This is a genomic window from Mucilaginibacter antarcticus (assembly GCF_042686155.1).
GTDB lineage: Bacteria > Bacteroidota > Bacteroidia > Sphingobacteriales > Sphingobacteriaceae > Mucilaginibacter > Mucilaginibacter antarcticus.
The window spans coordinates 1-57,671 of the sequence record NZ_JBHUON010000009.1 but is presented as its reverse complement, the minus strand read 5'-3'; the positions used below and the strand labels follow the sequence as shown (position 1 = coordinate 57,671).

General features: G+C 43.6%; 57 protein-coding genes (1 of these 57 running past the window's edge). 32 read left to right on the top strand and 25 right to left on the bottom strand.

The window, feature by feature from the left end; genetic code table 11:
• The 8 genes from dnaN to ACFSYC_RS09280 all read right to left on the bottom strand — a co-directional run.
• Positions 1–214 carry the start of a DNA polymerase III subunit beta gene (gene dnaN, locus ACFSYC_RS09315; protein ID WP_377126186.1) on the bottom strand. 911 nt of this gene lie to the left of the window's left edge, so only the first 214 of its 1,125 coding nucleotides appear in the window; it begins with the start codon at positions 212–214; the stop codon falls past the left edge of the window.
• A gap of 136 nt (positions 215–350) precedes the next feature.
• Positions 351–2,747: a gliding motility-associated ABC transporter substrate-binding protein GldG gene (gldG, locus tag ACFSYC_RS09310; protein ID WP_377126183.1), complete on the bottom strand. Its 2,397-nt coding sequence runs from the start codon at positions 2,745–2,747 to the stop codon at positions 351–353.
• A 136-nt stretch (positions 2,748–2,883) separates the two neighbouring features.
• A complete protein-coding gene (locus tag ACFSYC_RS09305; protein WP_377126181.1) occupies positions 2,884–3,402 on the bottom strand; it encodes an outer membrane beta-barrel protein in 519 nt (172 codons plus the stop codon).
• 17 nt (positions 3,403–3,419) lie between these two features.
• Positions 3,420–3,932 carry an outer membrane beta-barrel protein gene (locus ACFSYC_RS09300; protein ID WP_377126178.1) on the bottom strand — a complete coding sequence of 171 codons (513 nt, stop codon included), beginning with the start codon at positions 3,930–3,932 and terminating at the stop codon, positions 3,420–3,422.
• Between the two features lie 224 nt (positions 3,933–4,156).
• On the bottom strand, positions 4,157–4,684 hold the full coding sequence (locus tag ACFSYC_RS09295) for a hypothetical protein (protein WP_377126175.1): 528 nt from the start codon (positions 4,682–4,684) through the stop codon (positions 4,157–4,159).
• 71 nt (positions 4,685–4,755) lie between these two features.
• Complete coding sequence (locus tag ACFSYC_RS09290; RefSeq protein WP_377126172.1) at positions 4,756–5,463, bottom strand: ATP-binding cassette domain-containing protein; 708 nt, start codon at positions 5,461–5,463, stop codon at positions 4,756–4,758.
• A gap of 48 nt (positions 5,464–5,511) precedes the next feature.
• Entirely contained in the window at positions 5,512–5,808 is a 297-nt protein-coding gene (locus ACFSYC_RS09285) for an FtsB family cell division protein (protein ID WP_377126169.1), read from the bottom strand.
• A 167-nt stretch (positions 5,809–5,975) separates the two neighbouring features.
• Positions 5,976–7,301 carry a DEAD/DEAH box helicase gene (locus tag ACFSYC_RS09280; protein ID WP_377126166.1) on the bottom strand — a complete coding sequence of 442 codons (1,326 nt, stop codon included), beginning with the start codon at positions 7,299–7,301 and terminating at the stop codon, positions 5,976–5,978.
• 207 nt (positions 7,302–7,508) lie between these two features.
• Between ACFSYC_RS09280 and ACFSYC_RS09275 the strand changes: the two genes are divergently transcribed.
• Entirely contained in the window at positions 7,509–8,282 is a 774-nt protein-coding gene (locus ACFSYC_RS09275) for a DNA-formamidopyrimidine glycosylase family protein (RefSeq protein WP_377126163.1), read from the top strand.
• Positions 8,283–8,356: 74 nt separating this feature from the next.
• Here ACFSYC_RS09275 and eno read toward each other — a convergent pair whose 3' ends face one another.
• From eno to carA, 8 genes are all read right to left on the bottom strand, one after another.
• Positions 8,357–9,652: a phosphopyruvate hydratase gene (gene eno / locus ACFSYC_RS09270; protein ID WP_377126161.1), complete on the bottom strand. Its 1,296-nt coding sequence runs from the start codon at positions 9,650–9,652 to the stop codon at positions 8,357–8,359.
• A gap of 159 nt (positions 9,653–9,811) precedes the next feature.
• Complete coding sequence (locus tag ACFSYC_RS09265; protein ID WP_377126158.1) at positions 9,812–10,381, bottom strand: PAS domain S-box protein; 570 nt, start codon at positions 10,379–10,381, stop codon at positions 9,812–9,814.
• A 106-nt stretch (positions 10,382–10,487) separates the two neighbouring features.
• On the bottom strand, positions 10,488–11,216 hold the full coding sequence (locus ACFSYC_RS09260) for a DUF2490 domain-containing protein (RefSeq protein WP_377126155.1): 729 nt from the start codon (positions 11,214–11,216) through the stop codon (positions 10,488–10,490).
• Positions 11,217–11,314: 98 nt separating this feature from the next.
• A complete protein-coding gene (locus ACFSYC_RS09255; RefSeq protein WP_377126152.1) occupies positions 11,315–12,415 on the bottom strand; it encodes an ABC transporter permease in 1,101 nt (366 codons plus the stop codon).
• 68 nt (positions 12,416–12,483) lie between these two features.
• Positions 12,484–13,248: an ABC transporter ATP-binding protein gene (locus tag ACFSYC_RS09250; RefSeq protein ID WP_377126149.1), complete on the bottom strand. Its 765-nt coding sequence runs from the start codon at positions 13,246–13,248 to the stop codon at positions 12,484–12,486.
• A gap of 350 nt (positions 13,249–13,598) precedes the next feature.
• A complete protein-coding gene (locus ACFSYC_RS09245; protein WP_377126146.1) occupies positions 13,599–13,811 on the bottom strand; it encodes a hypervirulence associated TUDOR domain-containing protein in 213 nt (70 codons plus the stop codon).
• Between the two features lie 166 nt (positions 13,812–13,977).
• The gene (locus ACFSYC_RS09240; RefSeq protein ID WP_377126144.1) at positions 13,978–14,643 is read right to left on the bottom strand and encodes a tetratricopeptide repeat protein; all 666 of its coding nucleotides are present in this window, start codon (positions 14,641–14,643) and stop codon (positions 13,978–13,980) included.
• A gap of 75 nt (positions 14,644–14,718) precedes the next feature.
• On the bottom strand, positions 14,719–15,819 hold the full coding sequence (gene carA / locus ACFSYC_RS09235) for a glutamine-hydrolyzing carbamoyl-phosphate synthase small subunit (protein WP_377126141.1): 1,101 nt from the start codon (positions 15,817–15,819) through the stop codon (positions 14,719–14,721).
• 278 nt (positions 15,820–16,097) lie between these two features.
• Between carA and panB the strand changes: the two genes are divergently transcribed.
• Positions 16,098–16,913, top strand: coding sequence for a 3-methyl-2-oxobutanoate hydroxymethyltransferase (gene panB, locus ACFSYC_RS09230; protein ID WP_377126138.1), 816 nt, complete (start codon positions 16,098–16,100; stop codon positions 16,911–16,913).
• 73 nt (positions 16,914–16,986) lie between these two features.
• Positions 16,987–17,709, top strand: a complete 723-nt coding sequence (locus ACFSYC_RS09225) for an RluA family pseudouridine synthase (protein ID WP_377126135.1) — start codon at positions 16,987–16,989, stop codon at positions 17,707–17,709.
• A 41-nt stretch (positions 17,710–17,750) separates the two neighbouring features.
• Here the strand turns inward: ACFSYC_RS09225 and ACFSYC_RS09220 are convergent, their stop codons facing one another.
• Together ACFSYC_RS09220 and ACFSYC_RS09215 are read right to left on the bottom strand one after the other, a co-directional pair.
• Positions 17,751–17,993 carry a hypothetical protein gene (locus ACFSYC_RS09220; RefSeq protein WP_377126132.1) on the bottom strand — a complete coding sequence of 81 codons (243 nt, stop codon included), beginning with the start codon at positions 17,991–17,993 and terminating at the stop codon, positions 17,751–17,753.
• Positions 17,977–18,276 carry a nucleotidyltransferase family protein gene (locus ACFSYC_RS09215; RefSeq protein WP_377126129.1) on the bottom strand — a complete coding sequence of 100 codons (300 nt, stop codon included), beginning with the start codon at positions 18,274–18,276 and terminating at the stop codon, positions 17,977–17,979. Before ACFSYC_RS09215 ends, ACFSYC_RS09220 begins: the two co-directional genes overlap by 17 nt.
• A gap of 113 nt (positions 18,277–18,389) precedes the next feature.
• Here ACFSYC_RS09215 and ACFSYC_RS09210 point away from each other — a divergent pair, with 113 nt between their 5' ends.
• The 4 genes from ACFSYC_RS09210 (at position 18,390) to ACFSYC_RS09195 (ending at position 22,363) form a co-directional block, all read left to right on the top strand.
• Positions 18,390–19,814, top strand: a complete 1,425-nt coding sequence (locus tag ACFSYC_RS09210; RefSeq protein ID WP_377126126.1) for an alpha/beta hydrolase family protein — start codon at positions 18,390–18,392, stop codon at positions 19,812–19,814.
• Between the two features lie 96 nt (positions 19,815–19,910).
• On the top strand, positions 19,911–20,417 hold the full coding sequence (locus ACFSYC_RS09205; protein WP_377126123.1) for a hypothetical protein: 507 nt from the start codon (positions 19,911–19,913) through the stop codon (positions 20,415–20,417).
• 57 nt (positions 20,418–20,474) lie between these two features.
• Positions 20,475–21,053, top strand: a complete 579-nt coding sequence (gene purN / locus ACFSYC_RS09200; protein WP_377126120.1) for a phosphoribosylglycinamide formyltransferase — start codon at positions 20,475–20,477, stop codon at positions 21,051–21,053.
• Between the two features lie 80 nt (positions 21,054–21,133).
• Positions 21,134–22,363, top strand: coding sequence for an MFS transporter (locus ACFSYC_RS09195; protein WP_377126117.1), 1,230 nt, complete (start codon positions 21,134–21,136; stop codon positions 22,361–22,363).
• Between the two features lie 2 nt (positions 22,364–22,365).
• Here ACFSYC_RS09195 and ACFSYC_RS09190 read toward each other — a convergent pair whose 3' ends face one another.
• Positions 22,366–22,779 (bottom strand): hypothetical protein, encoded by a 414-nt coding sequence (locus ACFSYC_RS09190; protein WP_377126114.1) that lies wholly within the window; start codon positions 22,777–22,779, stop codon positions 22,366–22,368.
• A gap of 147 nt (positions 22,780–22,926) precedes the next feature.
• On the opposite strand from ACFSYC_RS09190, the gene purH reads away from it, so the two are divergent.
• The 6 genes from purH to rodA all read left to right on the top strand — a co-directional run bounded on the left by purH (position 22,927) and on the right by rodA (position 30,381).
• Positions 22,927–24,453, top strand: a complete 1,527-nt coding sequence (gene purH / locus ACFSYC_RS09185) for a bifunctional phosphoribosylaminoimidazolecarboxamide formyltransferase/IMP cyclohydrolase (protein ID WP_377126111.1) — start codon at positions 22,927–22,929, stop codon at positions 24,451–24,453.
• Between the two features lie 215 nt (positions 24,454–24,668).
• Positions 24,669–25,691, top strand: coding sequence for a rod shape-determining protein (locus tag ACFSYC_RS09180; protein ID WP_214071454.1), 1,023 nt, complete (start codon positions 24,669–24,671; stop codon positions 25,689–25,691).
• An 83-nt stretch (positions 25,692–25,774) separates the two neighbouring features.
• Positions 25,775–26,611: a rod shape-determining protein MreC gene (gene mreC / locus ACFSYC_RS09175; protein WP_377126107.1), complete on the top strand. Its 837-nt coding sequence runs from the start codon at positions 25,775–25,777 to the stop codon at positions 26,609–26,611.
• Positions 26,604–27,122, top strand: a complete 519-nt coding sequence (locus ACFSYC_RS09170; protein WP_377126104.1) for a rod shape-determining protein MreD — start codon at positions 26,604–26,606, stop codon at positions 27,120–27,122. Before mreC ends, ACFSYC_RS09170 begins: the two co-directional genes overlap by 8 nt.
• Positions 27,119–29,107 (top strand): penicillin-binding protein 2, encoded by a 1,989-nt coding sequence (mrdA, locus tag ACFSYC_RS09165; protein WP_377126101.1) that lies wholly within the window; start codon positions 27,119–27,121, stop codon positions 29,105–29,107. Before ACFSYC_RS09170 ends, mrdA begins: the two co-directional genes overlap by 4 nt.
• Entirely contained in the window at positions 29,104–30,381 is a 1,278-nt protein-coding gene (gene rodA, locus ACFSYC_RS09160) for a rod shape-determining protein RodA (RefSeq protein ID WP_377126098.1), read from the top strand. The genes mrdA and rodA overlap by 4 nt, the downstream gene beginning before the upstream one ends.
• A gap of 56 nt (positions 30,382–30,437) precedes the next feature.
• On the opposite strand, the gene ACFSYC_RS09155 is transcribed toward rodA, so the two are convergent.
• Complete coding sequence (locus ACFSYC_RS09155; protein WP_377126095.1) at positions 30,438–31,538, bottom strand: hypothetical protein; 1,101 nt, start codon at positions 31,536–31,538, stop codon at positions 30,438–30,440.
• Between the two features lie 77 nt (positions 31,539–31,615).
• Here ACFSYC_RS09155 and ACFSYC_RS09150 point away from each other — a divergent pair, with 77 nt between their 5' ends.
• The 5 genes from ACFSYC_RS09150 to ACFSYC_RS09130 all read left to right on the top strand — a co-directional run bounded on the left by ACFSYC_RS09150 (position 31,616) and on the right by ACFSYC_RS09130 (position 34,325).
• Complete coding sequence (locus tag ACFSYC_RS09150; RefSeq protein WP_377126092.1) at positions 31,616–32,197, top strand: thymidine kinase; 582 nt, start codon at positions 31,616–31,618, stop codon at positions 32,195–32,197.
• 112 nt (positions 32,198–32,309) lie between these two features.
• Positions 32,310–32,681, top strand: a complete 372-nt coding sequence (locus ACFSYC_RS09145) for a response regulator (protein ID WP_377126089.1) — start codon at positions 32,310–32,312, stop codon at positions 32,679–32,681.
• Between the two features lie 102 nt (positions 32,682–32,783).
• Positions 32,784–33,407, top strand: a complete 624-nt coding sequence (msrA, locus tag ACFSYC_RS09140; protein ID WP_377126086.1) for a peptide-methionine (S)-S-oxide reductase MsrA — start codon at positions 32,784–32,786, stop codon at positions 33,405–33,407.
• Between the two features lie 121 nt (positions 33,408–33,528).
• Complete coding sequence (msrB, locus tag ACFSYC_RS09135) at positions 33,529–34,047, top strand: peptide-methionine (R)-S-oxide reductase MsrB (protein WP_377126083.1); 519 nt, start codon at positions 33,529–33,531, stop codon at positions 34,045–34,047.
• A 47-nt stretch (positions 34,048–34,094) separates the two neighbouring features.
• Positions 34,095–34,325, top strand: coding sequence for a DUF4287 domain-containing protein (locus ACFSYC_RS09130; RefSeq protein WP_377126080.1), 231 nt, complete (start codon positions 34,095–34,097; stop codon positions 34,323–34,325).
• A 25-nt stretch (positions 34,326–34,350) separates the two neighbouring features.
• Here ACFSYC_RS09130 and ACFSYC_RS09125 read toward each other — a convergent pair whose 3' ends face one another.
• From ACFSYC_RS09125 to ACFSYC_RS09115, 3 genes are all read right to left on the bottom strand, one after another.
• On the bottom strand, positions 34,351–35,898 hold the full coding sequence (locus ACFSYC_RS09125; protein WP_377126077.1) for a CotH kinase family protein: 1,548 nt from the start codon (positions 35,896–35,898) through the stop codon (positions 34,351–34,353).
• Between the two features lie 106 nt (positions 35,899–36,004).
• The gene (locus ACFSYC_RS09120; RefSeq protein ID WP_377126074.1) at positions 36,005–36,583 is read right to left on the bottom strand and encodes a helix-turn-helix domain-containing protein; all 579 of its coding nucleotides are present in this window, start codon (positions 36,581–36,583) and stop codon (positions 36,005–36,007) included.
• Between the two features lie 7 nt (positions 36,584–36,590).
• A complete protein-coding gene (locus tag ACFSYC_RS09115; protein ID WP_377126071.1) occupies positions 36,591–38,789 on the bottom strand; it encodes a glycoside hydrolase family 3 C-terminal domain-containing protein in 2,199 nt (732 codons plus the stop codon).
• Between the two features lie 203 nt (positions 38,790–38,992).
• On the opposite strand from ACFSYC_RS09115, the gene ACFSYC_RS09110 reads away from it, so the two are divergent.
• From ACFSYC_RS09110 to ACFSYC_RS09100, 3 genes are all read left to right on the top strand, one after another.
• Complete coding sequence (locus tag ACFSYC_RS09110; protein ID WP_377126068.1) at positions 38,993–42,007, top strand: glycosyl hydrolase; 3,015 nt, start codon at positions 38,993–38,995, stop codon at positions 42,005–42,007.
• A 56-nt stretch (positions 42,008–42,063) separates the two neighbouring features.
• A complete protein-coding gene (locus tag ACFSYC_RS09105; protein WP_377126065.1) occupies positions 42,064–43,503 on the top strand; it encodes an arabinose isomerase in 1,440 nt (479 codons plus the stop codon).
• A gap of 119 nt (positions 43,504–43,622) precedes the next feature.
• Positions 43,623–44,219, top strand: a complete 597-nt coding sequence (locus tag ACFSYC_RS09100; protein ID WP_377126063.1) for an HPP family protein — start codon at positions 43,623–43,625, stop codon at positions 44,217–44,219.
• A gap of 6 nt (positions 44,220–44,225) precedes the next feature.
• Here the strand turns inward: ACFSYC_RS09100 and ACFSYC_RS09095 are convergent, their stop codons facing one another.
• The gene (locus ACFSYC_RS09095; RefSeq protein WP_377126060.1) at positions 44,226–45,038 is read right to left on the bottom strand and encodes an SDR family oxidoreductase; all 813 of its coding nucleotides are present in this window, start codon (positions 45,036–45,038) and stop codon (positions 44,226–44,228) included.
• Positions 45,039–45,208: 170 nt separating this feature from the next.
• Between ACFSYC_RS09095 and ACFSYC_RS09090 the strand changes: the two genes are divergently transcribed.
• The 11 genes from ACFSYC_RS09090 to ACFSYC_RS09040 all read left to right on the top strand — a co-directional run bounded on the left by ACFSYC_RS09090 (position 45,209) and on the right by ACFSYC_RS09040 (position 56,198).
• The gene (locus ACFSYC_RS09090) at positions 45,209–46,096 is read left to right on the top strand and encodes a PAS domain-containing protein (RefSeq protein ID WP_377126057.1); all 888 of its coding nucleotides are present in this window, start codon (positions 45,209–45,211) and stop codon (positions 46,094–46,096) included.
• Position 46,097: 1 nt separating this feature from the next.
• Positions 46,098–47,168: a sensor histidine kinase gene (locus ACFSYC_RS09085; protein ID WP_377126054.1), complete on the top strand. Its 1,071-nt coding sequence runs from the start codon at positions 46,098–46,100 to the stop codon at positions 47,166–47,168.
• Between the two features lie 308 nt (positions 47,169–47,476).
• A complete protein-coding gene (locus ACFSYC_RS09080; RefSeq protein ID WP_377126051.1) occupies positions 47,477–48,106 on the top strand; it encodes a TetR/AcrR family transcriptional regulator in 630 nt (209 codons plus the stop codon).
• A 1-nt stretch (position 48,107) separates the two neighbouring features.
• Positions 48,108–49,463, top strand: a complete 1,356-nt coding sequence (locus ACFSYC_RS09075; RefSeq protein ID WP_377126048.1) for a TolC family protein — start codon at positions 48,108–48,110, stop codon at positions 49,461–49,463.
• A 13-nt stretch (positions 49,464–49,476) separates the two neighbouring features.
• Positions 49,477–50,538, top strand: a complete 1,062-nt coding sequence (locus tag ACFSYC_RS09070) for an HlyD family secretion protein (protein WP_377126045.1) — start codon at positions 49,477–49,479, stop codon at positions 50,536–50,538.
• A 65-nt stretch (positions 50,539–50,603) separates the two neighbouring features.
• Complete coding sequence (locus ACFSYC_RS09065) at positions 50,604–52,148, top strand: DHA2 family efflux MFS transporter permease subunit (RefSeq protein WP_377126042.1); 1,545 nt, start codon at positions 50,604–50,606, stop codon at positions 52,146–52,148.
• A 268-nt stretch (positions 52,149–52,416) separates the two neighbouring features.
• Positions 52,417–53,022 (top strand): nicotinamide riboside transporter PnuC, encoded by a 606-nt coding sequence (gene pnuC / locus ACFSYC_RS09060; protein ID WP_377126039.1) that lies wholly within the window; start codon positions 52,417–52,419, stop codon positions 53,020–53,022.
• On the top strand, positions 53,019–53,558 hold the full coding sequence (locus ACFSYC_RS09055) for an AAA family ATPase (protein WP_377126036.1): 540 nt from the start codon (positions 53,019–53,021) through the stop codon (positions 53,556–53,558). The genes pnuC and ACFSYC_RS09055 overlap by 4 nt, the downstream gene beginning before the upstream one ends.
• 165 nt (positions 53,559–53,723) lie before the next feature.
• Complete coding sequence (locus ACFSYC_RS09050; RefSeq protein ID WP_377126033.1) at positions 53,724–54,314, top strand: RNA polymerase sigma factor; 591 nt, start codon at positions 53,724–53,726, stop codon at positions 54,312–54,314.
• Positions 54,311–54,871: a hypothetical protein gene (locus ACFSYC_RS09045; protein ID WP_377126030.1), complete on the top strand. Its 561-nt coding sequence runs from the start codon at positions 54,311–54,313 to the stop codon at positions 54,869–54,871. Before ACFSYC_RS09050 ends, ACFSYC_RS09045 begins: the two co-directional genes overlap by 4 nt.
• A complete protein-coding gene (locus tag ACFSYC_RS09040; protein WP_377126027.1) occupies positions 54,852–56,198 on the top strand; it encodes a hypothetical protein in 1,347 nt (448 codons plus the stop codon). Before ACFSYC_RS09045 ends, ACFSYC_RS09040 begins: the two co-directional genes overlap by 20 nt.
• Positions 56,199–56,304: 106 nt before the next feature.
• Here the strand turns inward: ACFSYC_RS09040 and ACFSYC_RS09035 are convergent, their stop codons facing one another.
• Entirely contained in the window at positions 56,305–57,492 is a 1,188-nt protein-coding gene (locus ACFSYC_RS09035) for a class I SAM-dependent rRNA methyltransferase (RefSeq protein ID WP_377126024.1), read from the bottom strand.
• Positions 57,493–57,671 lie beyond the last annotated feature (179 nt).

The following is a 57,671-nucleotide window of genomic DNA, read 5'->3' as shown; positions in this document are numbered from 1 at the left end:
GCGATGGGATTGCTATCCGGCCATTCTCTTTAGCCTCAACGATTAAAGATGTGGTCATGCTGGTTTGCAAATCCGTAGCAGAGATGGTTAAGTTTCCATCCTTTATCTCAAACAAAAAGTTTTCCAGTATAGGCAATACGGTACTGTTGCTTAGCGCACCGCTTACAGACTGTAATTGCTTAAGTAATGTTGACGTAGAAACTATGAATCTCATATATAAATGGTAATTATTTATCTTAAAATATTGCCCCCTCTAAATCTCCCCCGGCAGGGGAGACTTTTTTAATGCCCTCCCTACCGGGGAGGGTTGGGCGGGGCTATCGGTAATTATTTATTCAAAAGTATAAAATTTAACGTGCATACTTTCGCCTGCGGGTATAATGTTGAAAAATAGCAAATATTAACACCAAAAGCAAGGGGCCGATGGTATTAATTACCTGCCAAAACACTTTTTCGTTACGGATGCGGGCGCGGCTAAGCAGGCGTAATTTTATTTCTTTATTTCGCAAAGCGATAAGGCCCGAGTCGTCTGTCAGGTAGTCGGCTATATTGAGCAGCAGATTTTTATTGCCAAAGGTTTGGCTGCTGTAACGGTCAAAACCCAGCGGGAAAGCCTCGCCCGCTGCCGAAACCTGATTTTTAAATACGTCACCATCACTTATCACCACCATCTTAGTTGGCTGGCTTTGGTTGGTGATGCTTATCTTTTCGGCCATACCATCCGGCTGTACCCTGTTTTTAAAGTCAGATTCAAAACTACCCTCCATTAAAACGGCGGCAACCTTTGGCTCGCTCTGAAAAGCTTTAGGATCAGGCTCTTGGTCTATAGCCTTCAGCGACAGCAAATGCGGCGCTTTTAAATTTTTATTATAGGGCGATGATGCCAGCAGCACAGTTTTTTGCACGTTAGGGATATCCAGCACATCAATAGTGCTTACAAACTCGCCACGTACCCCGTCCAAATTTTTTACTATGGGATGCTTTGCCAGTGGCATAAATATGGGGTAAAAAAGCCATGGCACCATTTGTATTTGCGGCTGCCCGCCAACGCTGCCGGTGCTGATAGGGATTTGCACTGCGCTGATATCGGCTATCATATCATAATTGATGCGGATGCCGTAAATAAACAGCTGATCGTCCAGGTTTAACTGTTTAGGGAAAGCCAGCTGCTCACCGCCATGGCCGCGCAGGCTGTCCAGTTCGGCGCTAACCTGGTCAATGCTCCACAGTATCTTGCCCCCACGCATCAGGTATTGGTCAAGCTTAAACTTTTCTGGTTCGGTAAATGGCTTGCTTGGCTTGGCAACTACCATCAGCTTTATCTTCATCAGGCTATCAAAAGGGATGCTGTTTAGCTCAACCCTGCCCACATCAAACCCGTCGGCCAGGGAGCGCATTGCATCGTTAAGTTGAAGATCATCAAGCTCGTTATGCCCTATGGTAAAACCAATTTGTGGTTTACCGCCCCTGCTTACTTTTTTTATGGCCGATGTAAAAGCGTATTCAAGATTTTGGATAGAGTTGTTGAGCACCTCGTCTGCAGATAAGCCCAATTGGCTTTGCTGGTTCAACAATTTTACCGGAATATCTTTACCATTGGCAGATACCATTGCCATTGGGAAAATGGTTTTTTGGGTCATCCCGTCATCTGTTTTTACAGACAATGCCAGTGGCTCGATACCGCGCGATTGAAGATCAGCGATGGCTTGATTCTGTTGTTCTGTAGACTGCCCTTTAAGGGGATCTATAAACTCAAATTGCAATTTACCATGGCTGTAAGCTTGCAAATCGGCCAGCATATCGCCGGTGGCGCGTTGCAGGCGTTTCATGCCGCCGGTTAAATCGCCCTGCAAATAAACCGTAACTTTTACAGTAGCAGGCAAATCATTTAACACCGTGCGGCTCGCGGGTGATACGGTATAGCGCCCTTCGGCTGTAAAATCAAACCGGGCGAAACCAAAGTTGCTCACAACGGCGAGTACTACAATTATGGCTAGCCCAATCATTGTTTTTTTGTCTGCCCGTTTTTGCTGCTGCGTTAAAAGCGCTAGTATGGTAAGCCAAATAAACAGCGCTGCCAAGGCAATGAAATAACCCAGATCGCGCGTATCTACTACCCCGCGGCTGATAGATTGATAATGCTCTGTGATACCTAAACGCTGGATACCTGAGCTTTGCAGGGAAAGCAGGGTACTTAGTGAATCAAAGCCGCTATAAAAAAAGAAACATATAAACACCGCTATGGTAAAAGCAATGATTTGATTTTTTGTTACGGCCGAGGTAAACAAACCAATAGCCGCAAAGGCCGATCCCAACAAAAACAAACCGATGTATGAGCCTATAACGGCCCCCGTATCAATATTGCCTTGAGGCGAACCTAATGTATGAACAGAGAAATAATAAATGAGTGTAGGCAACAGGGCAAACAGCACAATAAGCACGGCAGCAAAGTACTTGCCCAGTACAATTTGCAAGTAGGTTAAGGGGCGGGTTAATAATAGCTCGAAGGTGCCTTCCTTACGCTCCTCGGCCAACGAACGCATGGTAATGGCCGGAACGAGAAACATAAACAGGTAAGGCGCGGTGCTAAACAGGCTGTCTAGTCCGGCGTATCCGTAATCTAATATTGATGAATCCGGGAAGACCCATAAAAACAGGCCCAACACTAGCAGGAACACGCCGATAGTAACGTAGGCAACCAGCGAACTTAAATAACTTGTAATTTCTTTTTTGAGGATACTATACACCTTGCAAAGCGTTAAAGGCCGAAATTACAAAATATTTGGTAACGCCATGTTACGGTTATCGGTATAAGGATGGTTTGTTTAAAAACAAAAAAGCCGGAGGTGGATACCCCGGCTTTTAAAATGCGCTAGATCAATTTTAGAAACCAATTCCTAGACGGAACGCAAATTGGCTTATAGTTTCACCATCTTTTGTCCAACCCTCATAACGGATACCTAGGTCTGCATGGTTGCTAAATTTGATACCTATGCCTGGCGCATAAGCAAAGCCGGTACCGCCACCGCTTTCGGTTGAAATAGCTGCACCTACCTGACCCTCGGTATAAAACTGTGGATTGATGAAATATTTTGCACCAACTTTCAATGGTACAAAGCCAGTACCTGATTTATCAATACCAACTGATTTTAAAGCCGATGTAATACTGCTTTTGTACGGAAAATAAGTGTAACCTGCAGAAGTTGTGAAAAAGGTGTTAGTGGCAATAGGGTGATCATATTTCAAATCGCCGCCAATAGTAAATGATGAAACATCGCTTGTAGTGCCGGTAGGTATACCACCATTTATACCGATGCTAAAGATACCTTTTGCTGCTTGTTGGGCAAAAGTGCTTAGTGTTACGCCAATTAATAGCGCTAATGTAATTGTGATTTTTTTCATTGTTAAGGTTATAGAAATTAAAATTGATAAGCTAAACGAAGTGCGAACTGGCTAATGGTACCACGGTTTTTTGACCATCCTTCATAACGAACACCCAAATCAACAGCATTGGCAAATTTTAGACCTACACCTGGCGCGTATGCAAAAGCCGTGCCTCCACCGCTTTCTGTAGATATAGCCGCACCCACCTGTCCCTCGCCATAAAACATGTCATTAAACATATATTTAATACCTGCCTTTAACGGGATGAAACCTTCGCCAGACTGGTTAACACCGTAGCCTAACGAAGCAACTTTTACATCATTTTTGTAAGGCAGGTAAGTGTAGCCACCAGACAGGCTAAAAAATAATTGTTGGGCGATAGGATGATCATACTTCAATGAACCGCCTATAGCGATACTCGACACATTGCTAGCGTCGCCTACCAAAGCACCTGCGTCAATGCCAATGCTTAATTTACCCCGCTCCTGCGCCGACGCTACCAGAGATATTCCGCCTAAAAAGGCAATCGTTAGTAAAAATTTTCTCATAAATAATTGGGTTGTATTTTTTGCAAAACTATAAAAAGGTTGTCGAAAACAAACTATGGCGGTCATTTAAATCACTAGGACCAAATTTCAGAAGGTCTCACAGCAAGCGCGGGTACCACTTGTAATTGCTAATCCATTGCTGAGGTTTGGTGCCCAAAACTATGAAAATAAAAAAAGCTCCCTGATTAACAGGAAGCCTTTTAAAATAAGATTTACTTTTAAGCTTAGAAGCTAAACGCTAAGCGCGCAGCTATTTGGCTTAAAGTAACACTGTTAGAATTGCCTAAACCATTATTGGTTTTTATAGCCCAGCCCTCATAACGTAAGCCGATATCAACGCCACCGCCAAAATCATAACCAATACCCGGCGCGTAAGCGAAGGCTACTTTGCTACCGCTTTTAGTGCCAATTGCAGCACCTAACTGGCCTTCGCCATAAAAGCCTTCGGTAAAGTGGTATTTAATACCGGCTTTAATAGGAATGGCTGTGTATGAAGGATTTTTAATACCAGCGACAGTTTTGCCTAAATATGCGCTGTAACCTGCAGACAGTGTAAAGGCTGTGCTTGTGGCTATTGGGTGCTCAAATTTTATTGAACCACCAATAACTGCATTGTAAAAATCAGCTGCATCACCAATTGGTGCGCCGCCTTCTAAACCAATGCTGAATCTGTTGGCACTACCTGTGCTTTGTGCAAAAGTGGTGAATGATACACCTACTAATAATGCTGCTGCTAAAAGGATTTTTTTCATGTTAAACTGTTGTTTATGGGTTAAATAAATGTGAGTTGTTAAACAAACAGCAAAACCTAATTCAGATCATACTATTTGTTGGTTAACGCAACAAACACATGCTCTAATTGTTTTTCGCCATTTGCACCTTTTAGATTTTGCAGTGTATCATTTGTTACAATTTTTCCCTTATTTATGATGATTACCTGGCTGCACATGGCTTCAACCTCCTGCATAATATGAGTCGACAGGATGACAGTTTTGGTTTTGCCCAGGTCTGTAATAAGTTTACGAATACTGATAAGCTGGTTAGGATCAAGGCCCGATGTTGGCTCGTCTAAAATCAGCACCTGCGGGTCATGCAGAATGGCCTGCGCCAAGCCTACACGTTGTTTGTAGCCTTTTGATAACTGATGGATCTTTTTGTGTTGCTCGGGGCCAAGTCCGGTTTGTTCAATAACTTCGGCAATACGCTTTGCTGGGTCATGCAGGTTATGAATATCGGCGACAAAAGCCAGCGACTCTTTAACATACATATCGGTATAAAGTGCGTTGCTTTCAGGCAGGTAGCCTATGTTACGCTTAACGTCGAGTGGCTGGGTAGTTACATCAAACCCACAAACTTGAGCCCTGCCACTGGTTTGCGGGATAAAACCCGTAAGGATTTTCATGGTGGTTGACTTACCGGCGCCGTTTGGCCCCAAAAAGCCCAAGACGCCCGTGCCCGCGCTAAAGCTAATATCATCTACCGCTTTTTGCTCACCATAAATTTTTGTCAAACCCTCTACACGGATACTCATGCGTCAAATGTAGAAAATTGGAAGGAAATGAAATAAGTTTGGAGTAATTTACTCGGCTTTCTCTTTTACAATCACAAAAACATCTTCGTTTTCTTTGCGCATCAGGTATTTTTCGCGTGCAAATTTTTCAAGTTTCTGTGGGTTCGAGGTAAGCTCGTCAAGGTCTTTGGCTACTTTAACGTTTTGTTGCTTGTAAAAGTCGCGCTCCTGCTCAAGTTGAGCCACTTCCTGGTGGTATTGGTATTGAGATAGCAGATCGTTTTTATCAAGAAAGAGCATCCATATCACAAAAGCTAGTGCTATAAGGAAATATTTGTTTCTTAAAAGATCTATCAACCGCTGCATAATACGCTTAAAAGTAATTTTATTTAAAAATAAGCAAAAAGTTTACCCGCTGCAAATATGCTTATTAACTTATCAACATTTGTTGCTTCGCAAAGATTGCTTACTAAAGTTAAAGGTTGGTTGCTGTTATAACGCCACCAACCTTTAACCATCAGTAAGTTATTTTACTATCGGCGGTTGCCACCAGCCCGGCTACCACCGCTCATGTTGCCATCGGCTGAACGGCCACCGCCGCCAGAACGATTGCCAGAAGGGCGCTTATCAGTACTGCCAAAGCCCCGGCCGCGTTTTTGGCCACCACCCTTGCCTTTAGGCTTGTCTTTATTTGCAGCATGATTAGCCACAATGCTTTGCGGGCTCATTACGTATGGATGCTCGGCATTAACCGGGATCTCTTTACCTATCAGTTTATGGATATCCTTTAAAAAATCAATCTCTTCGGCATCGCAAAAGGTAAAGGCAATACCACTGGCACCTGCACGGCCGGTACGGCCAATACGGTGTACATAAGTTTCGGGTACGTTTGGTATCTCGTAGTTAATTACGTGCGTAAGCTCGTCAATATCAATACCACGTGCTGCAATATCGGTAGCAATTAAAACACGTGTTGTACGGGCTTTAAAGTTGGTCAACGCACGCTGGCGCGCGTTTTGTGACTTATTACCGTGAATAGCCTCGGCCGTAATATTTAACTTATGCAGGTCTTTTACCACCTTATCTGCACCATGCTTGGTGCGGGTAAATACCAGCGCCGTTTTAATTTCTTTATCTTTTAATATGTGGGCCAGTAACGATCGTTTGTCGTTCTTCTCCACGTAGTAAAGTTCCTGCTGTATAGTCTCAGCGGTTGATGATACCGGTGTAACTTCAACCCGTTCAGGGTTAGTCAGAATGCTGTCTGCCAGACCCTGGATCTCTTTAGGCATAGTAGCCGAGAAAAACAGTGTTTGCCTTTTGGCCGGTACTTTAGCAATTACTTTTTTAACATCGTTAACAAAGCCCATATCCAACATTCGGTCGGCCTCGTCAAGTACCAGCATTTTTATATGCTCCAGGTTAACAAAACGCTGTTGCATTAAATCAAGCAAACGGCCCGGGGTTGCAACAAGTATGTCAACGCCGCGGCGCAAAGCATCAACCTGCGGGTTTTGCGATACGCCACCATAAATTACCAAGTGCTTTAAACCGGTATGCTTACCATACGCGGCAAGGCTTTCGTTTATCTGGATAGCTAATTCGCGTGTTGGGGTAAGTATCAGGGCCTTAATAGTTTTCTGCTCTTTGTGCTGTAGCCTGTCCTGGTAAAGTAATTGTAAAATAGGTATAGAGAATGCAGCCGTTTTACCGGTACCTGTTTGGGCGCAACCTAAAAGATCGCGGCGTTGCAGTACAATAGGTATGGCTTGTTGTTGTATGGGTGTAGGTGTAGTGTATCCCTCAGTTATTAAAGCCCTAAGGATTGGCTCAATTAAATTTAAATCTTGAAATAACATGTATTGTCTTTTTATTTTATGTGCTAACGCGATTGCATAGCGGATCTGAAGAGTTTGTCGGTGATCAAAACCGTAAAGCTAACGGGTATTATATTTATTGGCGCAAAGATAGGTTTTTTATTTGGGATGTGGAGGCAGGTACGACCCATCGGTATTTGAATCTAAAACCAATGGGCGTTATATTGGTTCTTTTAATAAAATCCTGTTATGCCTGAATTGCCCGATCTGCAAGTGTTTAGTAAAAACCTTAACAAATTGTTTAAGGGAAAGACGTTAAACAATATAGAAATAACCAATGCGAAAAACCTAAACGTTTCGGCCGCCAAACTAAGGGAGGCCCTGGAAGGTAGTGAGTTAGCTGAAGTTAAGCGTGTGGGTAAAGAGCTGCATTTTGAATTTAATAACAAACACATATTAGCCATACACCTGATGCTTAATGGAAAGTTGCACACTCTTGACGGCAGTAACGAAAACAAGTTCAGCATTATAGCGCTATTTTTTAAGGGCGGTAAGGGGTTGGCACTTACCGACTTCCAGGCTCTGGCTACACCGACCCTGGATCCTGCAGAGAGCGATATTCCCGATGCCTTAGGGGTTACAGAAGCCTACCTTAAACAAAAACTAAGCAAAACCAAAACGCCGGTTAAAACAGTGCTGATGAATCAGAAAGTGTTGCGGGGTATTGGTAACGCCTATGCGGACGAAATACTCTGGGACGCGCGATTGTCGCCATTTTCTGTATCAAATAAACTTCCCGAAGGCAAGGTACAACAACTTTTAAAATCTATTGAAGAAGTCCTTAAAGACGCTGAGAAACAGATCGTCAAAATACAGCCGGATATTATTAGTGGCGAGATAAGGGATTTCCTGAAGGTACACCTACCCAAACAAAAACGAACCGAAACCGGCGCTACCATACATCAAAAACGGCTTGCCGGACGTAAAACATATTTTACAGACGAACAGGAGATGTTTGAGTAGAGCCGCTTAAAAGTATCCACAAAAAAAGCCCCCCGAAATCGAGAGGCTTTCTGCTTTATCTTTCGGCTGTCAGCTTATTTATTATAGTATTTAAACGCTTTACCAATGAATTTTGCGCTTTCGCCTAATTCTTCTTCAATACGTAATAATTGGTTGTATTTAGCTATCCTGTCTGAACGTGAAGCCGAACCCGTTTTGATCTGGCCGCAATTTAATGCTACAGCTAAATCAGCAATAGTTGCATCTTCAGTCTCGCCGCTACGGTGACTCATTACTGAGGTGTAACCGTTAGTTTGAGCTAAGCTTACCGCGTTAATAGTTTCTGTTAACGAACCTATTTGGTTAACTTTTACCAGGATAGAATTTGCGGTAGCATCAGTAATACCTTGTTGTAAACGCACAACGTTTGTAACGAACAAATCATCACCTACTAATTGAACTTTATCGCCAATTTTGTCGGTTAATATTTTCCAGCCAGCCCAATCATCTTCAGCCATACCATCTTCGATGGATATAACCGGATATTTAGCAGCTAATTCAGCTAAGTAAGAAGCCTGCTCTTCGCTGGTGCGAATAGCGCCATTCGGGCCTTCAAATTTAGTGTAGTCGTATTTACCGTCTTTGTAAAACTCAGAAGCAGCGCAATCAAAAGCGATGAAGATATCTTCGCCGGCTTTGTAACCTGCTTTATCTATCGCTTTTAAAATGGTTTCAACGCCATCTTCGGTGCTGTCAAATTTAGGGGCAAAGCCACCTTCGTCACCTACTGCAGTAGACAAACCACGGTCATGTAAAATCTTTTTCAAGTTGTGGAACACTTCAGTGCCCCAACGTAAAGCCTCAGAGAATGTAGACGCGCCAACGGGCATGATCATAAACTCCTGGAACGCAATAGGCGCGTCAGAGTGTGAACCACCGTTAACGATGTTCATCATCGGGATAGGCAATGTGTTAGCGTTAACACCACCAATGTAGCGGTATAACGGCTGACGGCTCTCTTGCGCGGCGGCTTTAGCAGCAGCAAGCGATACACCTAAAATAGCGTTAGCGCCTAAGTTTGCCTTGTTTGGCGTGCCATCAAGGTCAATCATTATTTTGTCGATACCGTTTTGATCAAACACATCAACACCTTGCAATTCTTTTGCTATAATGTCATTTACGTTAGCAACGGCTTTTAAAACGCCTTTGCCCATGTAAACGGCCTTGTCATTATCACGCAATTCAACAGCCTCATAAGCACCGGTTGATGCACCTGACGGTACAGCGGCACGGCCTAAAAATCCATTTTCTGTTAGTACATCTACTTCGATAGTAGGGTTACCGCGCGAATCAAGTATCTGGCGGGCGTGAACATCAATAATTAAACTCATTTCTTTTTTTGATTATTTCGGTTTTATAAATAGTGTACCAGGTACACCCAAAACGTTTAGTTTTCAAATATACAAATCTCATTAAATAAGTAGGAATTTAACTTTAACATTAACATAAATTTAATGTCACACAGCGGGTTAGCTTAATCTTTTAGATGTCTATTTTACAGGGGCTGCAACCTCTGTGGCCATTATCATAATGTGGTCTTCTTTGCCCGGCGATATGATGACGTGTGTTGTGATGTTAACTTGTATAGATGTGCCATCTTTTTTTAAGTGAGTCCAAACGCCGGAGCTGTTGTACTCGCCCTTCAAACCTTTTACAATCATGTGCACCTTGGCAACGTCTTCCTTAGGGTGGATATCAAGTATGGTCATGTTTTTGAACTCATCAAGCGTATATCCGTATTTGGCTATTGCAGCGTTGTTGGCCGCCGTGTAGTTAAGTGTTCGACGGTTATAAATCCACATGGGTGTTGGGTTCGACTCAAAATAACTACGGTACTGCAGCTCGCTTTCGCGCAGCCTGCCATCATTTTTTAATATAAGCTTGTAAAGGATAAACCCGGTAATAAGCACGTAAGCAAAGCCTTTAATGCTGCCTAAAAAAATAATGGACGATATACCCATCGCGCCACTAAAAAGATCAAGCAATCTGTCGCTCAGGACAATCCATAGTAAGCCCGTGACGGTGTAAAGCGCGGCTATTTTGAAGGCACCTGATCTCATTGGCTATAGTTTAACCTGCGTCAGCGATTAGACATTACTAATGCTGGTTAAATATAACTATTAACTAATGAGTTGTAAAAAAAAGTTTGGATTGTGTAGTTAGATACTAGTCTACCGTGCTTGGTATATGCTCTTTAGGCTTGCCATTTTTACGGTTGATGCGGTACATCATGGTTATAGCCAGATTGTTTTTAGCCCCAGCAGATGTGTTGCTAAAATTATACTGATTAAGCCAGCCCATTTGTGTGCTTAATGATTTATTAAACTGGTAACCAATTGTTGCCGAGAATCTGTTGCGCTCAAAATGGGGCGCTTTGTTGTTCAGAAATATTTCGTCAAAAACAGATATAAAGAATGTACCCGGTATAATTTTACGATTATTTAAAGGTATCACCACATTCAACCTGTATCTAAAACGGTTGCGGTAAATGCCATTTACCCAACGCTGCTCTGCGCGGTAACGGTGTTCAAACTTAACGCGGTCTAAAAAACTATTTATGGTTAACTGCTCCCAAAGCCTAAACTCACTTACAGGTAGCTGTCCCATATTACCGTTTTCATTGGTAATGTATCTGCCTGTGCCTATAAGGCCGGTATAATTATTAGCGAAATCATAGCTGATGCCGCCTTTAGTTTCAAAGTAGTAAAACTGGTTAAAAAACTCGTTTGAGCGGGCTTGCAGTTCAACGTAACCACCCCAGCGATGAGTACTATCACCCGGCAAAACCACGGTAGCTATGCCGAAAATACCGGTTTTGTTATTTTGCGCTTTTGAACTAAAGGTTACTGTTAATAATAATGCAGCTAAAATTATTACCGCTCTAAGTTTTGCCATGTTAATATAATGTAAATTACAATGACAAATGTATTTTGTTAATATTACCTCAATGTTAATATAAGCCGATTCAATATTAAGAAATTGTTAACAGTGCTTTATTCCCACTTAAAGGTCTTTACCGCAACAGCATACACTACCACCCCCCAAATGCACATAATTAGTATTTGGTGCGATACATCAACCAGGCTGGCACCCTCAAAGGCTACCTTGCGTAAAGCGTCATTTAAATAAGTTAACGGCAAAGCCCTGCTGATAGGCTGTAGCCATGCCGGGAAAACATTGATAGAAAAGAAAGTACCCGACAGTAAGAACTGCGGCAAAGTGATCATATTAGCTATTGGTGGCACCGTACTTTCGTTTTTGGCAATGCCCGATACCACAAACCCAAAACCCATAAAGACAACGACCCCGATAAATGACAGCAGCATCATACTGAGCACCGTTGTAAAACCATGTACCAGCGTAAAGCCAAAAGCATAATGGCCAACCAGAATGATAAACAACGCTCCTATCAGCGCGAAACTAATTCGCGCTATCGCTTCGCCTAAAACAATACTGAAGCGCTTAACCGGCGTGGCAAAAAAACGCTTAAGCACCATAGTGATCCGCAGGCTTAAAAACACAAAAGCGGTACCAAACACACCGGTACTTAATAGCGAAAAGCCTAACTGGCCGGGTAATATAAAGTCTATGGTGCGGTATTCGCGCGATTTAACTTCGGCTTCTTTAATAATGGCTGCCGGTGGCGGCGCGTTGGGGATACGGCTGTTTATCTCATAAAAGATATTATTCAAAGTGGTTTTCAATATACCAACTTTGTCTCCCGATGCCTGGCTGTGTTTTAAATTAACCGTAAAGTATGGCGGCTGCGCATTTTTCTGAATATCTATAATAGCATCAATAGAACCCTTTTTTAGGTTGGCCTCCATTTCCTGCGGTGTCTGATTGTGTATCAGCCTAACTACGCTAACTGTTTTTAACGCCCGGTAAACCGGGTTAATCGTATCATTAGTTTTAGCTACGCCGACATCTACAGAAATGACCCCGCCCCCACTAATAAAGCCAAATACCAGGATAAATATCAACGGAAACAACAGTGTAAACACCACCGAAGATGGGCTACGCACTATGGAACGGAAACTTGCTTTGGCTATAGCCAGCGTCGCATTTAAATTACTATATGGTTTATCAGTCATTGGTCGTTAAGTAGTTGGTCAAAGGGCATTCGATTAGCGTCATTGCTCCCCTTCAGGAGGCTTGGGGCTTACTCGGCCCGCCATTCCTTGCCGGTCTTATTTATAAATACATCTTCAAGGCTGGCCAGTTTCACCTGTTTGGGGCGTTCAAAGCCAGATGCTACCAGTTCGTCAATAAAATGATCTGGTGTATCTACGCCTATAATATTACCACCGTCTACAAATGCTACGCGGTCGCAAAGCACTTCGGCTTCGTCCATGTAGTGGGTGGTTATTACAACGGTAGTGCCCTGGTCACGTATCTCGCGGATCAGGTCCCACAGGTTACGACGGGCTTGCGGGTCAAGGCCGGTTGTAGGCTCGTCTAAAAAAACGATGCGTGGGTTATTTATCAGCGTGGTGGCTATAGAAAAGCGTTGCTTTTGCCCGCCGGACAATTCTTTATATTTTGATTTGGCTTTGTCGGTAAGTGCTACCTTCTCCAGCATCTCAAACGGGCTTCTCTGTACGCCGTAAAGTCCCGAGAAAAGTTCTATCAGTTCTGAAAGATTTAAGTTGGGGTAATATCCGGCGGCTTGCAACTGCACGCCTATGCGCTTTTTTATGCTGGCCGCGTCGGTGTCAATATCAAAACCATCAACAGTGATCTGGCCGGACGTTTTGCTACGCAGGGTTTCAATGATCTCGAGCGTGGTTGTTTTGCCGGCGCCGTTTGGGCCAAGCAGGCCGAAGATCTCGCCTTCAAATACCTCAAAGCTAATACCTTTTACGGCCTTAAAATCGCCGTAATTTTTAACTAAATTATTCACGGTGATGATGGGTTGTTTTGCCATAGCGTAAAAATGGCATCAATAATTGGATTATCCGCTTTTTTTTAGCGCTTATTGTCAATTTTTACGCTAATAAAACGCTATCATAAACAATGCGGATGAACGCGGGGCTCATCGACACTGCTTATTTTACTAAATGCCCTAAAAGGTGCAGTGCAGCAACGGCGTGAGCAATTGCCTGTACTAATAATATCATTGCCGGTTTAATTAAAAATGGTGCCATATTGTGGTTGTTTTACGGTACAAATGTGACCATAAAAGCAGCGTGGCGGCAGTGTTATTAGGTAAAATGAGGGTAAATGTCGGTGAAATAAGTATTTATTATCGCGAGCGGGGCTATCGCAAGTTTTAATCTATTTCTTCCCCCGGCTCAATTCGCTTTCAGACTTTAACACCTTGGCGCCCGACTGTTGTTTAATCTCGTAAGCGGGTTGGTCTTTACTGGCGTTACGTTTTACTTTTGCCCCTTTTATAGTTTTGGTGACCGGTTGGGTATGTTTCTTTTCTATTTTACCTTCTGCTTCGCCATTGCTCCAATTCCAATGAACGGTATCTCCTTTTTTCATGCTGCTATTTTTAAACGTCAGCCGGGCAATAGCGGATAGGTTACGCACGATAGGTAGGCGCACCCTTACCTGCTATCGCCGTGGTTGACAGTTGGTAATAGCAAAAGGATTGCCAAACCACCATAAGCCGCCCAACATTGAGATATCCTGAACGTTTTTATCCGATTTATTTACCTGTTAGCAATTTTCTAACTTTAGGGTTAACGGCTTTGGGATCTAACCCGTCTGTAATTTTAAGATACTTATAAGCGCTGTCTTTATTAGCAAAGTAGCTATAGGCTCCTGTTAGCTGGGCAAATATGCCCGCGTTACGTGGCTCAAGTTTAGCGGCATCATAAAGCGCGGCAATAGCGGCATTAAGATATTTTTGGTTTTTAGTTTCAAAAAACGCATTGCCGTAGCTTGTCGACATATCTTGCAATAAGCGTGAATTACCCGGCTTAAGCCTGGCAGATTTTTCAAAATACGGTAACGACTCTTTGAACTTGCCCTGCATAATCAGCACATTGCCCAAGCCCCAATAGGTATCAGCATTTAAGCTATCAAGTAGCCAAGCCTGGTTAAAACGCATTATAGCCGTATCAGCTTTTTTTTGATAGGCATAATGCCAGCCCATTTTAACATACTTTTCTGCGGCCTGCTTTCTGTCCATCGTTTTGTCAGAAGCCGCAATAAATTTCTTATCAAAACCAATTTGCTCATCGCATTTTTTAACACCGCCAAACAGTGGCAGCGTATTAATACCATCTGTACAGGGCTGTTTTTGACTGCAGCCCGCCATTGTTAAAAAGGTAATTAAACTCAGCAAAATTGGTTTTAAGGACTTTATCATGCGCCTAAGGTAATATTTTATAAAAAGAAAACGCCCCAATAAATTGAGGCGTCATGTTATCATTTATTTGTTTAATTACTTCATCAAATTAATAAAGTCATCAAACAAATAACGGCTATCATGCGGGCCTGGTGACGACTCCGGGTGATATTGCACCGAGAATGCTTTTTTACCTTTAACACGGATACCTTCAATTGAATTATCGTTAAGGTTAACGTGGGTGATCTCCACCTTGTCAGACGCTCTAACCGCGTCAGGCACCACACCAAAACCGTGATTTTGTGATGTAACCTCGCAATGGTTGATAATGATATTTTTTACCGGGTGGTTTAAGCCGCGGTGACCGTTAAACATTTTTTTGGTTGGGATATCATTAGCTAAAGCCAGCAACTGGTGGCCAAGGCAAATACCAAACATCGGTTTATCGGCAGCCAAAATATCTTTAACAGTGTCAATAGCATAAGGCATTGCCGATGGATCGCCGGGGCCGTTTGAAATAAAGTAACCGTTAGGGCCAAAATCTTTTTCCATTTCGGCGAAAGTGGTTTTGGCAGGGTATACTTTAGCAAACACATTGCGGTCGTCAAAATTACGCAGGATGTTTTTCTTAACACCAAGGTCAAGCACGGCAACACGGTAAGGCGCGTTTTCATTACCTATGGTGTAAGTTTCTTTAGTTGATACTTGAGACGATAGCTCCAACCCATCCATTGAAGGCACTAATGCCAGTTTGGCTTTTAGCTCGTCAATATCTAATATCTCTGAAGATATAATGGCATTCATAGCGCCCTTATCGCGGATGTGGCGCACCAGCTGGCGGGTATCCACATCTGAGATCCCTACTATGTTTTGCTGCTGGAAATAATCTTGTATAGACTCGTCGGCCTGTTTACGGCTGTAAGTAATGTTGTAGTTTTTACACACCAGGCCGGCTATCTGGATATTGGCCGATTCAACCTCTTCGTTAGAGATACCATAGTTACCAATGTGTGCATTGGTAGCCACCATAATCTGCCCAAAGTAAGACGGATCTGTAAACACTTCCTGGTAGCCGGTCATGCCGGTATTAAAACAAATTTCGCCTGTTGTGGTACCTATTTTTCCGGCTGCTTTACCATGAAAAACAGTTCCGTCTTCTAACAATAATACCGCAGGTAATTTGGTGAAATACGTCATTAGCTTAAATAAATTAAATGGTTAAAATAGCGGCTTGTCTGGTGCGATGCGCCGTATAATTTGACTTGTAGAACGAAGTAAGATACCTCTTTATTCACGGGTGCAAAAGTAAGAAAAGATTTCAGATTGTGGATGTACGGTTTCGAATTATTTGATAATAAAATTGTCAAAATTTGGTGTTCGATTTTCGCTTCGCAGCTCTAGTAATAATTACGAAAGTGAAAAACCGAATTCGGTATTCAAAAGTATTACCTTTGCCAATCTAAAAAACCATTAGCATGTCTGTACACAAAGATGTTAAAAGGATAACCACCCATACGCTGCAGGAAATGAAAAACCGTGGCGAGAAAATTGCCATGCTAACTGCATACGATTACTCGATGGCTGCCATTGTAGACGCTGCCGGTATGGATGTAATTTTAGTAGGCGACTCGGCATCGAACGTTATGGCGGGGCACGAAACTACGCTACCTATCACGCTTGATCAGATGATCTACCATGCTTCGGCAGTGGTACGTGCAGCCAGGCGCGCGTTGATTGTGGTTGATTTACCTTTTGGCACTTACCAGGGTAACTCCAAAGAAGCGCTGGCATCTGCTATCCGCATCATGAAAGAGTCGGGCGCCCATGCTGTGAAACTTGAAGGTGGTATTGAGATTGCCGAATCTGTGAGCCGTATCCTAACCGCGGGTATCCCGGTGATGGGGCATTTGGGTTTAACACCGCAGTCTATCTATAAATTTGGCACCTACACCGTACGTGCTAAAGAAGATGCCGAAGCGCAAAAACTGCGGGAGGATGCCCTTAAATTACAAGAGCTAGGTTGCTTTGGTATTGTACTGGAGAAAATTCCGGCTGCATTAGCCAAAACAGTTTCTGAAAGCCTGGTGATACCTACCATAGGCATAGGCGCCGGCCAATTTTGCGACGGGCAGGTTTTAGTAATACATGACATGCTGGGCATTAATAAAGGCTTTAAACCCAGATTTTTACGCCAGTACGCTGATTTAGCAGATGTAATGAACAATGCCATAAGCAATTATGTTACTGATGTAAAGGCGAAGGATTTCCCGAACGAGAAAGAGCAATATTAACTAGCGAGTAGTGAGTGGTTAGGAGTGAGTAACTTTTTAACCTCTCCCTACTCCAATTCGCAATTCACCATACATGTCACGACCAGAATTTAGATACGTTAGTTACGATATTACCGATAAGGATGTACTATATGAGGACAATCACCTTATTGCGATAAACAAACGCGCGGGCGAAATTGTGCAGGTTGATGACACCGGCGATGAGAGCCTTGACGATAAGGTTAAAAAATATATTGCCAAAAAATACGACAAACCCAATGGCGCTTTCTTAGGTGTGGTACACCGGTTAGACAGGCCTGTTAGTGGTGTGATACTTTTTGCAAAAACCAGTAAAGCTTTAGAGCGGATAAACAAAATGTTTAAAGCCCGCGAGATGCATAAAACTTATTACGCCGTAGTACGCAAACGCCCCAGCCCCGAGGCCGGCACCCTGATACATTACCTGATTAAAAATCCGCAGAAAAACGTTACCAAGGCACACGATAAAGAAGTAGTGGGCAGCCAACGCGCTGAACTGCATTATAAATTGGTTGGCGAGCTGGATGGTTATTATTTAATAGAAGTAGATCCGATCACCGGTCGCCCGCACCAGATCAGGGTACAACTATCAACTTTGGGTAGCCCTATTGTTGGCGATAACAAATACGGTTATCCGCGTGGCAGCCTGCGCAAAAGCATTTGCCTGCACGCCCGCCGCCTGCAATTTATCCATCCCATAAAAAAAGTACCGATACTGATTACCGCCCCCGTACCTCAAGACGGATTTTGGGAAAAGTTTGAGGGTATGATGGGGTAGGTGAATTATAAATTTTCTTTCGCATTACGACCAACACAATCTTATTTATTACTGGAATGCGGTATTGTCCAACGAGAACCTTTGCCGTTTGCTTGATAAGCATGTGGAATTAACCCTTTTCTTAAGATTTTTCGGAGCGGTAACCCAGACCTAAGGTTACTGTTGTTGAGGATACTGGCGTTTTCAAGTAAAATATTTGCTTCAACGGGTTGAATATTATCTCTTTTATTCTTGATAAGAAAACTATCCAGATAATTAACGATTGTATCAATATCTGCTTTCATAAATAAGTATTTTATCTTTTGTTATAAAAGGCTGAATATGCTTAGACACCGCTTTGGATGAGACCAGATCAACTTTTTTATGTAACATCTGTTGAAGCTCCGCCTGCATGGTGACAAAGCCAAGACCAATATGCTTAGAATAGTCCAGATCTACTAAAATATCTACATCGCTATCCCGTTCAGCTTCATTTCTGGCAAAAGAACCAAACAGGTAAGCCTTAATAACGGGTTGCCCCGAAAAATAATCTTTAACTATCTGAATGTCATTAGCCGATAACTGCATATTATACAAATATAACACAAACACCTGCAGTTTACTTTGTTGAATGTTTTTTTGTAATAAAAGCCAACGCCAAACAACTAATTTGTTTTACATTGTCTTACTATTTAAATACCATGAACCTTAAAACCGTCTTCCTATTACCTTTATGTTTCGCTGTCTGCATCTATAAACTATCTGCCCAGGCCCTGCCCTCCAAAACCCGCTGGGAGGGTAAGTTAGGCGAGCTCAAAATTGTGTTGCGTGTGTTTGAAGACAGTGTATCTAAGGAAAATAAAGCCGAGATAGACGTACCACAGCAAATGGCTTTGGGCTTAAAGGTTTCTAAACTTACTATCACCAACGATAGTATTACGGCTTTTATACAAACTATAAATGCCGGCTATAAAGGCAGGCTGAACGCCGCCAAAACAGAACTTACCGGCACCTGGCAGCAAGGCGGCGGTAGCATACCACTAATATTAAAACAGGTTTCAGCCGAAATTAAACGGCTGCAAACACCTAAAGCACCATTTCCATATCTGGAAGAAAAAATTGTTTATTACAATCAGGACAAATCAATACAATACGGCGCTACCTTAACCCTACCCAAGTCAGCTAAACCGGTGCCCGCGGTAATTTTGATAACCGGATCTGGCCCTGAAGACCGCGACGAAACCATTTTTGACCATAAACCGTTTTGGGTAATTGCAGATCATTTAAGCCGCAATGGTATAGCCGTATTAAGGGTTGATGACCGTGGCGTTGGCCAAACTACCGGCGGCGACCCTAATGCTACTTCGGCTGACTTTGCCAAAGATGTTTTGGTCGGGATAGACTACCTGAAAAAGCATGCAGGCATCGACACTAAAAACATTGGCCTGATAGGCCATAGCGAAGGCGGCGTTATTGCCCCATTGGCGGCTTTACAATCAAACGATGTTGCATTTATAATTAGCCTTGCCGGTATCGGCGTTAAGGGCAGTGATATAATGCATAAACAAAAATACGACGCTTATAAAAAGACCGGGCAATTTACTGAAGACGAATTAAGCAAAATAACAGCGCTTGATAAAGGATTGATGGCCGCTGCCGCTAAAACAACAAGCAATGAAGAGCTAAGCGCCCTTCTAAAAAATGTATTCACTGAATGGAAAGCGCAACAAACTGAAAGCTTTTTGAAAAAAATGGGTTTCGTCGGACCCAATGAAGGAATAATAATCAGCCGACAGGTAGGGGCCTATTTTAGCCCCTGGATGCGCTATTTTATCGCTTATGATCCGGCAATAACCTTAACTAGACTCACTATCCCGGTCTTGGCACTGAACGGCGAAAAAGATGTACAGGTTGATGCTGCAACAAACCTTGCCGGTTTTAATTCGTTGCTTACCCAAGCAGGCAACAAACATTTTAAGGTGATGCAGATGCCCGGCCTAAACCATCTCTTTCAGCAAGCAACAACCGGCGAAGTTGGCGAATATGGCGAAATAGAAGAAACCATATCGCCCGAAGTGTTAGACATTATGACCAAATGGATTCAGACCTTAAAACCGCGTAAATAGACACTATCAAAATAATAGTGGCGTAAAACAGTTATAATTGCCCGGCGTTGTAACATCAATGAGCATTAATTTTTACTTTTGCGCTCGGTTTAACAAATGAAATACAAATTACCATTCACGCTGATATTTGGGTTACTGGCAATTAACCTGTTGGTTAACTCGTGCAAAAAAGAACAGCGTAACACTTTACCTACCTTATTAACTACCGGCGGGGCCTGGCAGCTGGCATCTGTACAGTATACTATTTTGGTAGGTGATACTGTGAAGCTGGACACTGCCCTAAACATTGACTGCGATACCACCCAGATATTTACCTTTACTGCCGACAATAACTGCACCTACACCAACTTTAATTGCAAAGTGCAACCCACTGCCAGGGGTAAGTGGCAGCTTAGTCAAAACCGTTTATTCTTAAACTCGACCGTGGTTTGCCAGGATACAACTGCCGCGGGCAGCTCAACCCCATTTAGCAACGCGCAAATTGTTAACCTTGGCGAATATTCGTTAGTGTTGCGTACGGGCGATTTACAAAACTTTAATAATGGTGCCCGACGAAAAGTTATTCGCTACGGTTTTGTACGACAAAAAGCTTCGGTACAATAGTGTTTAAAATAGTTAAACCATTATATTTGAGCGACAACTAAACTATAATTTGCCATTTTGAAAAAACGTATAGCCATTTTTGCTTCCGGATCAGGATCAAATGCCCAGAAAATAATGGAGCATTTTAAACGCAGTGCAGATGCCGAAGTTGTATTGATATTAACCAATAACCCACAGGCTTACGTATTGCAACGCGCTGATAACTTTGAAATACCATCGCACATATTTAACCGCCAGGAATTTTATGAAACAGACGAGATCATCCGGATGCTTAAAACCTTGCAGGTTGACCTGATTGTACTGGCCGGCTTTTTATGGCTGGTACCGCAAACTTTATTGGCGGCATTCCCTAACAAAATTATTAACCTGCACCCTGCCCTGCTACCCAAATTTGGCGGCAAAGGCATGTACGGCGATAATGTTCATAAAGCTGTTTTAGAGCAAGGCGAAGAAGAATCGGGTATTACTATCCACTTCACAAACGCGGAGTTTGATGAAGGCGAGATCATCCACCAGTCAAAGTTTAAAATTGAACCGGGTGACAATCTGGAGATGATAAAATTTAAAGGCCAGCAACTGGAGCATCAATACTTCCCAAAAGTGATTGAAAACTTGCTGAAGAAGATGAAGAGTTAAGATTTGTGAAGATTAGGTACTGAAGATTGAACATTAGGTGTATTTTAGCCGCGCCAATTTTACCCATTCTTATACAATTCATGACCATAAAACCTGTAAACAACAGCATTTTCCAGCTTGCTGTTATTGTTAGCGCCTTAGGTTTCTTTGTTGATACTTACGACCTTTTATTATTTGCCATCATCCGTAAACCCAGCCTGGCCGCGCTTGGGCTAAGCCCTGCCGATATTGTTTCTGACGGCGAATTGTTGATTAGCGTACAGATGATAGGCATGGTGATAGGTGGTATCATCTTTGGTATTTTAGGCGATAAAAAAGGCAGGTTAAAGGTTCTGTTTGGGTCGATATTACTATACTCTTTAGCTAACATTGCAAACGGTATGGTTACCACACTTAACCAATACATTGTTTTAAGGTTTATTGCTGGCATAGGCCTGGCCGGCGAACTTGGCGCGGGTATCACATTAGTGAGCGAGCTTTTACCCAAAGAAAAACGCAGTACGGCAGCGGGCTTCATTGCCGGGTTTGGTTTATTCGGCGTGGTTGCAGCGTCCATCATCAGTAAAATGGTTGATTGGCGCATGTGCTACTATATAGGCGGTGTTCTGGGTCTTGTATTATTGCTGATGCGGATACAGGTGCAAGAGAGCAGCATATTTAAACACGTACAGCAAGAGGCTAATATTAGCAAAGGTAACTTCCTGATGTTTTTTAATAACCGCAAACGCTTTGCAAAATACATGCGCTGTATACTGATAGGTCTGCCGGTATGGTATATCATAGGCATACTTGTCACTTTTTCAGACCAGTTTGCCAAAGCCATGGGTATTGAGGGTGTAGAACCCGGCACGGCGATAATGTACCTATACATGGCCATAGCCGCCGGCGATTTCAGCGTAGGCTGGTTAAGCCAGCAGCTACAAAGCCGCAAAAAAACCTTGTTTATATTTTATGGCATAGCCATGGTGTTTACCGTGCTTTACTTTCTGCAACATGGCGGCAGCCCGGGTTGGTTTTATTTCATCTGCGCGGGCCTTGGTTACGGTGCGGGATTAAATGTGGTGTACATTACCAGCAGCGTAGAGCAGTTTGGCACCAACCTGCGTGCGTCGGCAGGTATTAGTATTCCAAATATGGTCCGTGGTACTTTGCCATTAATGATATTGTTTTTCAAGTTTACCCGCGAGCTCTTTGGCAGCTACTTAACAGGCGGTTGGGTAACCGGTTTGATTATCTTTTCAATCGGCATTACCGCTGCCTGGTTGCTGGACGAAACATATGGTAAGGAGTTGGATTTTACGGAGGTGTAAGCTTATTTCTGCTTTATAAACCTTATACCACACCCTTCAATACAAGCAACTGGTATATACTGGTTTATGGTCAATGTATCGTGTCTGATGGTATAAAAAAAGCCCAATTCCACTTCGGTATTACTCTTTAAATCAAAATCGTGCTCTTTAAAAGTAAAAAGTTTATGATTGGGGTACATATTACTTTTAAATAAGCCGCTATTATAAAATTGCAGATACCCCTTATCATTATCAGCAACTTTAGTCCATACACCCGGGCCTCCTGATGAGATATAATTAGCATCGAGTTTCCATGTTCCGTTTAACGATCCGTCTACAGACTGGTCTGATTTTTTACAGCCACCGATTACTAATACTACCGCTATAAACAAGGTGCAAAGTGTGGTATTCATCGGTTTCATCTTTTGGATAGTCATGGTTTTTATCGGAGTTTATTTATTGTTAAACGGTTGTGATATCCGTAACGCTACAACGAAGGTACAATTTTTACAAAAAAAACTAACCGCCAATCACCAATCTGTAATCTCTAATCCATACCTTTGCGGCTCAAAAAACCCCAGTAAATGAGTCAGTCCGTTGCCATTAAAAATGCCCTAATTTCAGTTTATTACAAAGATAACCTGGAACCCATTATTCAAGAGTTAAACCGCTTAGGTGTAAATATTTACAGCACTGGCGGTACCGAAACTTTTATACGCAGCCTTGGGGTCAATGTTATAGCTGTTGAGGATCTTACCTCTTACCCATCAATTTTAGGTGGCCGTGTAAAAACCTTACACCCGAAAGTGTTCGGCGGCATTTTAAATCGCAGAAGCAATGAAAGCGATCAGGAGCAAATTGCGCAATATGAGATCCCGGAGATTGACCTGGTAATTGTTGACCTTTACCCTTTCGAAGAGACGGTAGAGTCTGGCGCAGGCCATGATGATGTGGTCGAAAAGATCGACATCGGCGGTATCTCTTTAATTCGCGCGGCTGCTAAAAACTTTAAGGATGTCGTTATCCTGGCATCGAAAGATGATTACCAGGAGCTGGACGAGATGCTGAAAGCACAAAACGGCACCACTACTATTGATCAGCGTAAACGCTTTGCTCAAAAAGCATTCAATATAACTTCAAACTACGACACGGCTATATTTCAATACTTTAACCGTGACGAGCCAATGCTTGCATTTAAACAGAGCATTTTAACCAGCCGTACGCTTCGTTATGGCGAAAACCCGCATCAAAAAGGAGTATTTTACGGTAATCTTGATGCCATGTTTAACAAACTGAACGGTAAAGAATTATCATACAATAACTTAGTGGATGTTGACGCAGCTGTAGCCTTGATAGACGAGTTTACTGAGCCAACCATCGCCATATTAAAACACACTAACGCTTGTGGTATTGCTACCCGCCAATTTATTAAAGAAGCCTGGCTTGACGCTTTAGCTTGCGACCCGGTTTCTGCCTTTGGCGGCGTGATCATTGCCAATGCTGAGATTAACGCTGAGACAGCAACCGAGATCAGCAAACTATTTTACGAGGTATTAATAGCACCTGCTTACACTGACGAAGCCATTGAGGTCCTTCAATCGAAAAAGAACCGTATTATTTTGGTTCGTCAGCCAGTGGAGTTACCAAACAAGCAATTTAAAACTTTGCTGAACGGTGTTATTGAGCAGGACTTTGATAGAACTATTGAAGGCCCGGAGCAAATGACGCCGGTTACTAACCGCAAACCAACCGAGGCTGAGTTAAAAGACCTTTACTTTGCCAACAAAGTGGTAAAACATACCAAATCAAACACCATCGTTTTTGCTAAAAACAACCAATTAATGGCAAGCGGTGTTGGCCAAACATCAAGGGTCGACTCACTAAAACAAGCAATTATTAAAGCAGAAAGCTTTGGCTTTGATCTTAACGGCGCTGTCATGGCTTCCGACGCTTTCTTCCCATTCCCTGATTGTGTTGAACTGGCAGCAGCTGCGGGTATAACTGCAGTTTTACAACCGGGCGGTTCAATTAACGACAAGTTATCTGTTGAAATGTGCGATCAGAAAAACATTTCGATGGTGACTACTGGTGTGCGTCACTTTAAACACTAATTTTTTAGTGTTTAGCACTAAGTTGATTAGGTAATTAATGAATTAAAAAAATCGATAAAGTAAACTATTTATACCCCGCCCAACGTTAAAGGGTTGTTGTTTAAATAAATTTGAGATTTTTTAAATATTTCAAAATACCCACTTAGTTAATCAACTTATTGCAACTTAATCAACTATATTTAACAACTTTGCAAATTATTTGAAGCAAACGAAAAATGGGGTTATTTAATTTTTTCACACAAGAAATTGCTATAGATCTGGGTACGGCAAATACACTTATCATACATAATGACAAAGTTGTTGTTGACGAACCGTCGATAGTGGCTTTTGACCGCACTACCAATAAGGTTATTGCTATTGGGCGCCAAGCCATGCAAATGGAAGGCAAAACCCACGACAATATCCGTACTGTGCGCCCGCTTAAAGATGGTGTAATAGCCGACTTTAACGCTGCCGAGCACATGATACGGGGCATGATAAAAATGATTAACCAGGGTAAAGGATGGTTTTTTCCATCGTTACGTATGGTTATCTGTATCCCATCGGGCATTACCGAGGTTGAGAAACGTGCCGTACGCGACTCGGCCGAGATTGCCGGAGCAAAAGAAGTTTACCTGATTCACGAACCTATGGCCGCAGCCGTTGGTATTGGTATTGATGTTGAGGAGCCTATGGGTAACATGATTATTGATATTGGTGGTGGTACTACCGAGATTGCCGTTATAGCCCTCTCTGGTATTGTGTGCGATCAGTCTATCCGTGTTGCGGGTGATAACTTTGACTCAGATATTGTTCAATACATCCGTCGCCAGCACAACATCATGATTGGCGACCGTACTGCAGAGAAAATTAAGATTGAGGTTGGCGCCGCTCTGCCTGAGTTAAGCGACCCACCTGCTGATTTTGCCGTACAAGGCCGTGATTTAATGACCGGCGTACCTAAGCAGATCATGGTATCATATACCGAGATTGCGCATTGCCTGGACAAATCGATCTCGAAAATTGAAGAAGCGATTTTGAAAGCATTGGAGATCACTCCGCCCGAGCTATCAGCAGATATTTACCAAACCGGTATTTACTTAACCGGCGGTGGTGCATTGCTCCGCGGTTTAGACAGACGTATATCAGCCAAAACAAAACTACCTGTACACGTTGCCGAAGATCCGCTACGCGCCGTAGTACGTGGGACCGGTACCGCGCTAAAAAATATTGGTAACTTTAAGTTCCTTATGCAATAATTAAGATGTGAGATTTGAGATATGAGAACCATTCAAATTTTATGTCTCATGTTTCAAATCTCACGTCTCGAATCTAACAACAGATGCGCAATCTCCTCATCTTCATCAGTAAGTACAACGCGTTTTTTCTGTTTATTATTTTTGAGGTTGGTGCGTTAATTGTTTATATCAAGTACAACTCTTTTCAAAAAGCATCATTTATAAACAGCACCAATCAGGTTACCGGGTCGCTGTATACACGGTACGATCAGCTACGCAGCTACATCTTTTTGCGCGAGGTAAATGACAGCCTTTCGCGCGAAAATGCCCGCCTGCATACTCAGCTCAAAGCATCTTTTTATATTGATTCTGCAGCGCGCCATAAAATTACAGACACGGTTTATAAGCAACAGTATGAATATATTGACGCTGCTGTCATCAACAAATCCACCAACCGTCGTAATAACTACTTAACTATTAACCAGGGCAGCCGGGCCGGCATTGCCAAGGGTATGGGTGTTATCAGTTCGCAAGGGGTGGTAGGTAAAGTAATTTTGGTGGGCCAGTATATGTCTGTTGTGCAATCGTTGCTGCATAAAGAAACGGTTATTAGCGCGTCGCTGGCTGGCACCAATGAGCTTGGATCATTTACCTGGGGCGACAATCTTGACCCGCATATGGGTTTGTTATATGATGTATCAAACAATGCTACCCCAAAGGTTGGCGATCTGGTCGTGACTTCTGATCGTTCGCTATTCCCAACAGGCATCCCGATAGGAAAAATAGCTAGCTTAAAATCTAAAACCGCTAAAGGTTTATTTTTAAACATGGACGTAGCCATTGCTGTCGATTTTGGCAAACTACAATATGTTTACGTTATAAATAATAAATTGGCGGCAGAGCAATTGGGGCTGGAGGCTCAGGAGAAAAAAGATGAGTAGGACAATCATAATTAATCTTATACGATTTATCGCGTTGCTATTTATACAGGTATTTTTATTAAAAAACATTTCGCTGTATAATCTTTCTACTCCCTACCTGTATATCCTGTTTGTATTGCTATTACCTTTTGAAACGCCTAACCTGGTGCTTTTTATACTGGCCTTTATAACCGGTTTAACCGTAGATGCTTTTTATGATACCCCCGGCTTGCATACCAGCGCCACGGTATTACTGGCTTTTGTGCGGATACTGTTTATTAGCATTACGGTACAAAAAGACGGGTTTGACAATGAGCCCGAACCTACACTTAGCCTGATGGGTTTTAGATGGTTTTTTACCTACGCTTTGGTACTTACTTTCTTTCACCACCTGTTTTTATTTAACATGGAGGTTTTTAGGTTTAACGAGTTGAGTTATACGCTTAGCCGGGTTGCGCTAAGCACCTTATTTACTATATTTCTGATACTAATTTCGGGTTTGTTATTCTTTAAGCGAAAAGAGCGTATATGAACCAGTTTTTTGAGCGCAGATACATTATAGGAGGGATATTCATAGCACTGTCCTTCATACTGCTGGGGCGTCTTTTTTACATCCAGATTGTTGACGACAGGTACGAGCTATACGCTCACAAAAACGTTATCCGCCAGGTAATACAATACCCTGCCCGCGGCCCCATACTTGACCGTAACGGTGTTTTAATGGTAAGCAATGCCTTGGTGTATGACATCAGCGTAATACCGCGCGAGGTTAAAGCTTTAGATACCCTTGAGTTTTGTAAGTTATTAGGGATAGACACGGCAGATTTTAATAAACGTTTAATCAAGGCCAGGAAATACTCACCCAACCTGCAATCACCTTTTTATAAGCAGATCTCGCCGCAATTATTTGCGTCATTGCAAGAAAGGCTGTCAGAGTTTCCGGGCTTCAGGGTAGACCCTCACCCTATCCGCATCTATCCCGACTCTTGTGCTGCGCAGTTTTTAGGGTACATTGGTGAAATAACGCAATCAAAAATTGAAAAGTCGGGCGGTTACTATCGTTTAGGCGATTACATAGGAATTACAGGAGTAGAAGCTTCCTACGAAGCAGAGCTGCGTGGCCAACGGGGTGTTCAAAACAAAATCGTGGATTCGCGCGGGATACCAAAGGGATCATACGCTGATGGTGCTTATGATACGCTGGCTGTGCCCGGCGAACGTTTAACATCGTCCCTTGATTCACGGATACAAAAGCTAGGCGAAAAGCTAATGAAAAATAAGGTGGGTAGCATTGTAGCTATTGAGCCGTCCACCGGCGAAATATTGTGCTTTGTAAGCAGCCCTACTTACGATCCTAATTTAATGATAGGCGGGCCAGACAGGGGCGCTAACTATACCATGTTGTATAAAGACCCGCAAAAACCGTTATTGGTTCGTCCTATAATGGGCACTTATCCACCCGGATCGTCTTTTAAACCCCTCAGCGCATTGGTTGCTTTGCAAGAAGGAATCATAACTCCGCAAACAACTTATTTATGCCCAGGCAGATATTTGGCTAACCGTGGTAAGCCTAAATGTACGCACGTGCATGGGTTGGTAAACCTGAGTAGCGCCATTGCCGAATCATGCAACGGCTACTTTGCCATGGTTTTCGAGAGATTAATTAATGCCGGAGGCTATAAAAACACCGAAGCTAACTACACCAAATGGCGCGAGAGCGTTATGAATTTTGGCTTAGCCCAAAAACTACACCTTGACCTGCCAAGCGAATTAAAGGGTTACCTGCCTGTTGCCGGTTTTTATGACAAAGCCTACCGAAAGGGCGGCTGGCGATCAAGCACCATACTGTCGCTAGCCATTGGCCAGGGCGAGGTTGATGCCACACCACTACAGTTGGCTAATATTGAATGTGTGATAGCTAATCATGGTTTTTATTATAAACCACACTTAATTAAAAGCATAGGCGCTAAAAAGATTATTAAGGACGAATACCTGTTAAAAAACAACGTGGGCATTAATGCCGAATACTTTGAGCCTGTGATAAACGGTATGCAAAGCGTGGTGGACTATGGCACTGCACATGGCTCTAAAATACCAGGTGTAACTATGGTGGGTAAAACCGGTACTGCTCAAAAAGTTGGCCAGGCCAGAAACAACTCGGTATTTGTAGCTTATGCCCCACGCATAAACCCTAAAATAGCCATCTGCGTGGTAGTTGAAAATTCCGGCGACGGGGGTACGTGGGCAGCGCCTATTGCCAGCTTTATTGTCGAAAAATATTTAAAGGACAGCATCACCCGCCGCGAGTCGGGCATTACGCCTGATTATTACATCAACTCAAACCTTTTGCCCGAAGTAAAGGTAAAAGACAAAAAGGCTATACAGGCCGACAGCATCCGCAAGGCAAAAGCAGACTCTGTTAAAAAATTGAATCTCAAATCGGCAAAGATACCGGCACGTAAAACTAGTGCTATAGCTAAAGTCGTTGCTATGCTACCTAACCAAAAAAGACGATGAATAGTAACCAGCAACGCAGCTTCTTTTTTAATGTAGACTGGCTTACAGTATTAATTTACCTGGTGCTTTGCGCCATTGGGGTGCTCAGCATCCATTCGGCTGTTTATGACCCAAATCATTCATCGTTTGTTGATTTGGATACCAACTATGGCAAGCAGTTTATTTTTGTAATAATAGCTGTTGTGGTTGGCATATTTATACTATTATTAGAGAGCCGTTTCCTTTCGGCCCTGGCCCCTGCCATGTATGTGGTTACCACAGTATTGCTCATTGTAGTATTGGTTATAGGGCGAAACGTAGGTGGCAACCAAGCCTGGATCTCGTTACCCGGCGGCTTTAGGCTGCAACCGTCAGAGTTTGCCAAGTTTGCTACCTGTTTGTTGCTGGCGCGCTATTTAAGCGGCGCCAATGTAAAAGTGAGCGAACCAAAATCGTTCGCCATTGCAGCGGGCATCATCTTTTTCCCGATGATGTTTATTTTACTGCAGCCGGATGCGGGCTCAACCCTGGTGTTTAGCTCGCTGCTGTTTGTGTTATACCGGGAGGGCCTGTCGCCTTACTTTTTGATATTAGAAGGGCTGTTCATCCTGCTGTTTGTACTAACGCTTAAAGTGGCTAATCTGCCTATTATTATTGGCGGCATTGTCGCTTTAGCTGTCCTACTGATGTGGCTATTGCGCCGCAACCGTAAAATGATGTTTACCATGCTTGTTGGCGCGGGGATATTAATAATCTTTGTTTTTAGTGTACAGTTTTTATATACCAAGGTGCTTAAACCGCACCAAAAATCACGTATAGATATTGTACTGGGCATCACCAGCGATCCGCGGGGCAAGGGGTATAATGTTAACCAGTCAAAAATTGCCATAGGCTCGGGCAAGCTTTGGGGCAAGGGTTATATGCAGGGCACACAAACCAAGTACTCATTTGTACCGGAGCAAAGCACCGATTTTATTTTTTGTACCGTTGGCGAGGAATTTGGTTTTGCCGGGTCTTTGGTAGTGCTTAGCCTTTACCTATTGCTGGTACTGCGTATTATTTACATCGCCGAGCGGCAACGATCGCCCTTCTCCAGGATCTATGCTTATGGGGTTGGTTCCATCATCTTTTTCCACGTGTTTATCAATATCGGTATGACGATAGGCATAGTACCGTCTATCGGTATCCCCTTACCGCTGATCAGCTATGGAGGGTCATCATTAATAAGCTTTACTATTATGCTGTTCATCCTTATCAAGCTTGATTCAAACCGGATGGGCATGATATATGCCTAGGAAACCAAGGTCAGTCGTCTCCACGAAACGCAGTTAGAACACTAGCTACACCAACCTTAACTGTATCTTCTTTTTAAAAGCGTGAAGAACTTTTCCGTAGTATCGGGCTTATTATCCCAGCCATTTTTAATAGTGTAATTTTTATTCAGGAAACGATTAGCCTCTTCAAAAGTGTTAAACCGGTTCAATATCTCAATAGCTTCGCTGTAAGCCAAGCTGTAGCCATTAAACAGATCTTTTATATAAAGTAACTTATCATTTAAAGTAATGGCTTGTTTAAGGTTGGTTACCGGTTGTAAATTGCTTTGCTCACTAACGTTATTGCTGTTGCCTAACTGTGCCGACATCCGTTGATTAATGGTAAACACCTCGTCTTTTTCTTTAACAGGTGCTTCGGCCTTTAACTCAAGATTTACCTCAGGCATAGGCTTTGGCTCGGTAAAGGACTGTTTGCCTATTTCAATGGCTATACGTTCTTCGGCGTCTTCTTTTACTATAGTAGTTTCAGATACTGGCGGTACTTTCAGGACTGCTTCATGCGCCTCAACAGCTTCATCATTATCTTCCACCTCTATTAAATCCTCGTCATCGTAAAGCTCTTCACTTTCATCAACCACAAGCTCGTGGCGTATCACTTCAGGCGCTTCGATCTTAAAAGAAAAAGAGCCTTTAGCTGCAGATGGTGTAGTGTCTAAAGTAGCGGCTTCATCAACTTCAGGCTCCGGCAATTTTGATTCGCGCTTTGGTTGCCGTACAACGGGTTCAAAAAACTTTTCGGCAGTAAGCGCCTTTATTTTCTCAAGGGCTCTTTCAACTTGCTCGGCGTTTCTCTTTACGGGTGTGGCGGGTGGTTGGGCTTCTGCAACCGGTTGTTGCAACATTACAGGTTGCTGTGGTACCGGCGGGGCTTGCGGTAAAGCAGGCATTACATGTGGCGGCAACTGGTGGGTAACTTTGTCTTTTGCTTCAGCTTTGTTTCTTTGGCTAAGCTTATTCAGTATTTCGGCATGGTCTTTTAAAAAGTGCGCGTTGGCAACAAACAGCTCCAACTCCAGGTCGTTAATATTGTCCGGATTATTGGTCTCGATATATTTATATTGTTCGTTCAGCTCGGTTAAGATGCTGCCTATTTTTTTAAATACTTCCAGTTGCTTCATTATATTACTTAAGGAAAAAATGCTTACCAAAATTAAGCATTAAAATTCTGATATTAGGCGTTCACAAAAAGTTTGCCATGCAGCCTACCGAAGAGTTATTTAAGCGAAAAAATGAAAGCGGTGGCGGTATCGAAGTTATTTGCGGGTCTATGTTTTCTGGCAAAACAGAGGAGCTGATACGCCGGATAAACCGGGCCCGTTATGCCAAACTGAGTGTAAAAATATTTAAACCCAAGCTGGATATCCGTTATGACGAAAACGATGTTGTATCTCATAACGCCACAACCATTAACTCAACTCCGGTGGGCAAATCAGCCGAAATATTATTACTTACAGGCCATGCACAGGTTGTTGGTATTGACGAAGCGCAATTTTTTGACAACAAACTGCCCGAAATTTGCACCACCTTGGCCAACAAAGGCATCCGTGTGGTTATAGCCGGTTTGGATATGGACTTTAAAGGCCGCCCCTTTGGCCCCATGCCTACACTAATGGCCATTGCCGAATCTGTTACCAAGGTGCACGCCGTATGCATGCGTTGCGGCAATCCGGCGCTATACTCCTATCGCCTGGTGCCCGGTAAAGACAAGGTACTGCTTGGCGAAAAAGAAAGTTATGAGCCACGTTGCCGGGTTTGCTATAACAGTAAAACGTTTTAATTGCTCTCTCTTCCGGTCTTATTCGTCATAAAACCTGATAAAAATTTACGCCGAGATAAAACAAAAACCCTGCTATTGGTTGTTATATGAGTAAATATACACCTATACAACAATGGCCAAAGTATTAGTAATTGAGGATGACAAAGACATTAGAGACTCTATTGTGTATGTATTAGAAGAGGAAGGTTATGAGGTTGTCTCTTCTGAAAGTTCGAAAATTGTGAAATCTATCCATGAGATTAAGCCTGATATACTATTACTTGACAATTGGTTAACTGAATGGAAGAGCGATGCCAACGGCGAGCAAATAAGCCGTGAGTTAAAAAGTGATCCCGCTACCAGCCACATACCCATCATCATCATATCTGCAGTAAGCAATATCAAAGAAATTGCCGAAGCGGGTTTAGCTAACGATTACCTGCGTAAGCCGTTTGACCTATCGGCACTTAGTGATATGGTCAAGAAACACATCATTCCTGCCTAACAAGAACATTCGCGATTGTCAACCCTATCTCACAATCGGTAAAAAGCGTACATTTATACAACGTTAGGCAACCGGCCCCAAAGTTTTTTACGTTAGTACGGTATGATAAAGAAAATAATCTGTTTGTTAATGCTAGTGCAATTAGGCACTTCAGCGTTAGTCGCCAACGGTAAAAGCAATACTATAAAACCAGCCGCTGTTGATACAGCTACTTTTGCTACCGGTTGTTTCTGGTGTACCGAAGCTAAATTTCAGCAATTAAAAGGGGTAAAAAAAGTAATGTCGGGCTACACGGGTGGCACTGTTAAAAACCCATCGTATGAGCAGGTTTGCACCGGCAATACCGGGCATGCCGAGGCTTGCAATATCATTTATGATCCTAAAGTAATAAGTTACGATGAGCTGCTCGAAGCATTTTTTGTAGCACATGATCCTACCCAGCTTAACCGCCAGGGGAATGACGTTGGCACGCAGTACAGGTCGGCGGTATTTTATCATAACGCGGCACAGAAAGACAAAGCCAATTTTTACATCAGCAAGCTAAATGTTGCTAAAGCCTATAAAACCAAAATAGTAACCCAGGTTGTGCCGGCAACAGCGTTTTATAAAGCCGAAAACTATCACCAAAACTATTATAACCTTAATGGCAGCCAGCCCTATTGCAAATCCGTGATACAGCCCGAGCTGGAGAAATTTAAAAAGGTATTTGCTACCAAAATTAAGTAATATCGTTCGTCTCTTTTTGCTAATTGGCTACTCAATTACTAAAAATTCAAAACTCTAAACATTATACGTTAATAAAGGCTGCAAAAGGCCTTGTTATAAACTCCTATCAACAAAAAGATTTATGAAACACAGAACGTTATATTTAGGATTGATGCTATGCGCGACGCAAAGCCTTTCGGCACAAAATATTAAAACGGAAAAGGGTCATGAAAATAACCCATACTATTCCAACACGGATACCAAACATATTAAAGTGAGCGATGCCGAATGGAAAAAAATACTAACACCTAAGCTGTATGCCACCGCCCGCGAAGCTGCAACAGAGGAGGCCTTTAAAGGTAAATTATGGAACGCCACCACAAAAGGCACCTATTACTGCGCGGTATGCGGCAATACGCTTTTCCGCTCTGACGCTAAGTTTGCAAGCGATTGCGGCTGGCCAAGCTTTTTTGAACCGGTGCGTAAAAACAGCGTTTTGTATAAACAAGATAACACTTACAACATGGTACGTATAGAGGTACTTTGCGCGCGTTGCGACTCGCACCTGGGCCACATTTTTGACGATGGACCGGCGCCTACTTATAAACGATTTTGCATGAACTCGATATCGCTGGATTTTAAGCCAGATGGTTTAAAATAATTTGATACAATACGTTTATATTTGGTTAAACTAATACCAATAAACCTATGTCATTCCAGGGATATTTAGATAACATCCAGGCTAAAACAGGCCAATCGCCTGAGGATTTTAAACAACTTGCCGGGCAAAAAGGCTACACCGAAGGCGGTGTACTTAAAGCCACAACCAAAGCCGGCGATATTGTCAAATGGCTTAAAGAAGATTTTGATTTAGGGCACGGCCACTCCATGGCGGTATTTGCCCTGTTAAAAGGCATAAAAAAAGAGGGCGATAAATAAGCCCTCTTTTTTTGTAAGGTCTGTTTTAGTATTTCCCAATATTGGCGTCTATCCAGGCAACACGCTTGGTCATAAACTCTTTTAAATAAGCAACTTCCTTGTCATAATCGCCTAAAAAAACGGCGTTAGGATATACATACTTGTCTAATATAGGCCACCTTTTAAAGTTCTGACCGGCAGATAATTTAAGGTACTTAGCATTATAATCAATATCAGCGAAAATCTGTTGCACCTCTTTAGTGCGCATCGCTGCCCATTTTGCCCGCCACTTAAAGTTCCAGGCAGGGTCTTGCGCCAGGCGCAGCATCCAAACACCATTGCGGGTATACCAACCCTCGGGCAACTTAGAGTTAGAGTAATCGCAGTTACCCATGCTGATATCAAAATCCCATATAGGGCCCATACCCAGCTTGCTGCCTGCATTTTTATGATAAAAAATACTACTAAAATCCCATGAGTCCTGATTCTTAAGGGTCTCTTCTACCGCGTACCAACGCATAAATGAATCCGGATCTATATACTTAGCATAACCGTTAACAGGGTCTGTCCAGTTATTGCCCACCAACGCGTCTTCAGTATCCTGAATATATTTCTGAATATAAACAAACTGATCAGCAGTAAGCTCTTCCGGATCTTTCATACTAAAAGGCAACATTTTGGTTGTACGCCACCTGGTAAGTGCATCGTACTTATAATCAACTTCCAAAAGGTAGCCACCGGTAACATCGGCCGCTTTTAATGCACCAATGTTTACCCTATTTTCATGTATCTCTACACTACTGGTTAACTGGTAATTGCCCCAATATTTGCCATTTAAAAACACTTCGACAAAACGACTTTGTGGTGTAAAGTCGGCACCTATGCGTCGCCCTAAATCAAAGGCAAGCTTATTGCGCATCATGGTTTTGTCGTTGTAGTTGGCCAGTAATGCCCAATCTTTGGCAGCAGGCATGCCTAACATTGCGGTCTTGCTGTTTAATTTAATCTTGTAAGGCTTTTTTGGATAGGTCCAGGTAGAGTTACCGCGGCCCTTAATTTGCATTGGGATAGTAGCTACGGCCTGCTCAAAACCATTATTTGCATCAATAACTACGCTGCCGTTAATATAAGTGTCTCTGGTAGTGACATCGGCCCCCGTACTGGTGGTAATATATAATATGGGCAAACCGGTAAATACCCTTATAATTACTTTGTAGGTTTTTTTACTACCTTTTTGGGATGTAAGGTTATATAATACTGTTTTTGTAAAATCTGTAACGGTGGTACCGCTAACCTGGGCAGCATCGGCTACCTTAACGGTGGTACCGGCCGTTTTTAGGGTGAAGCTTAATACCAGTTTTTTGTCGTTAAGCGTGTCTGGCACAATGGCAACTACCGAGTCGCCGGCTATGACACAGGTAATGTCGGCAGTAATTTTACCGGCATTATTCTTAGCCTCTATTTTAACTTCGTTAAAAGCTACATCATCCAACGTACCGGTTGTTGGAGTGTTAGTATTAGGGTAGGTAACCGTGTTTTTACAGCCATACATCGTGGCTGCAACTAACAACGTTAGCAGTAAACATCTTTTCATTGTCAACAGTAAATCAGGGACTGCAAATATAACTAATTAGTTATTAAGCACCTATAAAAAGGCAAACGTTTTTAAAAGCTATAAATGTATCCGTGCATTTGATTGATCACACAAAAATATCCAGGTAGGTCACGGCTTCGGCAACCGGCATAATACCATGCTTTTGTAAGGCGTTGAAATACAGACTATCACCCTTTTTTAACACATATTCGATTTCCCCAACGGTCATTTTCATTTCGCCGTCAATTACAAAAACAAACTCCTCTCCGTCGTGCGATACGCGGTGCGGCACCACATCATCCCGCCGGGCGGTGAACAAAAAGGGCTGCATCAGCTTTTCATGAAAATTAGCAGCATACGGGTAAACAGCATAACCCTTTTCGGTTAGGGTGATGTTGCGCATAGCCTCCTCCTGGGCGGTAAAAACAGTGCGTGCCCTGCCGTCCTGCTCTAACAGGTTTGATATGTTTGTGCCCAGCGTTTTGGCTATCTTAACCAATGCCGCTACAGAAGGCACAGCTTTGTTATTCTCAATCTTAGAGATCATACTTTTTGACAGATCGCTCGCATCAGCAATCTCTTGTAAAGTACGGCTCTGATTCATCCGCAACGCCCTTATCCTATCGCCAATTTGTATAAAACTTTCGGCGGGGCCACCGTTGGTTAGTATTTCATTATCATTCATCACTCAATTATTTACCGGCAACAACTTTAAACTGCGATTTAAGCCTGATATCGTCAGACGAGCTCCCCACCATCACATCAACAGGCTCCGCTTCAACCCTAAAATCATGGATTTTTTCATCATAAAACGCCAGTTTGCTGCCCGGTATGGTAAGGGTAACTTTTTTAGTTTGGCCCGGCGCCAAAGTAATGCGTTCAAAACCGCGCAGCTCTTTCATTGGGCGCTTTACACTTGGTGCAACATCATGCACATACAACTGCACCACTTCATCCCCGGCTACTTTGCCTGTATTTTTCACGTCGACGGTAGCGGTTATACTGCCATCTGCCTTAATTTGTTTAGCCGATAGTTTAAGGTTACTATAAGTAAAGCTAGTATAGCTTAACCCATGCCCAAAGGGAAACAGCGGCTTACCATTAAGATACATATAAGTAAACCCTTTGGTAACGTCATACTCATCCTGCGACGGTACCTGCTGTTCTGACGCATAAACCGTCAACGGCATTTTACCACCGGGATTAATGTTGCCAAACAGCGCGTCGGCAATGGCGTTACCGCCCTGCTCACCGGGCCACCAGGCCTCTAAAATTGCCGGTGCATTGTCTTTTACATAAGGGATAGTAAGCGGGCCGGCATTCATGAGCACCACAATAGTGCGCGGGTTAACAGCCAGCACCGCTTTAACCAGTTCTTCTTGGTTACCGGGTAAAGACAACGAAGTGCGGTCGCGGCCCTCGGCTTCAACATCAAGTGTTGTGCCTATGTAAAGGATAGCTACATCCGCTTTTTTAGCTATATCAACTGCTTTTTGCAGTTCTTCTTCTTTATTAAAAGGCGGCTGATTTCGGCGCGGCGGTGTAATTTCGGCACCGGCGGCATACAATACTTCGGTACCCGGCGCCATCCGGTTTTTAATGCCTTGTAAGGGGTTAACCGCGTCAATAGGTTTGCCACTGTAACCACCTGCCGTAAACATATTGGCATGCGGACCGATGACGGCGATGGTTTTAATCTTATTTCTATCAAGCGGCAAAATGCCGTTTTTGTTGGTTAACAGCACCATCGACTCTTGCGCTACCTTAAGCGATAGGGCAACATGCTCAGCATTGCCAATAACGCTAACGGGTATTGTGCTATAAGGCACCCGTTCGCGCGGGTCAAATTCGCCCAGTAAAAAGCGGTCGCGCATTACACGGGATAATGATTCATTTAGTTTAGCCTCTGTTAACAGGCCTTTATTTACCGCTATGGGGATGTATTGCATAAACTCTTTGTCAGAGAAATCGCAACCTGCGTTGATGGATTGTGCTACGGCTTCTTCATAACTCATTTTACCTTTCTCGTGGCCGGTAACCATAGTGTTTACACCGCCCAGATCAGACACCACAAAGCCTTTAAAACCCCAGCTATTTTTAAGTATATCCGTTAGCATCAGTTTATTAATATTATTCGGGATGCCGTTAATAGCGTTGTATGATGCCATTACAGATTGTGCGTTGCCTTCGACAATACAGTCTTTAAAATGCGGTAGCCAGTACTCGTGCAACATGCGCTCACTTACTGTCGCGCTACGGCTAAAACGGTCTTTCTCTACATTGTTTACGGCATAGTGTTTTAGGGTTGATACCAGTTTAAGATATTTGGGGTCATTGCCCTGCAAGCCCCTGACATAAGCTACGCCCACGCGGCCGGTCAGGAAAGGATCCTCGCCAAAACATTCGTTAATACGCCCCCAGTATGGGTTACGGCTGATATTGATCACCGGCGTGCGATAGATCAAACCCTTTTTTTCGCCCTGAAAGTTTGGGTCTGTATGCCAGCCGTTATAAATGGCTCGGGCTTCGTCTGATATCACGGTGGCTTCCTGATGGATCAGTTTGGTATTCCAGGTTGCCGCCAAGGCGATAGACACCGGGAACATGGTTGTTGGCCTGGTCCAAACTACGCCGTGCAGCGCCTGGTTCCATTTGTCTGATTTGATAGCAAAACGCGGTATCTCGGGCCCTACGTGGTTAAGGTATTGCGCCTTCTCCTCCAACGTCATGCGCGATATCAGGTCTTTAACCCTTGTCTCTACAGGCTGGGTGTAGTCCAGGTAAAGGGGCTTGTCTGCGGTTTGCGCTTGCAGGTTGGTGGCGCCTAAGGCCAAAAGGGTTAACAATAACGCGGCGCGACGTGCGCCATGGGCAAATTGGTTAGCTTTCATTCGGTTTAATTACAACAAGATAATTGGCGGGCGTTGAAACAAGGTTTATATCCATTCAACACTGTTGAACAAATTTATTAAAATGTTATTCATAGCCAAGCATTCGCCCCTTTTATTTATAAACAGAGACAGTAGGTGACAGTGCTTGTTTTGTAAACCGCTATATTAGCCAGTACCAATTAGCTGCCCCGCGGCCAACACCTATGAATAAAAAAACGGTTTTAACGTATCTACTAATAGCGGGCGCTTTGTGCACTCATGCCCAAAACATTACCAATCCAAAAACCGCGACGCTAAAGGCAGGCTTTGTTAATCCGCCAAACTCGGCCAAGCCGGGGGTATACTGGTATTTTATGGATGGAAACATGAACAAACGTTCCATGACCGCCGACCTTGAAGCCATGAAAAAAGCGGGCATTGGTAACCTGGTATTTTTAGAGGTAAACGTAGGGGTGCCCCGCGGAACGGTTGATTTTTTGAGCGATGAATGGCAGGATATGTTTAAACATGCCGTACGCGAAAGCGAGCGCCTGGGCATTGAGATAACCTTGGGCATTGGCCCGGGCTGGACAGGCAGCGGCGGCCCCTGGGTAAAACCCGCGCAATCTATGCTGCACCTGGTATCTAGCAGTACAACGGTAACCGGCGGGCAACAGAAAATTGTGTTGCCTGTACCTAAACCCAAGAACCCTTATTTTGGCGAAGGCGCTTTTACGCCCGAGCTAAAAAAAGAATGGAACGACTATTACGAGGATGTTGCCGTACTGGCCTACCCCACCCCAAGCGGTAATGAAAAGATTGCTGATGTAGATGAGAAAGCGCTTTACAAGCGTGCGCCCTACTCGTCTGCCCCCGGCGTGAAACAATATTTGCCGGCAGTAGCTGATTTCCCGGCGACGGCAGCGGGCACAGCTATTGACAAAGCCAAGATCATCGACCTGACAAAAAACATGCAGGCTGATGGCACGCTGAACTGGACACCCCGAGCAGGTAATTGGACCGTTATGCGTTTTGGCAGCCGTAACAATGGGGCCATTACCCGCCCTGCACCGGTACCGGGCCTTGGTTTTGAAGCTGATAAATTTGACACCCTGGCATTAAACGCCCATATGAATAATTACGTGGGCAAACTGCTGCGAAAAATAGGCACGCCGGATAAAAAATCATCAGGCGGGTTAAAGCGCCTGCACATGGATAGCTGGGAAATGGGCGCGCAAAACTGGACACCGAAATTTCGCACAGAGTTTATTAAGCGCCGGGGATATGATCCACTGCCATACTATCCGGTTTACTCGGGCAGCATAGTTGGTAACAGCGAGATCAGCGAGCGCTTTTTGTGGGACCTGCGCCAAACCTCTCAGGAGCTGGTGCTTGATAACCATGCCACCGCCACGAAAAATTACGCGCATAAAAATGGCATGAGCCTATCTATTGAGCCCTACGATATGAACCCTACTGCTGATTTAGAGCTAGGCGCTATTGCCGATGTACCCATGAGCGAATTTTGGAGCAAAGGGCTTGGGTTCAACTCGTCTTTCAGTGTGGTTGAAGCGACCTCTACCGCACACGTAAACGGGCGTTCGCTTTCCCCTGCAGAAGCTTTTACCGCGGAAAACAATGAGGGTTGGAAACAATATCCCGGCGCTATGAAAGACCAGGGCGATTGGGCTTTTGCTGCAGGGGTTAACCGCTTTGTGTACCACACTTTTCAGAATCAGTTTCTGCCGGATAGCCTGCGCCCCGGCGCGACCATGGGGCCTTATGGCGTGCATTGGGACCGTAACCAAACATGGTGGCCCATGGTGGGCGATTACCATCAATACATAAGCCGTTGCAGTTATTTGCTGCAGCAGGGCAATACGGTTGCAGATATTTTGTACCTGAACCCAGAAGGTTCGCCGCATGTGTTTAGACCCCCGTTTTCGGCATTTAAGGGTAATGATACAATACCTGATCGTAAAGGCTACAACTTTGACGGCTGCGCGCCGAGCCTGCTTTATCAGGCTACCGTTGTAAACGGCAACATCGTTTTTCCGGGTGGGGCAAGTTATAAGCTATTGGTACTACCGGCTGTCCCGACAATGACTCCCGCGTTGCTTACAAAAATCACAGCGCTGATAAAGGCAGGCGCTACCGTTGTTGGTTCACCGCCGCAAAAATCGCCAAGTTTGGTAAACTATCCGGCTTGCGACGCGCAGCTTAACGCGTTGGTTAAGCAAGTTTGGGGCGCAAGCGGCCATGCCGAACACCAAGCCACCCGCACTTACGGTAAAGGTAAAGTTATATGGGGCGGCGCGCTGGAAACTCAATTAGATAACCTGTACCCCGATTATGATTTGACGGCAACCATCCTGAACAGCATGGGCGTTAAGCTCGATTTTGAAACGGATGCACCATTACGTTATACCCACCGTGTATCATCAAACTGGGATGCCTATTTTGTGGCTAATACTTCTGCCGGTGAGGTAACAGCCAATATCAACCTGCGCGTAAGCAAGGGCACACCCCAACTTTGGGACCCGATAACGGGGAAAGTGATCAGCTTGCCCCAGCTTAAACGGCAGGGTGCTACCACTAATTTGTCATTGCAGTTTGCACCTCATCAAAGCTATTTTGTGGTATTTGCTAAAGATGCGCAGCCTGCAATCTCGAAAGCAAAAAACAAAAATTACAGTGCACCTAAAATAATCAACACCCTTAGCGGCGCATGGAACGTGGCTTTTGACCCTAAATGGGGCGGCCCAAAAAGCATAAACTTTGATGCTTTAACCGACTGGACCAAGCGCCCCGAAGACGGCATTAAACATTACTCGGGCACCGCTACCTACACCAAAACATTTAATATGCCGGTGATTAAAGCAAATGGCAAATACTACATAGATCTTGGCAACGTAAAAAACCTGGCGCAAGTTAAACTGAACGGCAAAGATCTGGGCATACTTTGGACAGCTCCATGGCGCAAAGAAATACCTGCATCGCTATTAAAAGCTAAAAACACAGTAGAGGTTGAGGTGGTAAACCTTTGGCTAAACCGCCTGATAGGTGATGACAGCATCCCCGACGATGGTTTTAAAAACGGCCGCTGGCCAGAGTGGCTGCTTAAGGGCCTGCCAAGGCCGGGCAAGCGTTACACCTTTGCAACGCACCAGTTTTATAATAAAAACTCGCCTTTGTCGCCTTCGGGGTTGACAGGGCCGGTAACGATAATTGAGATGTAAGTGCGTTAATTTAACGCGCTCTAGAGCGTTGAGAGAATTCAATAACTTAAAGACTAATGATGTCAACTACAAACAACACCGTTAAAATTGGCCTGTTCGGCATTGGCTTAGATACTTATTGGGACCAGTTTGAGGGCCTGGAAAGCCGCCTGCGTGGTTATGTTGACCAGGTAAGCGAGAAGCTAAACGGTTACGGTGCCGAGGTGGTTAACCTTGGCCTGATAGACAATGCCCAAAAAGCCTTTGAAGCCGGCAGCCGCTTTAAGCGCGAGGATGTGGAGCTGATATTTCTGTATGTTACCACCTATGCCCTATCGGCAACGGTGTTGCCGGTGGTAAAAAAGGCCAAAGTGCCCGTTATAGTGCTTAACCTGGCACCCGAAGCGGCCATTGACTATGACAGTTTCAATAACCTAAGCAACCGCACCGCCATGACAGGCGAATGGTTGGCCTACTGCTCTGCCTGCCCTGTGCCCGAGATTGCTAATGTGTTTAAACGCTCGGGCATTGCTTTTCATCAAATCACGGGTACCTTAAATGATGAACCGCAGGTATGGCGCGAGGTTGAGGACTGGATAGCTGCCGCAAATGTGGCGCACACCATGTACAACAATATACTGGGTGTAATGGGTAATTACTATGGCGGCATGCTGGATATTTACACAGATCTTACCCTGCAATGCGCAACCTTTGGCGGGCATATTGAGGTAATTGAAGTGGATGAACTTTCGGGCATCCGATCGACGGTTACCAATACTGAAATAGATAGCAAGCTAGCCAGTATTAACCAACAATTTGAGGTACAGGACGATTGCCCTGATGATGAATTACAACGCGCTGCCCGCACCGCAGTTGCTTTGGATAAGCTGGTGGCGAAATACAACCTGGGATCAATGGCCTACTACCACAAAGGCAGCGGCAACGGGGTTAACGAGGATACCATGACTTCTATCATTCTTGGAGCATCTTTACATACAGGCAGCGGCGTACCCATGGCGGGCGAGTACGAGATCAAAAACGCCCAGGCCATGAAGATCATGGATGCTTTTGGCGCGGGCGGCTCGTTTACAGAATGTTACGCCATGGATTTTAAAGACGATGTGGTACTGATGGGTCACGATGGACCCTGCCATACCGCCATCGCCGAAGGCAAAATAAAAGTTAAGCCTTTACAGGTTTATCACGGCAAGGTAGGCAAAGGATTATCGGTAGAGATGTCCGTAAAACACGGCCCGGTAACTTTACTGTCTGTTGTTGAAACTGGCGACGGCAAAATCATGCTATTAGTTGCCGAAGCAGCATCTGTACCCGGCCCGATATTGGAAATTGGTAACACTAACAGCCGCTATAAATTCAGCATCGGCGCGCGTACCTTTACCGAAACATGGAACGCTCACGGCCCTGCACACCACTGCGCCATCGGCAAAGGTCATATCGCCTCAAAAATTGAAAAGTTAAGTAAGCTACTTGGTATAAGCTGTATAAAAGTCTGCTAACGCCGGTTAAACCATTGCTATTTAATAAGTGGAATGAGTTTTGACACTTATATTAACCATTTGTAATGTTATAAAACACCAGTGCATAGGTTTGCAATAAAGTTTAATTTTGCCGCCGAATGATGATCAGAAAATTACGAAGACACGTTAGAGCAGCAAAATATATTGTTTACAAAGAAACGCTGGTTGATTTCAGGGAACACTTTTGGACGTTCCTGGGATCGTTTTTTGGGATAGGATTAATAGGCGTTATCAGCAGTAAACATTTCACCGCTTCTGATAATCTATTCCTTATTGGGTCATTTGGGGCTTCGTCTGTTTTAATTTACGGCGTTATCAATAGCCCGCTGGCGCAACCGCGCAATTTAATTGGCGGCCACGTTATTTGCGCGCTGGTTGGGGTAACCGTTTATAAGTTAGCCCCCGATCAGTTATGGTTATCGTCGGCATTGGCGGTATCTATTTCCATCGTACTCATGCAAATGACCAAAACGCTGCACCCACCCGGTGGGGCTACCGCTTTGATAGCTAATATCGGGTCGCCAAAAATACACGCGTTGGGGTACTTTTACGTGTTAAACCCGGTACTGGCCGGATGCATTATTTTATTATGCGTAGCTATCATTTTTAATAACAGCACCAGCCACAGGCAATATCCTAACAATAAAAACTGGTACAAATTATGGCGTCGTTATAAACGTACACCGCGCCATTAAAAACACTTAAACCCCGCTAAATACTGCGAAACCCCCATCGACATTAATTACCGTACCGGTAACAAATTTTGATGCGTCGCTCAGTAACCATATCAGCGCGCCTACCAATTCGTCCGGGTTACCAAAGCGCTTAAATGGCGTTTGCCTTATCACCAAATTCCCCCTGTCGGTATAGCTACCGTCGGGCTGGGTAAGCAGTGTACGGTTTTGATCAGTAAGAAAAAAGCCGGGGGCAATAGCATTCATACGTAGTTTATCACCATACCTGTTAGCCATTTCTACAGCAAACCATTGGGTATACGTATCAATAGCTGCCTTAGCTAAAGAGTAGCCCAGCACTTTGGTAATAGCCCGCTGCGATGCCATAGACGATATGTTTACAATACTACCCTGTCCTCCTTTGGCCATCGCTTCGCCAAAAATTTGCGTTGGAATTAAGGTACCCCAAAGGTTAAGCTCCATAACCTGGCGCAAGCCGTCCATGTTTAGTTTAAAAATGTCTGCTTCGGGTTGTACTACGCCGCCTGGCATGTTACCACCCGCAGCGTTAATAAGCCCGTCAATACGGCCAAATTTGTTAAGCATAAGTTCGCGGGCGGCAATTAGTTCGTCTTCGCGCATTACATCGGCAATAAGTGCTATCGCTGTGCCGCCCTTCGCGTTTACAGCGTCTGCTCTGGCCTGGGCCACGGCTTGGTTACGACCCAATATGCCTACTATCCCGCCCGCTTTAGCTATACCTTTTACAAAAGCATCGCCTAAAACACCGGTACCACCTGTGGCTATAATTACTTTGTCTTTTAACGAAAATTGTTCCATATTTTTGGCGGCCGACGAAATGTTAATTAAGACAAACATCAATGTTTTGATCCATATAATCAACCGCTAACATTGATGATTTATCTACTGAATTTAAATTAATCCATAAACAAAACATTCAGATCGGGTTTAAAGTTATCATGTAATTTAAACGGATTATCAAGCTATTAATGAGCCCAGCATACCAACCTCTAAGCGATATAAAAGTCATCAATGCCTTGTCGACATCTACTACCGCGATTGCTATACACGTAACCCGTAATTTTAATATACAGTTTGCTACTGATGCCATGCTGGCCATTTGGGGCAAAGGTAAAGACGTGCTCGGCATGCCTTTAGAAGAGGCCCTGCCCGAACTTAAGGGACAGCCGTTTATAGCGATGTTTACCAGAGTTTGGGACGAATGTATCACTATATCGGGTACAGATGCCTTAGCCAAACTGGAAATTAATGGCGTATTGCAGGATTTTTATTTCGACTTTGAATACCGGGCCATACCGGATGATACCGGCAAGACCAGTTGTATCATCCATAGCGCTACAGACGTAACCCAACGGGTACTGAGCCGCATTAAAGAACAAAATCTTGCTGAAGAGTTATCAGCACTGAACGAGGAACTATACTCATCTAACGAGGAGTTGACCTCGTCCAACGAAGAACTGCTGGAATCGCAACAAGCTTTGCAGTCAACCTACGAAGAACTGATAGAAAGCGACGCCCGTTTCCGCAACATGGTTAAACAGGCCCCTATAGGCATTTGTATTATAGCTGCCGATGACCTGTTGATACAAGATGTTAATGACAGCTACCTTGAACTGGTGGGTAAACGCCGCGACGAGCTTGAGGGTTTTACCATTTGGCAGGCCGTACCCGAAGCTGCTGACGTTTATGCACCTATTATGACCCGGGTGATAACAACAGGCGAAGCCTTTATTGCGCGCGAGCATGAGGTGATATTGGTGCGCCAGGGCAAACCTCAAAGTGTGGTGGTTGACTTTGTATACGAGCCTATAACCAATATGGATGGTACAGTGAACGCCATAATGGTATTAGTTTGATGTGACCGATAAAGTAACCGCCCGCCGCCGCATAGAGGAGGTTGAAGAACGTATTAGACTTGCGGTTGAGGCTGCAGACATAGGCACATTTGACGTAGACCTGGTTAATAACGTAACCACAACATCTAAAAGATTTAACGAGATCTTTGGCTTTAACGGCCCGGCTACGCAAGCGCAATACGTATCAGTAGTTCATCCCGACGATTTACATATAAGGAGGAAAGCCTACAAAGCATCGACGGAAAACAAAGACAATAAACTTGTTTACGAGGTTAGGGTAATACACCCTGATCAATCTATCCGTTGGATAAAGCTGCAAGGCAAATTATATTACGATGACAACGGCACGGCGGTAAGAATTTTAGGCACCCTGCTTGACGTTACCCAGGTTAAACGCCTTGAGCGTCAAAAAGACGACTTTATTAGTATTGCCAGCCACGAGTTGAAAACACCCATTACCAGTTTAAAGGCCTCGCTGCAATTGCTTGACAGGATGAAAGAAAACCCTGCGCAAGGTGTTTTTCCTAAACTGATAGATCAATCAACCCGCAGTATGCAAAAAATAAGCGCGCTGGTTGATAAGTTGCTCAATGTGGGGCGGGCTAATGACCCGCAGATGCAGTTAAATAAAACAACTTTTCTAATAGCGGATATACTAACAAATTGCTGCAGTCATATCCGTATGGCTAATAAATACAAACTTAATTTAGCAGGCGATGAGTCTGTTAAAGTTAATGCCGACGAGCACGCTATTGACCAGGTAGTGATTAACCTGGTAAACAATGCTGTTAAGTACGCCCCCGATTCTGTAAACATTGACATGATGATAGAGCGTTTGGATGGCATGGCCAAGGTATCTATCAAAGATTATGGCCCCGGAATACCCGCAGATAAACAACCCCATCTTTTTGAACGGTATTATCAGGCCGATGTCAGCGGATTTCAAAACGCCGGCCTTGGCCTGGGTTTATACATCAGCGCCGAAATAATTAAACGCCACGAAGGCGCTATGGGTGTAGAGAGTACAATTGGCGAGGGCAGCACTTTTTGGTTTACCCTGCCCCTGGCTTAATAGCTTGCCCTTTTGCTATAACCTGCTATACATTGTTAATTTTTCGCCTTCGCGGATTGTTTCATTTGGTGATAAACGTTGTTGCGTTTGCGGTGAATCATCTGGCGCCCCTGAGCAGTCGACCTTCCTTTTAAATACCATTAGGGCAGGTAAATTTAAAATTCCCCTCTAATAACTATTGGCAAAACAATAAAAGTTAATCGATTGATTGATTTTTTATACTTGATTATCAGGACATTACAAATTTAACGTAAAAATAATTTTAATTAATCAATCGTTTGATTAATTTTGTGCTGTTAAATAACATCATGGACAAAGATAAAATAGATAAAAAGGATCATATACTCGATGTCGCCGAGCGCGTATTTGCAGATAAAGGTTTCGACGGCGCTTCAACTCGCCTGATATCAGGCGAAGCTGGTGTAAACATGGCTATGCTAAACTATTACTTTGGCTCAAAGGAAGGTTTGTTTTTGGCGGTGTTTCAACGTAAGATAGCGTCGTTTCAAGACATACTGCATAACCTGGGTAACGACGAAAGCATTACAGCCTGGAGCAAGATAGAGCAATACATTGAAATTTACGGCGATAAAGTAGTAAGCAACAATTGTTTTCAGAAACTACTGTACCAGGAAATGAGCATGAACCGCAGCAATGATCTGTCGGTAAAGCTTAGGGATATGCTGTTAAAAAACGTAGCCGAGTTAAGTAAGATACTAAAAGACGGCATAGCCGCCGGCGAGTTTAAAAACGATATAGACATAGCGATGGTGATAGCAACGCTTTACGGTACCAAAAACTATATCATTAACACTCCAATGATGTCGTCGCCATTATTGGGTTATGACATCCACGACGAAGTGGCCATTGAAACAAAACTTAAGCCGCAAATTAAAAGCTATATGAAAAACCTGTTAAAAGCATACCTACACAAATAAAATGAATACACAATTGAATACCACTCACAAACAACACCTTTATCAGATACCGCTGTTGGCCATACTATTGGCGTTCCTGCTAATGGCACTTGCAAACAATGCATCTGCGCAAGACAAAGATCTAAAACTTGAAGAAGCCATTAAATTAGGGCTTGAAAACAGCAAGGTCTTAAAGCTTTCGCAATCAAAAATAGACCAGGCTGTATCTGAATATAACCAGACGAAAGACCGAGCCCTGCCTACCGGCGAGGTAAGCTTTACCTACAACCGTGCGCAGATACCGGCTAACAGGTTAACTTTTGGCGAGGAAAGTATAGCTTTACCCAAGAGCGCTAATGCTTTTTTAGGCATTGCGTCCGTCAATCAAACTATTTTTGCGGGCGGTAAATACAAATACGCCAAAGAGTCGACCGAGCTGCTGACTAACGTTGCACGCCTTGATGCGGTTAGAGATCGCGATGAGATCACTTACCAAATAATAAACGGTTATTACAACCTGTACAAAATTTTGCAAAGCCAAAAAGTGGTAAAGCAAAACCTGGAAAGCATTGACGCGCAGATCCATCAATCGCAACGCTTTTTTGAGCAGGGTATAGTTACTAAAAACGATGTTCTGCGTTTTCAACTTCAACGCTCAAATGTTGAGCTAACAGGTATAGACCTGGAAACTAACCGCAAGATCATCAACCATAATTTAGATATCCTGCTGGGCTTACCAGAGCAAACCCGCCTAACCATTGCAGAGATACCTATGGCAAAAAGAAGAGCCGGTACCTTAATGGAATATATAGACAGTGCAATGGTTAACCGCCAGGAGTTAAGGCAGCTTGACCTGCGTAACCGCGTTGCCGAAACAAACATAAAAAGCATTAATGCCAATACAACGCCTACCATATCGGCATCTGCTGCGGCATACTATGTCGACGCGAGCGCTAATCCGCTGCCAAAATCGGGCAACTTTATTACGCCTATAACTGTTGGTGTCACCGCTGCCTGGAACTTCGGCGCGCTTTGGACCAACAAGAACAAACTGAGCGAAGCACGTATACAAAAAGATGAAGTAGCTATTAACAAAAGCATCACCCTTGACAACGTGAAGAACGAGGTTAACCAGGACTATCAAAACTATGTAATGGCGATGGATAAAATCCAGCTATTGCAAACAGCGATTGAGCAAGCCGGCGAAAACAACAACATCCTGGCATCAAAATACAAAAGCAATATAGCATCGGCAACCGACAGAGTGGATGCCGAGACATTGCTTTATCAGGCACAGATAAACCTTGAATTAGCTAAAGCTGATGCAGGACTGGCTTACTACACCCTATTAAAATCAACCGGAAAACTTAATAAATAATACAACACACAAAATGGCACAGAAAGAAACTAACGAAGGCGCACCAGCTAAGAAAAGCAATAAAGTAATACCCATTATTTTAGGAGTGGTACTTATAGGGGGCATATTTTTCGGGATAAAAGAATATATATATTACAGCAAACATGTTGATACTGACGATGCGCAGATTGATGCAGACATAAGCCCGGTTGTGGCCCGTGTAGGCGGCTATGTCGACAGCATTAACTTTGAAGAAAACTCGCACGTTAATAAGGGCCAGGTACTGGTTCAAATTGATCCGCGCGATTACAAGATCAAACTAGAACAGGCAAAGGCTGCACAAGTAGGTGCAAGCGCAGGCGTTAATGTTGGCCAGTCGGAAATTTTTACCAGCTCGTCAAACTCAGCTGTCGCTAAAGCGAATGTTGTATCGGCACAGGCACGTTTAGATAAAGTCAGAAAAGACTATGAACGTTACGCTAACCTGGTTAAGGATGGCTCTATCACCCAACAACAGTTTGATCAGGCAAAGTCTGACCTTGAAGTAGCGCAGGCAAACTTTGTGGCAGCAAAAGATCAATACAAGGCCGCTCAACAACAAATTAGCACAACCCGTAGCCAGTTGCAGGTTACCAACACCGGGGTTAACCTAAAACAAGTTGATGTAGACTACGCTAATTTACAGCTAAGTTATACCGATATTAAAGCGCCTGCAAGCGGTACAGCATCTAAAAAGAATGTACAACTAGGTCAATTGGTACAAGCCGGGCAGACCTTATTTAATATTGTCAATGATAACAGCCTGTTTATTACAGCTAACTTTAAGGAAACACAGCTAGAGCATATCCGCAACGGCCAAAAAGTAGAGATGGAGATTGATGCTTACCCGGATATGAAATTAGAGGGTGTAGTTTACAACTTCTCGCCTGCCACGGGTGCTAAATTCTCTTTACTGCCGCCAGACAACGCTACCGGTAACTTTGTTAAGGTTGTACAACGCGTGCCAGTTAAAATCAAGATCAATGGCGCTAAAGAAGACCTTGCCAAACTGCGTGCAGGTATGAGCGTAGATGTGTCTGTATTGATAAAAGACTAATTCAAGTTGCCAGTGCTGGGTTTAATCAAACACACGGGCAACTAACAATATACTTAAACAAAATCATGGCTGAAACCGGATTTAAAAAATGGATTATTACCATCACGGTGATCACCGCTTCATTACTGGAGCTTATTGACACTACGATAGTAAACGTTGCGTTGCCCCACATGCAGGGTAACCTGGGTGCTACCCTTGAGGATGTAGCCTGGGTTGTAACCGGGTATGCGGTTGCTAACGTAATTATATTGCCCATGTCGGGTTGGTTAGGGGGGCGTTTTGGTCGCAAAAAGTACTTCATGGCCTCTATTATCATATTTACTATTGTATCGTTTTTGTGCGGTAATGCCAGTAATATGGATGAGCTCATCATTTTCAGAATACTGCAGGGCTTAGCCGGCGGTGGCCTGATATCAACATCGCAGGCTATCCTGATAGAAACCTGGCCACGCGAGCAAATAGGTACAGCTACTGCTTTGTTTGGCTTAGGCGCTGTTGTAGGCCCTACTGTAGGCCCTACCATTGGCGGCTGGATTGTTGAACATTTTGCCTGGCCCTGGATATTTTACGTAAACATACCGGTTGGAGCGCTGGCCGCCTTCTTCGCCTACACCTTTATTAACGAAACGCCCAAGGAGGAGAAGCGGCCCGTCGATTGGTGGGGAATCGCGTTACTGGCAATTGCGGTGGGTAGCTTACAAACCGTATTAGAAAAAGGCGAGAGCGAAGATTGGTTTTCTAAAACCTATATATTAGTTTTAACCGTGACCGCGGTATTGGGCATATTGCTCTTTATATGGCGCGAAACAACTACCGACCACCCAATTGTAAACTTTAGCATCTTGCGGCACCGAAGCTTTTCTGTCGGGATGTTTACATCGTTTGTACTGGGCTTTGGCTTATATGGGTCCATGTTTGTTTTCCCCGTATTTTGCCAAACTTTACTGGGGTTTGACGCCCAGCAAACTGGTGAATTACTGTTCCCGGGCGGCTTATGTACCATTGTTATGATGCCATTTATAGGCAAAATGCTTAATAAGGGAATACCCGCCCAGTTTATGGCTACTATTGGCATGTTCTTGTTTTTTGTGTTTGCCAACATGCTTAGCCACTCGACACTTGCCACCGGCGAGAAAGATGTATTGATACCATTGTTGGTACGTGGTATTGGTATGGCGCTGTTATTTGTACCACTTACCACCCTTGCTATGGCTGATTTGAAAGGGCCGGAAATTGGTCAGGGATCGGGCTTAAACAATATGATGCGCCAATTAGGCGGCTCATTTGGCATTGCCGTTTTAACTACCGTGATACATAACCGACAAGGCTTTCACCGTAACAACCTGCTTACCAATATCAATGAATATAACCCGGCCTTTATTGAACGCCTAAATGGCTATGTACATAAGTTTATGGCCGAAGGTAAATCAGCTATAGACGCAACTACAATGGCTTACAAGGCTATCGAAGGCGGCATAATACGACAAACCCTGTTACTCACCTATGATGATGCCTATTGGCTGTCTGGCATGGTGATGCTATGTTCAATACCGTTGCTTTACCTGCAACCGTTTAAAAAGAAAATGAAAGTACCTACTGACATCCACTAAAAAAGAAAGCCGTTCTCCTATGAAAAGAACGGCTTTTTTACAAAAAAAATTAACAACTAAATCTGCATTTTGTCTCCGATTGCGGCTTTCCTCACAACAAAAAAGTATCCTCGCGAGACGTGTTTAAATCTTAGGCATAAATTTAAAATTTTTTAATTAACAAATCCTATTTTTATTTACCTTAAATGAAAAAAATTTCATTTAAGGTATCGTCTCCACAATCGCGCCCCCTGATAAAAAACCGAACCTGTTGTTTTATATTTGACCAATGGTAATTATGCAGGCTATGCAAGACTGGTGGCAACACCAAAGCTGGTTAGAAATAACCGGCGTTATAACAGGTTTACTGTGCGTATACCTTGCTGCCAAAAACATTATCTGGAACTGGCCCTTCGCTATAGTAAGCGTAGTTATCTACATTTTCATTTTCTGGGATGCACACCTTTTTGCTGATATGGGCCTGCAGGTGTATTTCCTGGTGGTAAATATCTATGGTTGGTACTATTGGAGCCAAAAACCAGCCAGCGCGAACAAAGTACCCATTGTGCGAATCACCAAAAAAGATAGCATACTGGCAGCACTGGTGGTAGCCGCCGTTACCTTTATCCTGGGATCATTGTTAAAATATACTACTGCATCTTTCCCTTTTCTGGATAGCTTTTGCGCGGCCTGCAGTATAGTCGCTCAAATTTTAATGGCCCGCAAGGTGGCAGAGAATTGGTTGATATGGATATTTGTGGATGTAATATACGTAGGGGTTTACCTATTTAAAGACCTGCATCTGACAGCTGTAATGTATGCCATTTATATAGTAATAGCGACAATAGGTTATATAGACTGGAAGCGGGACTGGAAAGCACAACATACTCAATGATAAAAACATCGCAAATCATAAAAATAGCCATTGTTGGTCCTGAGTCAACTGGTAAGTCAACTATGTCTGCATATCTGGCCAGGCATTACGATACCATTTGGGTACCCGAGTATGCACGCGGCTATTGCGAAAAGCTGACCGCCCCCCCTACCTGGCAGGATGAGATCAATATGTTTTACGGGCAGATAGCTTTAGAGGACGAGATGACGGCGCAAGCTTACAACGACCTGCTAATATGCGACACCACCTTTATCACCGTAAAAATTTGGAGTGATGAAATGTTCGGCAGTTCGCCCAAAGATGTACTTGACGAATTGCCAAAACGCCCCTACGACCTTTACCTGCTGCTGGACATTGACATGCCTTGGGAAGACGACCCACTTCGCGATTTCCCCCACATGCGCGAGCATTTTATGGAAGTGTGGTATAAGGAGCTTGATAGTCTTAAAGCTAATTATGTGCTAATAAGCGGTATTGGGCAGGCCCGGTATGATAACGCGGTAAAAGCTGTTGATGATTTTTTGTCTAACTCTTGATCTTAGAATTCAAAATTGCCCAGGTTCTAATGATATCCTATTATCTTTTCTACCAAATCTTAGTTCGGACAAATGTGTTAGCAATCTATACTTACCCATTCTAATTACCATTTCACTTTATTTTCTCAATAATTCCACCATTCGTGCAACATCGAAAAATAATCCTTGTCTTATAACCTGAAAGCTTTAAGAAACTTGGACACCACCTTATTCATAGACAAACATTACAACCTTGTGTTTGAGTGTAAACAGGGCAGTAAACGGGCCTGTCACGATCTGTATAAATTATATGCTAAAGCGATGCTGAATGTCGCTTTTAGGATAGTGGGTAATGTTACCGAGGCGGAGGATGTGTTGCAGGAGGCGTTTTTAGATGCTTTTAGGCGGATACATGATTTTAGGCAAGAAACCACTTTTGGTTTGTGGCTGAAACAGATTGTTGTAAGCCGCTCTATCAACCTGCTGCGCAAACGTAAGGTTGAGTTGGTTGAACTTGGCGATGATGTAGACAATATACCCGACGAGCAGCCGGAGGGCGACGAAGAACTACAATATAAGGTGGCTCAGGTGAAAAATGCCATGACAGAGCTGCCTGAGGGTTACAAACAAGTGATTTCATTATACCTGATAGAAGGGTATGATCATGAGGAAATAGGGCAAATTTTAGGTATAACAGAAAACACGTCTCGCACACAGTTTTTAAGGGCGAAGAGAAAGTTAAGCGAGATTTTAGTAAGAAAGGGTATAACACAATGAGCAAGCGATTAGAGGATTTTATACACAACAACCGCCAGGAATTTGACGATCTTGAACCAAGAACCATTCTTTGGGGACGCATTGAGTCAAAATTGCCCGAGCAGTATCAAGAGAAGAGAAAAGAGGGTAGAACTTTTTCACTTGGCTTTGTTTTGCGGGTGGCCGCTGCAGTAATTTTGGTTATGGGGGGTTGCTTTTTTTGTTTCCTGCAAACCCGTCTATCGACGAATATTAGCCTTGCGGCCATCAACCCCGAATATGCCAAACAACAGGTGCGCTACACCTCGTTAATTGCAACAAAGCGCACCGAACTTAAAAGCATCGCCCAAACCGACCCACAGCTTTATAAAGAGTTTATCGGCGAGTTGGCAAAAATGGATTCAACCTACAAAAAGCTTAATAAAGATTTAGTTACCAGCCCAAACCAGGAAGCTGTACTGCGTGCAATGATCCGGAACTTGCAAATGCAGACAGAGGTGCTTAATCAGCAACTAACTGTAATTGAACAATTTACCGAATTTAAAGATCAACAGAACAATGAAATTAAAACTATATAAAACGGTATTAATAGCCATTATCAGCTTTGTTGCCAATGGCATTGCCGTTGCGCAAACTGCACCGGCTACACCTACTGCCCCTACCGCAGCTGTAGCGCCTGTAATAACGCCCTTTGAAGAAACGGTAGTTTATACAAGATCTTCTCAAGATAGCACGTACACTAGCAAAATGCGCAAACTACAGAATCAAATGCGTGCTTTAAGCAAAGAGATAAGCGAGCTGGCTCGTGAGCAAAGCCGTAAAGCGACTGCTGTAGCAACCGAAAAAGTAGCTGCTTTTAAAAAGGTGCAGGTATTACGCTTTCAGTCAGATTTTGACCACAACCAAACACGCGTTTTTTCAAATCAACGTTTTAATTTTAATAACGACACAAACCTGCAAAAACAGGTTGCCGATGGCTATGTAAAAGAAAGAAGCAAAACTTTTACGAAAAGCTACCCGGTTGATGCTAAGGATAAATTGCAGATAGATAACCGCTACGGCAAAATTGTTGTGAATACATGGGCTAGAAATGAGGTTAAGGTTGATGTAGACATTAAAGCTTACTCGTTAGAAACTGATGATGCCCAAAAGCTGTTAGACCAAACATCCGTACTTGCACGCAAGGATGCCAATGGTGTAAATTTTAGCACCAACATTGACCAGGGCAGCAACTCGTGGTGGGGCAGCAGCTCAAATAACGGTAAAATTACTAAACTGAGGAAAGTGGTCATTAACTATACGGTTTACATGCCTGCTAAAAACCCGCTCACTATCACCAATAAGTATGGTTTGGTTTCATTACCCGATCTAAGTGGTAAGCTGATTATCAACAACAGCTATGGGGGTTTGGTAGCAAAAGATCTGACCAACACCGACAATAATATTGTGGTAAGATACGGTGATGCAAATATAACCAGCCTTAAAGGCAGTAATATCGACGTAGCTTATGGTAGCTTGGCCTTGGAGTCGGCAGATAAGCTTACAGCCAAGATTAGCTATAGCACAGCTAAAATAGGCAAGCTTAATACGTCTGGCGATATTAATTTAAGATACGGCAACGGGCTGGCAATAAACGAACTAGGCAGACAGTTAAAAACCTTGAATATAAACTCTTCTTACGCGCCGGTTAAAGTTAGTTCAACAGCTGACATTGATGCAGATTTTGATGTGACCGTACATTACGGCGAATTTATGCCTAACAGCACAACTAAAATCACCAACCAAACTCCCGATAAGGAAAGAGGAAGTAACAACACCAAAACCTATAAAGGACAAATTGGTAAAGGTAGTAACGCTAAGACAATCGTTATCACATCCAGATATGGCGGCGTAAAGTTTGATTAATTTAGAGAGCCAGACATTATAAATTAGAAAGGGCCGAGTTAGCAATGCTTAACTATCGGCCCTTTGTATTTATCACTTCTTTTGAGTCTTGTTTCTTAACGCTCTGCTAAAATACCCTGCACAACAAACCCTTTAAATACTCGCCTTCCGGGAAAGATGATCGTACAGGATGATCTTCCGGCTGGCATAACTGACCAACAAACTGCACTTGCTTACCCGCATCCAAAGCGGCCCATGCTAATACCTGTTTAAAGGTCTCCATATCCATAGCTCCCGAGCAAGAAAAAGTGGCCAGCAAGCCGCCTTTATTAAGCAGCAACATAGCAACGCGATTGAGATCTTTATAAGCTCTTGAGGCTCTTACCAAAGCCGAACGCGAAGGCGCGTATTTAGGCGGGTCAAGCACAATGACGTCAAACATATCCCCCGCTTCTTTAAACGCGCGCAGTTGCTTGTTTACATCTGATTGTATAGACGAGTGTTTGCCTGCATCCAGCTTATTAAGCTTGATATTTTCTTTCAATGTATCAATAGCCAGGGCAGAACTGTCTACACTCGTTACAGATGCGGGGCCATTTTGAAGGGCGTTCAGCGTAAAGCCGCCGGTATAGCTAAAGCAATCCAATACTTTTTTGCCTTTTGCGTGGTTAGCTACTATCAGGCGGTTGTCGCGCTGGTCGCAGTAAAAGCCTGATTTTTGGCCTTCGGCGATATTGATATTGTACAGTATGTTGTTTTCTCTTACCTCAACAAAATCCGGCGGGGCATCGCCAAACAAAACGACATTGTCTGTGCCCAGGCCCTCGTGCTGGCGCGATGAAGCATCGCTTTTATCAAAGATACTTTTGGGGTTTAGCAGTTTGCGCAGCTCATCAATAATTACCGGCATTACGTTTTCAATGCCGGATGTAAGTACCTGCACCGCCAGATGATCGCCGTATTTATCTACGATCAATCCGGGCAGGTAATCGGCCTCGCTAAAAATTAAGCGGCAGGTATTTGTAGCACCGGTGCTCAACAATTCGGCACGGCCGGCTACGGCCTCGCCAACTTTGACACGGAACCAATCCTCATCTACCTTGAAATCCTCATTCCACTCCAGCAACCTTATAGCAACGCGCGACTGATCATTATAAAACCCATAGGCCATAAAATCGCCTTTAGCGTTTACCAGACGCACTATGTCCCCATTGGTAGGTTTACCCTTAACAAGCGCTATTGCGCCCGAAAAAACCCACGGGTGACGGTGTAGTACCGCTTTCTCTTTGCCTTTGTTTAATACAACATCAATCATGAGCGCAAAGGTAACAATTTACAATTATGGTAATTGTCAGAAGGGTCTCAGCCCTTGCATAAACGCAAAAAGCCGGCAATGAGCCACGAATGGTCGGAAGAAATTCCGACCATTTTTATGTTTTGAAAAACAAACCCGGGTCTCCGCCGCATTGCACAACGATCAGGGCTATAGCGAGG

Excerpts from the sequence above, each read along its gene's own strand:
- ACFSYC_RS09305 (WP_377126181.1), bottom strand. The coding sequence starts at position 3,402 with ATGAAAAAAATCACAATTACATTAGCGCTATTAATTGGCGTAACACTA.
- ACFSYC_RS09300 (WP_377126178.1), bottom strand. The coding sequence starts at position 3,932 with ATGAGAAAATTTTTACTAACGATTGCCTTTTTAGGCGGAATATCTCTG.
- ACFSYC_RS09295 (WP_377126175.1), bottom strand. The coding sequence starts at position 4,684 with ATGAAAAAAATCCTTTTAGCAGCAGCATTATTAGTAGGTGTATCATTC.
- ACFSYC_RS09290 (WP_377126172.1), bottom strand. The coding sequence starts at position 5,463 with ATGAGTATCCGTGTAGAGGGTTTGACAAAAATTTATGGTGAGCAAAAA.
- ACFSYC_RS09285 (WP_377126169.1), bottom strand. The coding sequence starts at position 5,808 with ATGCAGCGGTTGATAGATCTTTTAAGAAACAAATATTTCCTTATAGCA.
- ACFSYC_RS09280 (WP_377126166.1), bottom strand. The coding sequence starts at position 7,301 with ATGTTATTTCAAGATTTAAATTTAATTGAGCCAATCCTTAGGGCTTTA.
- ACFSYC_RS09275 (WP_377126163.1), top strand. The coding sequence starts at position 7,509 with ATGCCTGAATTGCCCGATCTGCAAGTGTTTAGTAAAAACCTTAACAAA.
- eno (WP_377126161.1), bottom strand. The coding sequence starts at position 9,652 with ATGAGTTTAATTATTGATGTTCACGCCCGCCAGATACTTGATTCGCGC.
- ACFSYC_RS09265 (WP_377126158.1), bottom strand. The coding sequence starts at position 10,381 with ATGAGATCAGGTGCCTTCAAAATAGCCGCGCTTTACACCGTCACGGGC.
- ACFSYC_RS09260 (WP_377126155.1), bottom strand. The coding sequence starts at position 11,216 with ATGGCAAAACTTAGAGCGGTAATAATTTTAGCTGCATTATTATTAACA.
- ACFSYC_RS09255 (WP_377126152.1), bottom strand. The coding sequence starts at position 12,415 with ATGACTGATAAACCATATAGTAATTTAAATGCGACGCTGGCTATAGCC.
- ACFSYC_RS09250 (WP_377126149.1), bottom strand. The coding sequence starts at position 13,248 with ATGGCAAAACAACCCATCATCACCGTGAATAATTTAGTTAAAAATTAC.
- ACFSYC_RS09245 (WP_377126146.1), bottom strand. The coding sequence starts at position 13,811 with ATGAAAAAAGGAGATACCGTTCATTGGAATTGGAGCAATGGCGAAGCA.
- ACFSYC_RS09240 (WP_377126144.1), bottom strand. The coding sequence starts at position 14,643 with ATGATAAAGTCCTTAAAACCAATTTTGCTGAGTTTAATTACCTTTTTA.
- carA (WP_377126141.1), bottom strand. The coding sequence starts at position 15,819 with ATGACGTATTTCACCAAATTACCTGCGGTATTATTGTTAGAAGACGGA.
- panB (WP_377126138.1), top strand. The coding sequence starts at position 16,098 with ATGTCTGTACACAAAGATGTTAAAAGGATAACCACCCATACGCTGCAG.
- ACFSYC_RS09225 (WP_377126135.1), top strand. The coding sequence starts at position 16,987 with ATGTCACGACCAGAATTTAGATACGTTAGTTACGATATTACCGATAAG.
- ACFSYC_RS09220 (WP_377126132.1), bottom strand. The coding sequence starts at position 17,993 with ATGAAAGCAGATATTGATACAATCGTTAATTATCTGGATAGTTTTCTT.
- ACFSYC_RS09215 (WP_377126129.1), bottom strand. The coding sequence starts at position 18,276 with ATGCAGTTATCGGCTAATGACATTCAGATAGTTAAAGATTATTTTTCG.
- ACFSYC_RS09210 (WP_377126126.1), top strand. The coding sequence starts at position 18,390 with ATGAACCTTAAAACCGTCTTCCTATTACCTTTATGTTTCGCTGTCTGC.
- ACFSYC_RS09205 (WP_377126123.1), top strand. The coding sequence starts at position 19,911 with ATGAAATACAAATTACCATTCACGCTGATATTTGGGTTACTGGCAATT.
- ACFSYC_RS09195 (WP_377126117.1), top strand. The coding sequence starts at position 21,134 with ATGACCATAAAACCTGTAAACAACAGCATTTTCCAGCTTGCTGTTATT.
- ACFSYC_RS09190 (WP_377126114.1), bottom strand. The coding sequence starts at position 22,779 with ATGACTATCCAAAAGATGAAACCGATGAATACCACACTTTGCACCTTG.
- purH (WP_377126111.1), top strand. The coding sequence starts at position 22,927 with ATGAGTCAGTCCGTTGCCATTAAAAATGCCCTAATTTCAGTTTATTAC.
- ACFSYC_RS09180 (WP_214071454.1), top strand. The coding sequence starts at position 24,669 with ATGGGGTTATTTAATTTTTTCACACAAGAAATTGCTATAGATCTGGGT.
- mreC (WP_377126107.1), top strand. The coding sequence starts at position 25,775 with ATGCGCAATCTCCTCATCTTCATCAGTAAGTACAACGCGTTTTTTCTG.
- ACFSYC_RS09170 (WP_377126104.1), top strand. The coding sequence starts at position 26,604 with ATGAGTAGGACAATCATAATTAATCTTATACGATTTATCGCGTTGCTA.
- mrdA (WP_377126101.1), top strand. The coding sequence starts at position 27,119 with ATGAACCAGTTTTTTGAGCGCAGATACATTATAGGAGGGATATTCATA.
- rodA (WP_377126098.1), top strand. The coding sequence starts at position 29,104 with ATGAATAGTAACCAGCAACGCAGCTTCTTTTTTAATGTAGACTGGCTT.
- ACFSYC_RS09155 (WP_377126095.1), bottom strand. The coding sequence starts at position 31,538 with ATGAAGCAACTGGAAGTATTTAAAAAAATAGGCAGCATCTTAACCGAG.
- ACFSYC_RS09150 (WP_377126092.1), top strand. The coding sequence starts at position 31,616 with ATGCAGCCTACCGAAGAGTTATTTAAGCGAAAAAATGAAAGCGGTGGC.
- ACFSYC_RS09145 (WP_377126089.1), top strand. The coding sequence starts at position 32,310 with ATGGCCAAAGTATTAGTAATTGAGGATGACAAAGACATTAGAGACTCT.
- msrA (WP_377126086.1), top strand. The coding sequence starts at position 32,784 with ATGATAAAGAAAATAATCTGTTTGTTAATGCTAGTGCAATTAGGCACT.
- msrB (WP_377126083.1), top strand. The coding sequence starts at position 33,529 with ATGAAACACAGAACGTTATATTTAGGATTGATGCTATGCGCGACGCAA.
- ACFSYC_RS09130 (WP_377126080.1), top strand. The coding sequence starts at position 34,095 with ATGTCATTCCAGGGATATTTAGATAACATCCAGGCTAAAACAGGCCAA.
- ACFSYC_RS09125 (WP_377126077.1), bottom strand. The coding sequence starts at position 35,898 with ATGAAAAGATGTTTACTGCTAACGTTGTTAGTTGCAGCCACGATGTAT.
- ACFSYC_RS09120 (WP_377126074.1), bottom strand. The coding sequence starts at position 36,583 with ATGAATGATAATGAAATACTAACCAACGGTGGCCCCGCCGAAAGTTTT.
- ACFSYC_RS09115 (WP_377126071.1), bottom strand. The coding sequence starts at position 38,789 with ATGAAAGCTAACCAATTTGCCCATGGCGCACGTCGCGCCGCGTTATTG.
- ACFSYC_RS09110 (WP_377126068.1), top strand. The coding sequence starts at position 38,993 with ATGAATAAAAAAACGGTTTTAACGTATCTACTAATAGCGGGCGCTTTG.
- ACFSYC_RS09105 (WP_377126065.1), top strand. The coding sequence starts at position 42,064 with ATGATGTCAACTACAAACAACACCGTTAAAATTGGCCTGTTCGGCATT.
- ACFSYC_RS09100 (WP_377126063.1), top strand. The coding sequence starts at position 43,623 with ATGATGATCAGAAAATTACGAAGACACGTTAGAGCAGCAAAATATATT.
- ACFSYC_RS09095 (WP_377126060.1), bottom strand. The coding sequence starts at position 45,038 with ATGGAACAATTTTCGTTAAAAGACAAAGTAATTATAGCCACAGGTGGT.
- ACFSYC_RS09090 (WP_377126057.1), top strand. The coding sequence starts at position 45,209 with ATGAGCCCAGCATACCAACCTCTAAGCGATATAAAAGTCATCAATGCC.
- ACFSYC_RS09080 (WP_377126051.1), top strand. The coding sequence starts at position 47,477 with ATGGACAAAGATAAAATAGATAAAAAGGATCATATACTCGATGTCGCC.
- ACFSYC_RS09075 (WP_377126048.1), top strand. The coding sequence starts at position 48,108 with ATGAATACACAATTGAATACCACTCACAAACAACACCTTTATCAGATA.
- ACFSYC_RS09070 (WP_377126045.1), top strand. The coding sequence starts at position 49,477 with ATGGCACAGAAAGAAACTAACGAAGGCGCACCAGCTAAGAAAAGCAAT.
- ACFSYC_RS09065 (WP_377126042.1), top strand. The coding sequence starts at position 50,604 with ATGGCTGAAACCGGATTTAAAAAATGGATTATTACCATCACGGTGATC.
- pnuC (WP_377126039.1), top strand. The coding sequence starts at position 52,417 with ATGGTAATTATGCAGGCTATGCAAGACTGGTGGCAACACCAAAGCTGG.
- ACFSYC_RS09055 (WP_377126036.1), top strand. The coding sequence starts at position 53,019 with ATGATAAAAACATCGCAAATCATAAAAATAGCCATTGTTGGTCCTGAG.
- ACFSYC_RS09045 (WP_377126030.1), top strand. The coding sequence starts at position 54,311 with ATGAGCAAGCGATTAGAGGATTTTATACACAACAACCGCCAGGAATTT.
- ACFSYC_RS09040 (WP_377126027.1), top strand. The coding sequence starts at position 54,852 with ATGAAATTAAAACTATATAAAACGGTATTAATAGCCATTATCAGCTTT.
- ACFSYC_RS09035 (WP_377126024.1), bottom strand. The coding sequence starts at position 57,492 with ATGATTGATGTTGTATTAAACAAAGGCAAAGAGAAAGCGGTACTACAC.